This is a genomic window from Mariniflexile sp. AS56 (assembly GCF_030552475.1).
GTDB lineage: Bacteria > Bacteroidota > Bacteroidia > Flavobacteriales > Flavobacteriaceae > Mariniflexile.
The window spans coordinates 1-57,671 of sequence record NZ_JAUPED010000006.1; the positions used below are offsets into that span (position 1 = coordinate 1).

The following is a 57,671-nucleotide window of genomic DNA, read 5'->3' on the forward strand; positions in this document are numbered from 1 at the left end:
GATACCGCTATAGTGGTAATCACAGTGGTAGAAGACTTAGGCAATAGCACAGTAGCCAATGATGATGCATATACAACGTTACCAGGCGTTGAAGTTTTCGGTAATGTTTTAGATAATGATACCGATCCAGAAGGGGATAGCCAAACAGTAAACAACACCCCTGTTGTAGATGTTTCAAACGGAACTTTAGTACTTAATACAGACGGTACTTTTATTTACACCCCGAATGCAGGCTTTACAGGCACCGATAGTTTTGTTTATAAAGTATGTGATGATGGCACGCCAGAGGCCTGCGATCAAGCTACGGTATACATTACCGTTAATTTTATTGAAGACCCTTGCGTAGTGAACTGTACTGTGTTAGATAAAACAATAGAGTGTAGCGGTTTAGATAACCAAGCGTTAGCGGAAAATTGGAATGCTCAAAATATAGCAACTTTAAAAGACTGCGCAGAAAATTCGTGTAGTACAGATTTTACAGGAGAAGTAACTTCAGATTTTGATTTTGCTAATTTTAAAACAACCTGTGGATTAAGTGGTAGTATTGATGTAAACTATACAATAACTGATAACAATGGAAACCAAACAAGTTTCATGGTTACACTAACATTTATGGATACCATTGCGCCGGATATTTTAGACTGTCAAATAGAAAATAAGATTCTATCTTGTACTTTAAGTTCAGCAAAAGTTTCTGCGAATCAATGGAATTTAGATAATATCGCAGAATTAGAAAGTTGTGCAACTGATGGTTGTAGTGTAGATCAAACTGTAACTGTTACTTCAAACTATAATTTTGATAACATTTCTGAAGGAATATTGACAGTTATATATGAAGTCTCAGATGATTGCGATAATACTTCCACAGTAGAAGCCACATTAACATTACAGAATGATGCAGTTGTGTCTACAGATATTAGCATTTGTATTGAAAGTGAGGTCGAGTCTCAAGTATTCAACTTATTCAATTTAGTGGATGGAAATTATAATACAGGAGGAACATGGGAAGTTGTATCTGGACCAGGAACAGTTATAGATAACAAATTTTTTGATCCTAAATCGGTTGTTTTGACTAACGAAAATTCGTTTGAAACTATAACATTCAGTTACACAGAATCGGAATCCAATTGTCCAACTTATATTGAAGCTTCCATTGAAGTAAATAATTATTGTAAGGTATTGGCATGTAATCTTGATAATGTAGAAATCTCAATCTTAATAACGCCAAACGGGGATACCCATAACGAGTTTTTTACAGTTTCAGGATTAGTGGACTGCGATTTCCCTATAGACGTTAAAATTGTAAATAGATGGGGAGCAATTATTTACAAATCAAACAATTATAAGAACAACTGGAATGCTTTTACCCATAGATCTTCTTTAGGATCTGCAGGTCAAGTTCCAAGTGGTACATATTATTATGTAGTAACCTTAGTAAACAGTGGAAAAGCCCCAATTACTGGTCTAATGTATATTGGAACTAAATAAAATTTAAGTTATGAAGATCATTAAAAATAATTTAATTGTATTGTTATTATTTACTGGAACAATAGCTTTTGCACAGCAAATGCCTCAGTTTGCGCAGTATATGTTCAATACAATCTCAATAAATCCTGCCTACGCTGGTAGTAGGGAAACTCTATCTGTGGTTGGGTTACATCGTAGTCAATGGGTAGGTGCTACTGGAGGACCAACAACACAGACATTATCTGTTCATTCTCCATTAAAGAATGATAGAATGGGTTTAGGGTTCTCCATGATTAATGACAGTCCGGGTTATGAAAATTTTGTTTATGCGTATGTAGATTTTTCGTATTCCATATATACAAGTGAAAGCACAAAACTGTCGTTTGGGCTTAAGGGAGGTTTTACACATTATAATTTGGATGAAGCATTTTTAAATAATCCAATTGTAACCTCTGATCCGTTTTTTGGTAATTATGCCGATAAATGGAACCCTAACGTTGGAGTGGGATTTCTTTTGCATGCCAATAAATGGTACCTTGGGTTATCTGCCCCGCGTGTTATAAACACAGACTATAATTTAACAGAGGAAAACAATAATGTTGATTATATAGCTCTTGAACGCTTGAGTTATTATTTTTCTGGAGGCTATGTTTTTGATTTAAATGAGAGTACAAAATTAAAACCTTCAGCGTTAATAAAAGCAACTAACGGTGCCCCTATTTCTGTAGATTTAAATGCCAACTTTTTATTTAATGAGAAATTTTGGCTAGGAGGTTCATATAGGTTTAATGAAAATACAGCATCTATTGGCGCTTTAGCAGATTTTCAGATATCAAAAGAGATTAGGGTTGGTTATGCTTATGAGCATTATGTATCTGAAATAAGACCTTATTTTGGAGGAACCCATGAGGTGCTATTCATATATGAAGTATTTAATGATAAACGTAGAAAATCCCCAAGATATTTTTAATTCGAGCCCTATGAAACATATTATATTATTTATATTCATTTCAATTTACAGTTTTTCAGTAAATGCCCAAAAAAATAATGCGGCAGACAAACTGTATAAAAATTTTGCCTATTTAGATGCCGCTAAACTTTATAAGAAAGCGTTGAAAAAACAAGATAGTTCTGTGTATTTATTAACGAGAATTGGTGATTGTTACTATAAAAATTCAGATTCAGAAGAAGCGCTTAAATGGTATACGCTAGCTTCAGAAAAGAATGAAAGCGACAACCCTAAGTTCATGTTTAAATACATACAAACACTAAGAAGTGTTGGAAAGGATGAACTTGCTGATGAGTGGTTATATCGATTAAAAAATTATACTCCAATGGATAGTATAGTTTTAAATTCACAGTTTACCAATGTAAAGCGTGAATTTGGAGATAAACCGTTATTAAACCTAATTAATTTAAATTCGAATACAGAGTATTCAGATTTTGGAGGTTATGAAGACAATTCAGGTCAATTTTATTATTCAACGTCAGTTAAAGAAGAAGCAATACTTGATAATACAAAAGGTAAAGTGTATCAATGGAATGAAGAGCCTTATTTAAAAATAGTGCAAGCGGAAGTAAGTAAGTCTGTGGAAACTATTGAAGTTGGTACTTTTAATCCTATTCCATCTGACTCGATAAATTCATTATCAAATCACCAAGGAACCCTTGCTATAACTAAAGACGGTAAAACGTTATATTATACAGGTAGTAATGTGAAAAAGAATAATGTAGCCGTTTATGATAAGTCAGGGACCAATAATTTAAAGATTTATCGGGCTACCCTTATAAACGGAAAATGGAGTAATTTGGAGGATCTTTCTATTAACGACAAACGTTTTTCAACGGGGCATCCCACTTTAAGTCCGGATGATAAAATACTATATTTTGTTTCTGATAGACCAGGAGGTTTTGGGCAATCAGACTTATATGAAACGGTAATAAATGATGATGGAAGTTTAGGTGAAGTAAAAAATTTAGGACCTAAAATAAATACGGCAGGTCGCGAAATGTTTCCATTTATGGCTGCAGATTTTACTTTTTATTTCTCTTCAGATGGATATATTGATAATAATTTTGGATTATTAGATATTTATAAAACTGACTTAGTTCAAAAAGCTCATGCCATTGATGCTTCAATTGTAAATCTAGGTCCTGGATTTAACAGTGGTTACGATGATTTTGCCTTTTTTACAAATGATGGAGAGAAAACTGGTTATCTTTCATCGAACAGGCCTGGAGGTAAAGGTGGTGATGATATATATGCGTTTTTAAGAGAAAAATGTATTCAGAATATTGAGGGGGTCGTATACGATGTTCTTACCAATTCTAAAATTGTAGAAGCTAAAGTGGAGTTGAAAGATATAGAAGGTAATGTAATAGTAACGACTTCATCAAATAAGGAAGGTGTGTACATGTTTGAAAATCTTGATTGTGAAAAAGCATTTATTATTACAGCAAGTAAACAAAGGCATGATTCAGATACGAAAGAGGCTATGACCACAAATATTCCGAAAGGAAAAGTAGCGGTCGATCTTTATTTAAAACCATACGATATTAATATAAACCCTATTTATTTTGATTTCGATAAATCATACATAAGGCCAGATGCAGCTGCAGAGTTAGGAAGAGTTGTTGCTGTTATGAAAGAGTATCCTAAAATGATTATTAGAATAGAATCGCACACAGATAGTCGAGGTAAAGATTCATACAACTTGTCACTATCGGATAGAAGAGCAAAATCAACGCGTGTTTACATCGTTTCGCAAGGTATAGAAGCAAATCGAATTGAAAGCGCTATTGGCTATGGTGAAACTCGATTAGTAAACCGTTGCAGTAATGAATTCAGGGATAAATGCACAGAAGAAGAGCATCAGAAAAATAGAAGGTCGCGTTTCGAAATAGTGAATTTTGAAACCTTTGATAAGGAATAATACTGGAATTAATTAAAGTTTCTAGCTATTATAAAGTAGATAAGAAATGAATTTACATAAGTGAATCAAAAACCCCATAATGTTATTTATGGGGTTTTTCTATGCTATTATTTAAGTAAAATTAATTTTATTACATTCTAACGTCTAGCAGGTCTCCTGTTCCCTGTATTATTTCTGTTTTTGTTAAAACCGGCTGTTATGGCTCCTCTATCTTCTGCCGTTAATGTAATCGTATAGTCATGTGTCATCGCTTTACACATGGTAGGTGTACAACCAAAATAATGAAGCGAAATTTTTATTTTGTCTCCTGCTTTGGCGTTTTTTATATCGACTAGAAATTGACGTGGTTTTGTATCACTGTCTTCAGCTCCTTCTTTAGCCGTTGCCTCACTAGGCGTTGCTCGTACCCCATTTGGTAACGTTAACGAATATTTCATGGGAGGAACTAGATTATTCCAATGGGCATCATAAATTGGGTCTGGGAAGAAGCTTAGAAACAGCTTTCCTTCACCATTATTAATTAAGGATGCATCGGCTTCAGCTCGTAATTTCACATAATAAGTCTCTGCTGGATGGTCGGGAATAATAGTTAGTATTTTTAAATTTGTAGGTCGTTCCACTTGCCAATCATCCGTTATGTTTTCTGGTAAAATAGAACGTTTTATTCTCGGAAGATTTAAAGAACTGATAGTGGTTTTGTTTTTAACAGGGCCAATAAATTTTTCCAAAGCACTACGAAGTTCTACTTCATTAATATGCGACGAGGCATAAAGGATGGTTCCTTCAGGAGACATTAGATACACAGATTCTGAATTGGAGTGTAATGCCGTTTTCATTTCATCGTCCATAGTGTCAGAAATCCATGGTACTTTTGTTTGTAGTTTTTTTTGTGCAACTTCTATATGCAGCAAACGCTCAGAAATATTTTGTGATTCAACGTAACCGTTCAATTCAGGATGTCTTAAGCTTTTGTAAAAATAAAAAAATGCCATGTTTTTATTTGAATAGTCAGCGAAAGCGGCTTCAATAGCAGGGTAATCTCTATGAAAATGTGGACAGGTGAGACAACCAGAAGCCAACAGAAGGTATTTTCCTTGCTGAATATCTTTTATTTTTATAAGATCACCTTGGGTATTATGGGCTTTTAAATCTGGTATTTTTGTTCCAATTAATGTTTCGGGCTTCAAACTAAATCTAGCATCATTTTTAGGCTTTTGTTTGGATTGCGCAAATGTGAAAGTGATTGTGCATATTGTGATTACTAGGAGGAGTTGTTTCATATACAGCTTAAATTATTTAGATGCTTGTAGGACTTTATAAACTCTATAAAGTTTAATCGTGACTTATAATTTTATTGGAATGTTTCACTATTTTAGAACATATAATTTACCAAGAAATGTTCTGCTTTAGAAACTTAAATTAAGGATTCTAAGTTCAATTTTAGAAAATAAAAGCTTTATTTAAGAACACTGAAGAAGATTAATTAATGAAGCATATAGAAAGCACACTTGGTTAAGAACAGGTTCCTTTTACGGATGGACAATTAAACATAATCCACGTTTAGATGTTACTAAAGTATTCGAATGTAATTAGTACTAACCTGTATGTTAAGTCTTTATAGGTGTTGGCCCAGGAGCGATTACGGAATAAAATACAGGTTACAACTAATTTTAAAGAATTATCGCACTTATATAAAAATTATATACTAATTTTTACTGCTATTAAAAAACTAAATTAATTAAGTAATGAAAAAAATATGTTCCTGTAAACTAATAATTGCAATGGGTATTAATTTGCTAATATTCAATTGTTATGCTCAAAAAGAAATTTCAAAAGCTACCAAACCAAATATTATACTTATCATGGCAGACGACCTTGGTTATGGTGATGTAGGATTTAATGGTAATAAAAAGATTATTACACCGCATTTAGATGAAATGGCAGTTGCTGGTTTGAAGTTTACAAACTTTTATGCCGCAGCTCCACTTTGTACGCCTACTAGAGCAAGTGTATTAACAGGTCGAAGCCCGTTTCGTCAAGGTATTTTTGCAGCACATACAGGTGCCATGCGACCAGCCGAAAAAACAATAGCTGAAGTGTTAAAAAAAGAAGGTTATAAAACAGGTTTTTTTGGGAAATGGCACTTAGGTTGGGTAGAACCAGACCAGGTAGAATCTCGCGGTAATTATTCACCACCTTGGCACCATGGATTTGATGAAACATTTGCAACTAAAAGTGCAGTGCCAACATGGAACCCGACTAAAACCCCTGAAGGTTGGACTAGTTGGGGAGCGGAAGATGATGGTTCTTGGGGAGGTTCCATTTATGTTCAGAATGGAAAACCGGTAACTGATAATTTAGAGGGTGATGATAGCCGAATAATTATGGATAGAGCCATCCCTTTTTTAGAGGAATCTATTTCTAAAAACAAACCTTTTTTAGCTACTATTTGGTTTCATACACCACATGAACCAGTAGTAGCTGGGCCAGAATACTTGGCTAAATATCCAAACTTGCCACTAGCACAAAAACACTATTATGGCGCCATAACTGCTATGGATGAACAGATAGGCCGTTTAAGAACGTTTTTAAAGGACAACCATATGGAAGAGAATACCATTATTTTCTTTTGTAGTGATAATGGCCCTGCAGATCCACTTGCTAAAAAAGGTATTGCTTCAGCAGGACCGTTTAAAGGGCATAAACACCAAATGTGGGAAGGTGGTTTGCGGGTTCCTTCCTTAATTTTGTGGCCAGGGCATATTAAATCTGGGCAAGTTACCGAGTATCAGGCAACAACTAACGATTATTTTCCAACCATACTTGATGTTTTAAACATTCAAAAGGATAAGAAAACACTTTTAGATGGTGTTAGTTTAAAATCGGTAATATTAAATGGAGATTCTAGCAAAAGAACGTTACCAATAGCATCTGGTTATCAACGTTTATACAACGGTACAGAACTTTATGCATATATAGATGGTGATTATAAGATTTGTATTCCAAATAAAGGAGCCGATATGATGCTTTTTGATTTAAAAAATGATCCAGGTGAAACTAATAATTTAGCCTTAAATCAACCAGAGCTGTTAAAAAAAATGAGGGATGATTTAGAGAAAGTAAAAGAGTCTTGGAAAGCGAGTCGCGAAGGGAAAGATTATCAGTGGTAGTTGTATTCCATCTAACAATTTAATAACGTAATGAAAAAATTTAAAGTTATTTTATTGGCCTGCTTATTTATAGGTTGTGCCAATATCAATACGGCTAAAAAACATAAAGAAACCTTATTACTTCCATACATGTTGGTAGATGCTAGGGTGAAAGTATATCATAATGATGGTACAAGAAGCTATAAAGATTATAAGCCTTTTAAAACACGAACCGTGGACTTACTGTCTAATTATAAAAACGCAAATATTGATTTTAGTAAATATGGTGGTGATTTAAAGAAACAAACTAATGATGTTACGGGGTTTTATCATGTAAAGAAAATTGGTGATCGTTGGTGGGGTATAGACCCGTTGGGCTATCAATATTTTAATATTGCTTTAAATAGTGTAACTGTTGGTAAGTCAGCACTTAATAAATTAGCTTTAATTGAAAAATTTGGTTCTAAAGAGAATTGGATTAGCAACACGGTGAATATGTTACAGAGTAACGGCTTTAACTGTGCAGGTTCGTGGAGTGATGTAGAGGCTATAGTTGAAGCCAATAAAACCCTCGAAAAACCATTTGCTTATACAATTAATTGGAACTTTATGAGTAGTTATGGGCGTAAACGTGGTGGTACGCATCAACAACCGGGGCATACAGGTTACCCAAATGATGCTATTTTTGTATTCGACCCAAATTTTGAAATTTTTTGTGATGAACATGCTAAACAATTGTTAATTTATAAAAATGATCCCAATCTATTTGGGCATTTTTCAGATAACGAAATGCCTTTTAAATTTAAGGCCTTAGATAATTATTTAAGTTTGAAAAAAGATGATTACGGATATATTGCTGCGAATAAATGGCTGTTAGATAATAGAATAACGAAAGAGCAAATTACAGATAAACATCGTGAATTATTTATGGCCTTTGTGGCTGATAAATATTTTTCAACAGTTTCAAAAGCTATAAAAAAATACGACCCAAATCACATGTATATTGGTTCTCGTTTTTATGCTGATGAAAAAAATCATCCTGAATTCATGAAAACAGCAGGGAAGTATCTGGATGTTATTTCAAACAATTATTATAATAAATGGACACCCAACACAGATGATATGATAAATTGGGGAAAATGGACAGGAAAACCATTTATAGTAACCGAATACTACGTGAAAGGTGAAGATTCTGGAATGGGGAATACCAGTGGAGCGGGGTGGATTGTGCGCACCCAAAAAGACCGCGGATTGTTTTACCAAAATTATAATCTAGCACTTTTGGAATCTAAAAATTGTGTGGGATGGCATTATTTTAAGTATCAAGATAATGACCCAACGGCTAAAGGTATGGACCCTTCAAACATAGATGCTAATAAAGGGATCGTGAATAATGAATATAGAGTTTGGGAGCCCATGATGGAAAAAATGAAAGCGCTAAATAATCAAGTATATAGTCTGATTGCTTATTTCGATACTAATGAAAAATAAAATCACCTATTTTAATATTTGATAGGTTATGTACTTAAAGAGGTGGTGATTTAGATAAAAAAGTTCTAGAATTGATTGCAAATGATTCTATTTCATAATGATTAAAATAATAAAATAAATGAAGTATTATAAAATAATTTTATTGCTATGTATTGGTTTGTTATTCCAATGCAAATCAAGTAATAAACTAGCTAAAAGTAAGCCAAAACCCATGGAGATTTATTTGTTAATAGGGCAATCTAATATGGCTGGGCGAGCACCTATTGAAGTGCAAGATCAGGATAGTATTAATAATGTGTTTTTGTTTACTAGCGATGAACATAAACCATGGGAAAAAGCAGTAAATCCTTTAAATAAGTATTCAACTATTAGGAAAAATATGGCAATGCAAAAAGTAGGACCTGGTTATAGTTTTGGAAAAACACTAGCACGGGCTAGAGCAGGAAAGACCATCGGTTTGGTTGTTAACGCCAAAGGAGGTACATCCATTGAAGAATGGAAACCTGGCGACACTTTATACAATGAAGCAATCAGCCAAATTAAAAAAGCATTAAAAACAGGAGGAATTTTAAAAGGAATTATTTGGCATCAAGGTGAAACTAATGCATCAAAGTATAAAATGTATATGCCAAAAATAACGGACTTGATAGAGTCATTTCGAAAGGATTTAAATGCACCAAACTTGCCATTTGTAGCAGGGCAATTATCTCCAGATAAACCTCAACGTATTGATTTTAATAATATGATTTTAGAATTACCTAACTAAGGTTAAATATACAGGCGTTGTCACCACAGAGAATACGTCTACAATAGATGATACACATTTTGATAGTGCTAGTCAAAGGCTTTTAGGACAGCGATATGCTGAAGAAATGCTAAAATTAATTGGTAAAAATTAATTATTAGCATGAAATTTTACACACTAAAATCGGTCGTTTATTTTCTGTTTTTTGTTGCCCTGTTTTCTAATGCACAAAGTGAAAATAAATCTATTAATCAATTGGAAATCAAACAAACACGTCCTAATATATTGGTAATTATATCAGATCAACATTCAGGAAGAGTGATGTCGCAAGTGGGGTATGAGCATGTAGTTACACCAGGTATTGATAAACTTGCAGATGAAGGCGTAACTTTTACCCGCAGTTATTGCACATATCCAGTTTGTATGGCTTCGCGAGCGTCGCTAATAACTGGGTTTATGCCAAATAAAAGTAATGCTGATTTAATGGCATACCCATCCATAGGGAAAACAATAAAGGAGGCAGGGTATTCTACAGCCTATTTTGGCAAGTGGCACGTGTCCAATACAAAAATAAAGGATGTTCCAGAATGGCATGGTTTTGAAACTTATAAAAGAGAATATAATGATTCTAAAACTGCTGCATTATCTATAGATTTTATCAATAAAAAGCACGATAAACCATTTTTTTTGGTAACCTCATTGTTAAATCCACATGATTGTTGTGAATTGGCACGCAATATTTCTGGTTTGGGAGATGATTATCATGATGGTGCTGTAGAAGAGAATATGCCAATAGAAGAATGCCCGCCATTGCCAATTAATTTTAAAATTCCGGAAAATGAAGCAGAAGGTTTTTATACCAGAAGAACTCCAGATAGTACGGATAAAGTTAATTTTGGAAAACATCCCGTAAAGTATTGGGAAGAGAAAGAATGGCGTCAATATATGTATGGATATGATAGGTTGGTAGAAAAAATGGATGATCACATTCTAAACATTGTTAATACTTTAGAAAAGCAAGGGCTTTTAGAAAACACCATTGTGTTTTATACTTCCGATCATGGAGATGGTCATGGTTCCCATGAATGGAATCAGAAAATGAATTTTTATGAAGAATCCATCAACGTGCCATTTATAATTTCATGGAAAGGACATACAAAATCTGGTATTATAGACTCTAAAACATTAACATCTAGTGGTATTGATTTGTATCCTACAATTTGTGAAATGGCAGGTGTTTCAATTGATAAATCATTACCAGGTAAAAATTTAAGTACTTATATCTTAAAAGGTGAAAAACAACCTAAAGAAACTAGAAAATATGTTGTTTCTGAACTCATTCAAAAAGAAGAAAATAAACCGAGGGGTCGCGAGTTTGTGGGAAGAATGGTGGTTACAGAACAATTTAAATATTTTCTTTTTGATGGAGGCGAACACCGAGAACAGTTTTTCGATTTAAAAAATGATTCAGATGAACTAAAACCATTAATTGATTCAAAAAAACATCAAAATGAAATCGCAGCTCACAGGCAAATGTTGAAAGACTGGATTGTAAAAACATCTGATGATTTCCCAATTAATAAGATACCTCAATAAATAATAAAAGGAAGCGTTTTGCAGCTTGTTTTTTGTTGGTATTAACTATCAAGGTAGTGGGTTTTTATCTGTTTTAGAAGCTAAAGGAACTGTTTGAAATTAAGAAAAGGCATCATATAGCATTTGACTTTTTTGGCAGGGATATATTGAAAATATGTGGTTATAAAATTAGAAATCAAAACCCTTTGAGGAATTTGTAAAACTGGTTTTCAAAGAAGAATGCCTTTAGAATTGTAAATTAAAAAGTTTAGGAGAGCCTTGTATTTATTTAAGATAAGTACTTGTATGATAATTCCCTTAAAGTTCTTTAGAAGATGCATCCTGTAATTTGTAATTTTGAAAACAGAATGGTTCCAAATTCAATTATCACCAAAATTTAAGACATTATGAGCACGTCAGAAATTCAATTAAAAGAGCGCATTAAGGAGCTTACATGCTTATATGAGGTTTCATCTATTATTGGTAATGTTGAATTAGATTTAATAGAAGAGACATTACAAGCGGTGGCTCATAGTTTAAAAAAAGCCTTTCAATATCCAGAAAACACATTTGTAGATTTTATTATTGATACTATTTCGGTTTCTTCAGGGGATTATTTCCCTAACGATTTAAAAATCCAATCAGATATTAAGATATTTAATAAGATTCAAGGTGAATTGGTTGTGAGACTTCATAATTCGGATGCTGAAGAAATCAATTTTCTAAATGAAGAACAATTACTGTTAGATAATGTTGCCTTAAAAGTAGGGAATTTATTAGAGCGTATCGAAATTCAGAAAAACCAAACAGCCTTAAAACGGCAGATGGAACGTGCAGATAGACTGAGTATTTTAGGTGAAATTACTGCGGGAATAGCCCACGAACTTAACACGCCTTTAGCAAGTATTTTGGGTTTCGCAGAGTTATTAAAAAGTGATTTAGATTCTGATAAAAAAGCATCAGACGATCTTCAAAAAATTATTGATAATGCCATTTATTCAAGGGAAGTAGTTAAAAAACTCATGTTTTTTGCATGCGAAATGCCTCAAGAAATGAAGCACATAAATATTGTGCCCATTTTAAAAAATGCTATTAATTTATTGGATGCGACCTTCAGAAAAGAACAGGTTAAATACCTTGTTAAGATTGATGCAGAAGAATTGTGGTTACGCGCAGACTCGATACAGCTCACACAAATTATTTTCAATTTGTTAATTAATGCCATTTACTTTTCACCTAAAGATGGATTAGTCACTATAGAGGTTTACAAGAAGAAAAAGCAGATAGTTCTTAAAATATATGATGAAGGTAAAGGCTTTGATTTAGAGAATTTAGACAAAGTCTTTCAACCTTTTTTCACAACCAAACCAACAGGAGATGGCTCTGGCTTAGGGCTAAGTGTTGTTCATGGAATTGTCGCATCACATAAAGGCACAATTTCAGCAGAGAATAACATAAAAAAAGGTGCTATATTTACGGTAACACTTCCTGAAAACTGATTTTAACCATGCAATTACGTAAAGAAAATATACTTGTTGTTGACGATGATGTTAATATTTTAGAACTTTTGCAACGGCATTTACAGTCTTGGAACTATCATGTCTTTAAGGCGATTTCGGTGAAGGAAGCTGTTGCAATTCTACGAGACTCAAATATAGATTTGATAATTACCGATTTAAAAATGCCTGAAGTTGATGGTTTCGAACTCATAAAATTTGTTTCAGAGCATTATCCGAAATTACCAAAATTAGTGGTTACAGGTTATCCATCCGTTCAAGGTTCTTTGGATGCTATTAAATCAGGTGTGGTCGATTATTTAATCAAACCTTTTACCAAAGATGAGCTGAAATTGGCCATTGATAAATCTATTTTTATTCCGAAAGGAAAAGAACAAAAATCAGATGCTTTTTCAGGTTCAAAAAGTAAATCCTATGGAGATATTATAGGTGATTCTGAAAAAATAAATGATGTTATTCAAATTATAGAGCGTGTAAAAGATAATAAGGCAACCATTTTTATTAAAGGTGAAAGTGGTACAGGTAAAGAACTTGTAGCGCGGGCCATTCACTATGAAGGTAAATTTTCTAGAGCGCCATTTATTGCTGTAAATTGTGGCGGTATTCCAGAAAACCTTTTGGAAGCAGAGTTGTTTGGTTATTTAAAAGGAGCTTTTACGGGTGCAGAAACGAATAGAGAGGGCTTTTTTCAAGCGGCTAATGGCGGTACTATTTTTCTAGATGAAATTGGAAACGCTTCACTTGCGGTGCAATCACGATTACTACGGGTTCTTCAAGAAAAAGAGGTTGTTAAGGTGGGGTCAACAAAAGCTGAAAAGATAGATGTACGTATTGTCGCCGCTACAAACAGTGATTTGAGAGACATGATTAAAAAACAGACCTTTAGGGAAGATTTGTTTTATAGATTGACTGTTGTTGAAATTAATATAGCACCATTGAGAGAACGTAAAGATGATATCCATTTGTTGGTTGATAAATTTCTCTTTAAATATGGCGTAGAGTATAAGGATCGATTTGTGAAAATGACACCTGAAGCTTTGACGGTTTTGGAACGATATGATTGGCCTGGAAACATCCGAGAATTAGAAAACATCGTTCAGCGAGCTGTTATTATGTGTGATAAACTTATAGATGTTGAACATTTACCAGAGCATTTAAAATACTCATTAAATTTTTCCTCGGATGCCTTAGTTCCTTTAAAGGTTATGGAAAAACAATATATTGAAAAAGTGTTACTGGCCACAGGAAATAATAAAACAAAAGCAGCCGAAATTCTTCAAATAGATCGAAAAACCATTCGGCAAAAACTTTCAGAATAAAATTTACCTACTGGTACATTATTTCTCAACTGGGTAATATTGTACCAGTTTCTTTTTTATAACTTTTATTATACACGCTTACCAAACCCTTTATATATAAGGGTTTTGTGCTTTTAGGGCGGTTTTGAAATGATTCTGGCATATGGGTTGCTTTATAGTATGTGTATAACATTAATAAGTTTTTATTATGAATCAATTTAATATCTGTCCCAGCTGTATGCATTGTAGCACTTGTGTATTAACTGCCCAAAAGGATAAGGTTTGGTCTTGTAGTGAATTTGATGAAATTAAGACCACCGAAATTATTGTTGAAACAATAGAGAGACCAAAGCGTTCGCTGGAATTAGTTTAATTTTTTAATATAAAACAATGACTTTTAATACGTTAATAACAGTTGTAATACAAAATTCAAGATGTGGGAAGTCTAAAGGTAGATCAGCCAGACATCAATATGTTATAGATAAATACATGGAAAGATCTATTGCAAATCGTTATTTCAAATAAAAATTTAAAAACACACGAATGACAACAATAACCGCAGGTTTAAACAATATAACCCAAGAAATTCCAGTACGAGGTATGATGGCCAATGTGATGGAGCAATTTAATAGTGCTGCAGATCAAATTAACTTACATCCCAATATTAGAAAAATATTAAGTATTACAAATAATGAGATTATCGTGAATTTTCCAGTAAAAATGGATAATGGCGAAGTTGAAATATTTACAGGATACAGAGTGCAGCACAATAATGCTTTAGGTCCTTATAAAGGAGGTTTACGCTACCATCCAACAGTTGATATTGATGCCGCTAGAGCCTTAGCTATGTGGATGACATGGAAAACATCTTTAGCAGGATTACCTTTTGGAGGCGGTAAAGGCGGTATTAAAATAGATCCTTCAAAATATTCTAAAGATGAGCTTGAGCGTATCACAAGACGATTCACTTTTGCTTTAGCCGATAATATAGGTCCAGAACATGATATTCCGGCACCAGATGTGAACACGAACAGCCAAACCATGGCGTGGATGGCAGACACCTATATGAGTACACGTCCGCCAGCAGAGCGTACCGCAAACCAACATGTAGTTACCGGGAAACCTGCAGGAAGTGGAGGGCTTGATGGTCGAGATAGATCAACAGGATACGGTGTTTATTTATCCATAAAATTTTGGGCAGAAAAGAATAATAAAACATTGGAAGGTAAGACCTTTATTATTCAAGGTTTTGGTAATGTTGGTTATTGGGCAGGCTATTTTTTAGAAAAGGATGGAGCTATATTGGTTGGAGTCCAAGACGCCTATGGTAGCATTCAAAATAAAAAAGGAATTCAGGTTGAAGACTTATTCAAATACATCCAAGTGAGTGACGGTAGTGTTGTGAATTTTCCAAATGCACAGTCTGTAAATAAGGATGATTTTTTCGGTTTAGATTGCGATATCTGTATTCCTGCAGCTTTGGGTAATCAAATTACTAAAGAAAATGCACCAAGTATAAAAGCGGCTCTCATTGCAGAAGGCGCCAATGGCCCTATTAATGTAGAAGGAGAAAAAATTCTATTAGAAAGAGGGATCACTATTATTCCAGATATTTTATGCAATTCTGGTGGCGTTGTTGGTAGTTATTTTGAATGGTTACAAAACCGTAATGGAGAGCTGTGGCAGTATGATGAAGTGATGGGAAAACTGCACAAAAAAATTAAAGAATCTTTTGATAAAGTATATGAATATTCAGAGCGTGAAGCTATGGATATGCGAACAGCTGCTTATTGTATTGCTATTAAGCGTATAGAAAAAGCATATGTACAGAGGGGAATATTCCCATAGAAGCATTTAAAATATGTAATGATGAAATATGGAAGTTTAATTTTAGAAAAGAAAGAGTATGTATACCTAAAACGCATACTTAATATCTCTGGGTATGCCGGAGATCATGAAACTCAAAAGTGTTTATTGAGTCTGTCTGAAGAATTAAAAACCGCACAAATAGTTGATGACAAAGATATCCCTTTTGATATTATAAGGTTTAACAGCAGGGTAACAGTACTGTTTGAAAACGGGATAGAGAAAACAATTCAACTTGTTATTCCAATAGATAGGGATGTGAATAATAATAAAATTTCTGTACTTACTCCTTTGGGCTCTGCTTTGATAGGATATTCACAAGATGATATCCTTGAGTGGGATTTTCCGAAAGGAAAACAGCAATTTAAAATTTCAAAAGTAACCCAAGAAGAAACCTTTAGTGGCATTGATGTAATAATATAAAATTAGAAGTTATGACAAATTTTAATACCCAAATATTTAGCCATGATACAGATGTTGATGTAGCACACAAAATCAACACCATGGAGTTAGACAATTGGACCAATCATTTAAAATATATAAAGAAGGAATTGGTCAATTTAATAAGTATGTGTAGTAAAGACTTGAAAAATAAGTTAGACGACGATAGTGTTTTGGAACGTTTCTATAAAAAGGAAATTGAAAATGAGACCTTACTAAATGCACTTCAAAAGTACTCGAATTCTAGAGCTAATATAGTGGAATGTGAAGACTTGCAGTGCGATATGAGTTTTATAACAGAGCATGAAAGCTACAGAAGAAGTTATTTATATCACTTGGATAAATATAGAAGGCTTAAAGATGAGTTTTTTAATAAAGTACAAGGGAAGTTTACACTTTTGGGTATAGACTAATTTTTTACAAATTTACTAACATTTGAATTCAACTTCAATATATAAAATTGACGTGCATAGGAGACTGTGCATCCAAAAGGACTTAATCGAATTAAGCACCTGGATAAATACTTTAGAGTCTTTAAATAATGAATTAGATCACGTATCTATAATTGAAAAGCAGCTTATTAAAATAGAATCAATAGCAAATACCATTCTGGCCATACGCAGAAAGAATATTTTGCACACGGCACACTTGTGTAAATACGAGAAAGAGTTAAGAATAGAGTATGAATATGGAGAAGTAGAATATGATTTGAATAGGTTGAAATTTCATGAGCAAAAACGTGGGCACTATTTGAAACTTATTGAAGAGTATAATACCTTTAAAAATCAATTCTATTTGTTACTTAGAAAGTACCAACGGAAATGATATAAAGGTGCCCGTTTTTAAATAAATATCAAGCAAACGAAACCCATAAATAAAAATAAGATGATAAAAATTTTAATTCCTACAGATTTTTCGCTTAACATTTATCAGTCCATTGATTATGTTACTGCACTTTATGTAAATGAATATTGTGAGTTTTATTTTTTAAACACATACACTTATGATGTTGTAGGTTTAAATGCGATAGAACTGCTTCAGGCAGACGATGCGTGGTTTGATGAACCTAATGAAGAATCTGTTAATAAATTAGGGGAATTAGTAGAACATTATACGTTGAAAACTAACAATGTAAAGCATGCCTTTAATGCTATTTCGGAATGTGTAGGTTTGGTAGATGGAATTAAAAAAAGTATTGAAAAAATAGGAATAGATTTAGTGATTCTCACAAGTGAGTCTAGCAAAAATATTGGTAAGACTTCTGAAAATATAATTGAAAAAATAAGATCCTGTCCCATTTTAATCGTGCCATCTCACGCTTCTATACATGAAGGCATTTACCTTACGGTGGTTTCAGATTTTAAACAAAAGGTTAACACTCTTGAAATTGATGCATTTTGTAAAGCCTTAAAAAACACTAATTTTGAAGTTGGCATTTTAGTTTTAGAAGAAAAGAGCGCGCTAACAACGGAAGCTGTAAATAACTTAGAGTTATTAATCATCTATTTGGAGTCAATGTTAGATCAACGAATAGGTTTAGAATATATAAATTCATCCTATCACCTCAAAGATTATGCAGCCTCGCATGTGGAAGGTATTATGTGTGTTATTGATGAAAAACCAGATTTATTCAGAAAAATTGGTATTCATAAATCTAACGTAATATCCACATTAGGAAAACTAAATACGAATACTGTATTGACGGTACATCAATAAATTGAACTTTGTCTTTACCATGATTATTAGCAGGATATGTGTGCAGTTTTATATTGATTATTGAATAAAAATCAATTAATCCATATAGATTTTGTGTTTACAAATTCGCGTATTCCATAATCAGAAAGTTCTCTACCATAACCGCTATTTTTTATGCCGCCAAACGGGAGTCTTGGGTCTGAGGCAACCAACTTATTCACAAAGCTATTGCCCGCTTCTAGTTTTAAAGCTATCTTTTCGCCACGCTCTACATTACCGGTAATAACACCTGAGCCTAAACCAAAGGAAGAATTATTTGCCAATTCGATGGCATGGTTTTCATCTTTAGCACGGATAACCGAGGCTACAGGTCCAAAAAGTTCATTATCGAAACCTTCCATACCTGGTTTAACATTCGATAAAATTGTGGCAGGATAATAAGCACCTTTTCTATCGGGCACCGTGCCTCCTAAAATCAATTTAGCTCCTTGAGATATTGTTTTTTCCACTTGTTTGTGTAAATCATCTCTTAAATCCAATCTTGCTAAAGGACCGTAGTAGGTTGATTCATCAGTTGGATCTCCCATTATAGCGGCTTTCATTTTCTTTGTAAAAAGTTCTAAAAACTCATCATAGATACTATCTAATACTATAAAACGCTTAGCAGCAATACATGTTTGTCCGTTATTTTGTAGTCTGCCATGAGTAGACATGTCGGTTGCTTTTTCCATATCAGCATCATCTAAAATAATGTAAGCATCACTTCCTCCTAATTCCAAAACAGTTTTCTTTAAATTTTGTCCAGCAATGGAAGCCACCGAGCGTCCTGCAGGTTCGCTTCCTGTTAAGGTAACAGCAACAATGTTTTTATTTTCGATAATAGCTTTAACATGGTCTGAACTAATATTTATGTTACTAAAAAGACCTTTCGGAAAACCGACATTATAAAACATGTCTTCAAGTGCCAAAGCACAGCCTTGTACGTTCGATGCGTGTTTTAAAATACCTGCATTTCCTGCCATAATTGCTGGAACAGCAAAACGGATAACTTGATAAAATGGGAAGTTCCATGGCATGATGGCTAATACAACACCCATAGGCTGAAAGGTTACATAACTTTTTTGGGCTTCTGTTTTTACAATTTCATTACTTAATAAATCTTTTGCATGGTCTGCATAATAGTTGCATATTAATGCGCATTTTTCTAATTCCTGTCTGGCCTGTACAATGGTTTTTCCCATTTCCTTCGTGGCTAATTGAGCATATTTTTCCTTGTTTTCAATAATGTAATCTGCTAATTTATGCATGAGTTTAGAGCGTTCATCAAAACTGGTGTTTTTCCATATTTTAAAAGCATCATGTGCATGCTCCAATTTTTTGTTTGCTTCTGTAATGCCTAAACGGGTGTATTCGGCGACTTGTTCTTCTGTAGCAGGGTTGATTATGATTGTTTTTTTCATTGTGCTTATTTTTTTGTTTTGGTTGAATATTCTTTTATCAGAACATTCAAAATTTCGTGGTTTAAGGAGTAATCTACCGCTAAATCAATTACATGAATGCCTTTTGAGTCGATCGATTTTTTCAAGATATTTTTAAATTCTTCAACTGAATTGGGGCGATAACCTGTGGCTCCAAAACTTTCAGCGTACTTTACAAAATCTGGATTTCCGTAATCTAGACCATACTTGGGGAAGCCTTCAGCTTCTTGTTTCCATTTTATCATGCCGTAAGCGTTATCGTTTAATATAATAACTACCAAGTCAAGATGTAATCTTGCCGCAGTTTCTAATTCTTGCGAATTCATCATAAAGCCACCGTCTCCATTTATCGAAATCACTTTTCTTTCTGGATACAATTCTTTAGTCATAATAGCAGAGGCTAACCCAGCTCCCATGGTAGCTAATGCGTTATCAAGAATTAAACTATTTTGTGTGTAAGCCGGATAATTTCTGGCAAACCATATTTTATAAATCCCATTATCTAAGGCTACTATCCCATTAGCGGGTACAATGTCTCTGGTTATTTTAACGAGCCGTTGTGGAAGAATAGGGAAGCGGTCATCCTTTTCATAGGTCGATAAATGGGTGCATACGTTGTGTTTAATATCTATAAAATAGGTGTTGTCCCATTGTTTGGCATGTGTGCTTAATCCATTGGTTAGTTGTTCAAGAGAACCTGCAATATCTCCAATAACGTTTAAATGAGGAAAATAGACATCATCTATCTCCGCCGGAAAAAAATTAACGTGAATTACTTTTCTTTGGTCATCTTTATCCATGAAAAACGGTGGTTTTTCTATAGTATCATGACCTATATTAATAATTAGGTCTGCGTGGTCTATGGCCTCATGTAAAAAATCATAATCAGATAATGCTGCAGTTCCTAAATAAAGCGGGTGTCGTTCATCAATAATCCCTTTTCCCATTTGTGTGTTAAAAAAGGGAATACCTATAGTGTTTATAAATGTGGTAAGTGCTTCACTAGCGCGTTTACGGTTCGCTCCAGCACCAATAAGTAGTAAAGGCTGTTTTGCAGCTTTAACCATAGCTACTGCCTTCTGAATACTTTCTTTGGACGCATCAGGAATTCTATAATCGACCACATCAAATATTCTTGGTTGCTCTACGGTTTCTTGAGCTATATCTTCAGGCAATTCAATATGTACTGCCCCAGGACGTTCTTGTTGTGCTACTCGAAATGCCTCACGAACCATAGAAGGAATATGTGCACTGTGAGTTACTTGCTTTGTGTATTTAGTTAAAGGTTGCATCATTTCAACCACATCTATAATTTGAAATTTGCCTTGTTTTCTAGTTTTTATTGGTTTTTGACCCGTAATTATGACTAAAGGCATAGCACCTAATTGAGCATATGCTGTGGGCGTCACCAAATTGGTAGCACCAGGACCTAAGGTTGATAAGCATACGCCTGCCTTTCCTGTTAATCGACCATATGTGGCAGCCATAAAACCAGCTCCTTGCTCATGTCTTGTTAAAATTAATTTTATTTTACCTGATTTTCTTAATGAATCAATAAAATCAAGATTTTCTTCACCAGGTAGCCCAAAAATATATTCTACACCTTCGTTCTCTAAGGCTTTAATAAATAAATCAGATCCTTTCATACGTATTTGTTTCCCTTTCATAAATTAAAATATTAAACAAAATTTATGAAATTTATGATATAATATTACCTTGATTGGAATAAATCTTAGTCCATATCAGTGTTTTTATTCGATTTTGATTTTATTTTGCGTTATAGTCTAATTATTAGATGGAAGTGTCTTATCCTGTAAACTTAAAATATTAGAAGAATTGACTATAATTATGTAATTGACTGAGCGTATAATCGTACTATCTTCACAGAAATATTTTTTAATAGTTTAAAATTGATGATAATAAAAGCAAGTTGTAGTTTTATGAAATAAATTTAATCGAGATTAGATGTTTATACATAAACCAGCTTTAGCTTAAAAGTATTATTAGTAAATTAATGTTTAAGAATTTTTTTAAATTAAAACAGCTTGAAAATTGAAAAAAGTCGCTAAAATTATTTTAAAAGCCTTACTAATATTTGTAGCGTTTTTTTTATTAATTGTACTTGCTCTACAAATCCCTTTTATTCAGAATTTAGTTAAAGATAAGGCTGTCACTTATCTTGAATCTAAGATAAAAACCAAGGTAGAAATTGGCTCCATTGAAATAGGTTTGCCTAAGAAAGTTATATTAAATGATGTTTACTTTGAAGATCAAGCGACAGATACTTTACTCGCAGGTAAATCTTTAAAAGTTGATATTAATTTATTACAATTACTAAGTAATAAAGTTATAATTAATTCTATTGACTTAGAAAAAATTACAGCTAATATTAAAGTAAATAACGACTCAGTTTATAATTTCGACTATATCATTAAGGCATTTGAAACCAATGATACCAAACCAGATAGTGAACCGATGGAGATTTCGATTAAAAAAATCAATCTTAATAACATCAAATTCACTTATAAAGATGCCGTAGCCCAGAATAATATTGGTTTAATTATTAATCATTTTGACACGAATATTAGCAAGTTTGATTTAAAAAAATTAACATTTGATGTTCCTGAAATTAATTTAAACGGATTGCAACTTATTTTAAATCAAGATTTGGTAGAAGCGACTAAAAAAGCAACTAAAAAAATTGAAGAGGCAGCAGAAACTACCACCTTAAAACTAAATCTTAAAGACATTAGTTTAGAGAATATTGATGTAAATTATAAAGATGCTATAACCCACCTAAATACCAATTTTCAGTTTAAAAAGCTTGATACAAGAGTTAAAAGAATTGATTTAGAGAAACAGGTTATAGTTTTAAAGTCTATAGAGCTGAACAACACGCACGGAGAGTTTACGCTAACTAAATCAATTAAAAACAAGGAGGAAACCACTGAAAAAGCTTCAAGTTTGCCATGGGAAATTGGAGTGGAACAAATTTCTGTTTCCAATTTTAACTTCAAGTTTGATAACAATAATACTTTAATAACGCAAACAGGAATTGATTATAATCATTTAAAATTAAGTGATTTAAATTTAAAGGGTAGATCCATAACCTTGGGTGACGATGCTTATAGCGCGATTATTGATTCCTTTACTTTTAAAGAAAATAGTGGTTTTCAATTAGATGCATTAACCACGAAATTCAACTATACTTCAAAAGGAGCTTCTTTGAAAGGCTTGTTATTAAAAACACCTCAAACAACTTTACAAGATAATATTTTGGTGACTTATCCTTCACTTGAATCCATTAGTGAAAATTTAGAAAACCTAATCTTAGATGTCCATTTAAAAGAGAGTAAACTGGGGTTTAAAGACGTTTTGTTACTTGTTCCGCAACTTAGTTCAAACGCTGTTATTAAAAATAACCCGAATGCCATTGTGAACTTCAATGCTAATGTAAAAGGAAAATTAGATAACTTAAAAATAGAGACATTCAACGCTAACGGCATTGGAAGTACACTTGTTGATATAAAGGGGGCAATTACAGGTTTGCCCAATATTGACAGGAGTATTTTTGATGTCACTATTATAAATTTTGAAAGTTCATCTCAAGATGTTTATGCGTTCACACCTAAAAATACAATTCCAAATACCATTCAACTCCCTGAAAACTTTAATGTAAAAGGAGTTTTTAAGGGGAGCTTGAATACGTTTGAAACTAATTTAAACTTAAAAAGTACTTTTGGAAACGCTATCGTAGAAGCAACATTTGATCAATCTCGAAAAAATAACGAAAAATACATGGCAGATGCGCGGGTAGAAAGTTTTGATTTGGGCAAATTAATTAAAAATAAGCAAATTGGGAAAGTGACGGCAAACGCTACAATAAATGGTAAAAGTCTTGATCCTTCAACAGCATCAACCACATTGAATTCAAAAATTGTAACAGCAATATTTAATGGTTACAATTATAAAAACATAAGCGTCGACGGAAGTATTGATAAGGGACTTTATGTCACTAATATAAGCTCTACAGATCCAAATCTGGACTTTGTATTAGACGCCCAAGGTTCTTCAAATTCAGAAAAACCAACTCTAGATTTAAAGCTAAACATTGAACTTGTTGATTTAAACAAGTTAAACCTTCATGCAGGTCCTTTAAAAATGAAAGGAAATGTTACGGCTAATTTTGAAGATTTAGATCCGGATAATTTAAATGGAAGTGTAAATGCTAATAATTTTTTGGTAGCCTTAGAAACGGAACAATTTCCTTTGGATACTATAAGTATTAGAGCTATTTCTAATGTTGAGAAAGATTCTATAATCTTAAAATCTCAATTTGCTAATGGATTAATTTCTGGAAACTATAAATTATCAACCATTAGCGATCAATTGGTTAATTCAATTTCAAAGTATTATAAAATTGATAATGAGTATGTTAAGGATGAGGGAAATCAGAATTTTGATTTTGATTTCATTATTAAAGACAACACTATTATCAAAAAAATAATTCCAGAAATTATAGAATTATCAGAAATCACGATAAATGGGTCTTATAATTCAGTGAATGATTCCATTGTGATTAACACTTTTATTCCCAGGTTAAATTATGCAAGCAATGAAGTTTCAAATGGTGAATTAAAAGTAACTACCAAGGAAAGTGCTTTACTTTACGATTTGTCTTTTGGTAAAATTAAAAACGAGCAATTCGAAATTCCGCGTACTATTTTAAATGGGAAATTAGAAAATAACACTGTAGATTATACTTTAAATATTAAAGATTTAGAAAACAAAAACAAGTATTTGATTTCTGGAGTTTTTAAGGATAGTGTGGGTGCCTCAATTATCAGTTTTAATCCTGAAAAATTAATTCTAAATTATGAAGACTGGAAAATTGATGACACTAACCTTATAAAATTAGACAAAAACAACATACTGGTTTCTAATTTCAAAATTGAAAAAGAGCAGCAATCTTTTTCAATTCAGTCTGATGGTGATACTGTTACTTCACCAATTGAAGCGAAATTTGAGAATTTTAAATTGGAATCTTTAACCAGTATAGCTATATCTAATTACGAAATTGGTGGTACTATAAATGGAGATGCGACTGTAAACAATATTATGTCAAACCCTTTATTTATAACCGACTTGAAGGTGGAGAATTTTAGAATTAAGAAAGATACCGTTGGAAATTTAGTAGTAAAAGTAGATAATGAAACTACAAATCTCTACAAAGCAAGCATAACCTTAAAAGGTTTAGATAATGACCTCAATATTGATGGTAATTACAGCATAAGTAGCGAAAGTTTAGACTTTAACGTTGATATTCAGAAATTTCAAATGACGTCGTTGCAACCATTTACTTTAGAAAACTTGAAAGAAAGTCAGGGTTATTTAAATGGAGAATTAAATGTTTCGGGGAAAGCTTCAAACCCGAATGTTAATGGGAATATTAAATTTAATTCTGTTGGTTTTGTGGTTGTTCCTTTAAATTCAAAATTTAAATTGATTAACGATAATATTGTTTTTAATACCAATAAAATCATTTTCGATAATTTTAAATTACAAGATGAAAATGATAATCCATTAAAAATAAACGGTTCTATAAATAGTAGTGATTACACCAATTTAGGATTTAATTTAAATGTTATTGCAGATAATTTCAGGGCAGTTAACTCGACATCAAAGGATAACGATTTGTTTTATGGTGAATTGTATTTGGATAATAATTTAGGAATTAAAGGGACTTTAGATAGCCCAATTATTGATGGAACAGTTAAAATTAACGCAGATACAAAGTTCACTATCGTGTTACCGCAAAGTGATCCCTCAATCGCAGACAGAGATGGCATTGTTGAATTTATAGATCAAGATCAACCTGTTTTAATTACGGTAGAAGACCCCATAAATAAAATGGTACAAACAGAGGTAAAAGGCATTAGTGCTTCTGTAAATATTGTTGTTGATAAGAAGGCAGAAATATCTATTATTATTGATGAAGCTAATGGGGATTACTTAAAACTACAAGGAGATGCAGAGTTAACAGGAGGTATTGATCCATCCGGGAAAACAACTTTAACTGGAAAATATGAATTTACAGGCGGAGCTTATGAAATGAATTTCAATTTAATAAAAAGAAAATTCGAAATTCAACCAGAAAGCTACATCCTATGGACTGGAGAGCCTACAACAGCAAACATTAACATAACCGCTGTTTATAATGTAGAAGCTTCACCGTTGGATTTGGTTGATGATCAATTAGTAGGATTAACTCCAGAAACTAGAAATACCTATAAACAAAGAATTCCTTTTGAAACAAATTTAATAATGAAGGGAGAATTGTTAGAGCCAAAAATCACATTTGATATTATTTTACCAGACGGTAATAATAACGTTTCCACTGAAATAATTAATACAACCCAAGCAAAACTAGAGCAAATAAGGAGAGATGAGGATGCCCTAAATAAACAAGTGTTTGCGCTATTGTTATTAAATCGCTTTATAGGGGAAAACCCTTTTGAAAGCCAAGCAGGAGGTTTAAGTGGTGCTTTTTTAGCCAAACAAAGTGTGAGTAAAATTCTGTCGCAGCAACTTAATAATTTGGCAGGAGATTTAATTAAAGGTTTTGAACTAGATTTTGATCTTCAGGCGACAGAGGAGTATTCATCTGGAGAAAGACAAGAACGAACAGACTTAAGCGTAGGGCTTTCAAAACAATTATTGAATGACAGATTAAAAGTGACTGTAGGTAGTAGTTTTGGTTTAGAGGGTGCGCCTCAAGAAAATGAGCAAGCTACTAATATAGCTGGAGATGTAACAGCCGATTACTTAATTACAAAAGATGGTAGATATAAAATAAGAGCCTATAGAAAAAATAACTATCAAGTAGCTTTACAAGGTCAAGTTATTGAAACAGGTGTGGCATTTATAATTACTATGAATTATGATAAGTTTAAAGAATTATTTCAGAAAAAACGTAATGCTAAGTTAAGCAAGGAGAAAAAGAATAAATAATTACAATGAGAATTAATAATTATATAATACTACTTTTTTTAGTCACCTTATTTTTTGGGTGTAGTGGGACACGGAAAATTCCGGAAGGCGATTTATTGTATGTTGGGCATCATATCAAGGTTGAAGGAGGCAATGTTTCAAAAAAAACTACAAAGAAAATAAAATCGACTTTGAATGATTTGGTACGTCCAAAACCAAACAAATCAATTTTAGGAATGCGTCCCGGAATCTTTTTTTACAATTTAATTGGTGAAGTAAAAAAAGATAAAGGCTTCAAGCATTGGGTGAAGTATAAACTAGGAGAGGAACCCGTATTAATGAGTAAGGTGGATTTGGAGTATAACAGGAAAATGGTGCAAAACCATGTAGAAAATAAAGGGTTTTTTAATGCCGAATCTAAAGTTGACTCCATTAGAAATGGTAAGAAAGCTGAAGCCAATTATGAGGTTAATTTACACAATCAATATAGAATTAAATCTGTTGTTTTTCCAAAAGATTCTATTCTACTTTCGAAAGAAATAGATATGCTTAAAGAAAAAAGTGTATTAATGGTAGGTAAACCTTATGATTTAGATATCATTAAAAGTGAAAGAACAAGAATAGACGCAAAATTAAAAGAACGCGGTTTTTATTATTTTAATGAAGACTATATTTTGGTACAAGTGGATAGCACAGTTGCAAACCATGAAGTAGATTTACTTTTAAAGTTAAAAAGAGACATCCCTCAAAAAGCTAAAAATCAATATTCAATCAATAATGTTTTTGTCTATCCCAATTACAATCTAAAAAAAGATGCGATATCTGCTAAGGAGTTGGATACTATTAAATACGCAGATTTTACTATAATTGAGAACAAAACTTTATTTAAGCCTTTTATATTTGATAAAACGCTATTGTTCGATAAAGACGATTTATATAACAGAACGACTCATAATTTGTCATTAAATAGATTAATAACTTTAGGAACTTTCAAGTTTGTGAAAAATGAGTTTAAGGAAAATATGGATTCTTTAAGAAATCAATTAGATGCGTATTATTATTTAACGCCTTTACCAAAAAAATCAATTCAATTAGAGGCATTGGCAAAAACGAATTCAGCAAATTACTCAGGTACCGAATTAAATATAAATTGGAGTAATAGAAACACATTTAGAGGTGCAGAATTATTAAGAGTGTCTGCATTTGCTGGTTTAGAAGTTCAAGTTTCTGGACAAAATAATGGGTTTAATGTGTATCGATTTGGAGGAGAAGCTAATTTAATTTGGCCTCGTTTTATTTCACCTTTTGAAATGAGTTCAGGAAGTGCGTATGTGCCAAATACAAAAGCGTCTATAAGTTATGAGTATCAATTAAGAACAAAGCTTTATTCCTTAAAAACGTTTAATAGTTCATTTGGCTATTTATGGAAGGAAAACGAAAGAAAGGAACATAATTTTAAAGTTATTAATATAGCCTATACGTCTTCCAATAATGTTTCAGATTTGTATAAGTCTCAAATCGAAGAGAATCCGTCACTGCAAAAAGTAATAGATAAACAATTTATTTTGGGTTCAACCTATTCGTATACTTATACAAATACGATGTTGAAAAATAAAACAAACAACATCTATTTTAAGGGAGAGGTAGACCTATCAGGGAACTCAGTAGGCTTGTTATTGGGGGCTAATGATGGAGATAATCCGAAAAATATATTAGGAGTTCCTTTTAGTCAGTATTCAAAATTAGAAATGGAGTTTCGTCATTATTATAACTTTAATAAAGAAACGACCCTTGCCAGTAGAATTATTTTAGGGGCGGGTATTCCGTATGGAAACTCAAAAGAGTTGCCTTTTATAAAACAGTTTTTTATTGGCGGAACAAGTAGTATTAGAGCCTTTAGAGCACGTTCTGTAGGTCCTGGTAGTTTTAATGGCGATAACGTTACTAATTCATTTTTGCCAGACCAGTCGGGTGACTTGAAGTTGGAATTAAGTACAGAATTAAGAACTAAAATATACAATATAGTTAAAGGAGCCGTATTTGTAGATGCAGGTAATATATGGTTGCTAAATGAAAGTTTGGAAAAACCTGGGGCTCAATTTTCTGGTGAATTTTTAAATGAATTGGCGGTAGGAGCAGGCGTTGGGTTGAGATTCGATTTCAGTTTTTTAGTTTTAAGAACAGATTTAGCATTTCCTTTAAGAAAACCATATTTACCGGAAGGAAACCGGTGGGTTATGGACGATATTAAATTAAGTGATAGTGGGTGGAGAAAAGAAAATTTAATATTCAATTTGGCTATTGGGTATCCGTTCTAGTTTTGTTTCTAAATTATGCATACAAATTGCTAACTTAAATATGGTTTTCATTGATATTCTATAATATTATATTAAAATCTTGTAAATCTTAAACTTAAAAAGAGTGTAACTTTATTCGTATATCTTAAGAATAAAATTATGCCGAAAAGATTACATTATTCAGATAAATCATCTTTAAATCTAGCTTCTTTTATCCCTATGGTAAAAGAAAAAAGCACGACATTTTTTATAAATATTGCGAATGTTATTCAGTATTTAAAAACCATATTAAGAAATATTTTTACCAAAAAATTTGAGTTTCAGGAGTTTTTAAAGCAATGCTATCAAATTGGGAATAAATCGGTGGGTTTAATTTCTATTACCGGTATTATTGTGGGCTTGGTGTTAACAATTCAATCGAGACCACCTTTGGTAGAATTTGGTGCCGTAGCGATGTTGCCAGGTATGGTAGCTGTCTCGATAATTCGAGAAATGGGACCTGTAATTACGGCTCTAATTTGTGCAGGTAAAATAGGCTCGAGTATGGGTGCCGAATTAGGTTCTATGCGAGTAACAGAGCAAATAGATGCTATGGAAGTATCGAATACAAACCCTATAAATTATTTAATTATCCCTCGAGTGCTTGCGGCTACTATAATGATACCGTTGCTTACTTTGTATGCCGATGCTATTGGAATTTTTGGTAGCTGGTTAGGAATCAATATTAAAAATACCGTAAGTTTTCAATTATTCATGAATCAGGCTTTTAAGCAAGTAGAATTTATCGATATCATTCCTGCTGTAATAAAAACATTCTTTTTTGGTGCCGTAATTGGTTTGGTGGGTTGCTATAAAGGGTATAATGCGGGTAGAGGAACAGAGAGTGTTGGTATTGCTGCAAATTCGGCAGTAGTAACCTCTTCATTATTATTAATCATTGTAGACTTAATTGCTGTACAAATAACCGATTTATTATAATGGAAAAAAGTACAGACAACATACTCATCGATATCAAAAATCTTAAAAAAAGCTTTGGAGATCAAAAGGTGCTTGATGGTATAACCTTGCAACTTTATGAAAAGGAGAATTTAGTGGTATTAGGGAAATCAGGTTCAGGGAAATCGGTTTTAATTAAATGCATTGTAAATCTTTTACAGCACGATGAAGGTAGTATTACGGTTGGAGAACATGAATTAACCGATATTAATGAAGAGGATTTAATAGAAGTACGCAAAAAAATAGGTTTTCTTTTCCAAAGTGCGGCCTTGTATGATTCCATGACAGTAAGAGAGAATTTAACCTTCGCTCTATCAAGATTAAATGAGAAGTTTTCTGAAGAAGAAATGGACGTAAAGATTGTTGAAGCTTTAGAAAATGTAGGTATGCCAGATTCTATAGATAAAATGCCCTCAGAATTATCAGGAGGAATGAAAAAAAGAATTGGTTTAGCGAGAACCTTGGTGGTAAATCCTAATATCATATTATATGATGAACCCACGACGGGTTTAGACCCCATAACTTCTGATGAAATAAGTAATTTAATAAACGAAACTCAAGCTAAATTCAACAATGCATCCATAATAATTACCCACGACATTAATTGCGTAAAAACAGTTGCAGATAGAATTGCCATGATAAAAGACGGAAAAGTTTATAAAGTAGGCAATTTAGAAGAATTTGTCAGCGATGATGATCCATACATCCAATCATTTTTTAAATAAATAGTCATGAAAAATAACAGCAACGCTTATAAAATAAAATTAGGGATTTTTGTATCTTTAGGATTATTGATATTATTTGTAATTATCTTTTTTATAGGTAGTAATCAAAATTTATTTAGCTCAAAATTTAAAGTCAGTACTAATTTTCGAAACGTAAGTGGTCTCCAAATTGGCGCTCAAGTTCGTTTCTCTGGAATAGCAGTGGGAACTATAGAAAGTATCTCAATCATTAATGATTCTACGGTGAATGTGATCGCTATGATGGATAAGAACATTAAAAAATTCATTAAAAAAGATAGTAGAGCATCCATCTCATCTGAAGGTGTTATTGGTGATAAATTATTAATTATTTCTCAGGGAAGTTCAAAAGTAGCCGAAGTAGAGGATGGTGCATCAATTAAATCTTTTGAGCCAGTAGAATTCGATGAGATATTAGCGTCTATAAAAGTTACTGCGGAAAATGCAGAAGTTATAACCGATGAATTGGCCGCTATGTTAATTGATATTAATGAAGGAGAAGGAACTTTGGGCAAATTGTTAAATGATGAAGGTGTTGCCAAAGACATGGAAAAAACCATGAAAAACCTAAGAAAAGGGTCAAAAGGTTTAGAAGAAAATATGGAAGCAGCCAAAAGCAATTTTTTACTTAGGGGGTATTTTAGAAAGAAAGAAAAGGAAAAAGAAAAGGCTAGGGAAGAAGCTGAAAAAGAAGCTGAAAAATTAAAAGAATAAATTGAGATATATGGAATCAGAAATGAATATGCTAAAGGAATCACTATACCAGTCTTGGGTAAATTTAGTTACCCGGCTACCAAATATTCTATTATCAATTTTGGTCTTTATTATCGGGATGTTTATCATCAAAATGATTAATAAATATGCTAAAAAAATAGTTGTCTCGAAATCCAATGATCCATTAATAGCAGATTTTATTTTAAGTGTTATATCCCTTGTTTTAACTGTTATTTTGTTTGTGATTTCCTTGGGTATTTTGGGCTTTGATGATGTGACTAACAAAATTTTAGCAGGTGCAGGATTGACCACTTTTATTATAGGTTTTGCCTTAAAAGATATTGGCGAGAATTTTATAGCAGGCATATTAATGGCCTTTCAGAGACCTTTTAGAATTGGAGATTTAATTGAAATTGATGGGGTGAAAGGAAGAGTTATAGAAATGAGATTGCGATCTACAACCTTAAAAACAATTGATGGGATCGATGCTTATATACCAAACGGTTCTATTTTGAAAAATAATTTAAAAAATTACACGATAGACGAATTGATGAGAGACAGCTTTATTATTAAAATAACGTATAATGATGCTGTAGAAGAGGTTTTGGAAACAATTAAATCTGCTTTATATAAAAATAAATATGTATTAAAAAGTCCTCCACCAATAGTCGTAGTTGATGATATTGAAAATGAAAAGGTGCATATTACAATACATTATTGGTACAGAACAGATGAAACCAAAGCACCAGGGATGACCTTGAAATCTGATTTACAATTAGCGATACACTCCGTTTTAAATGCCATTAAATTGGATTAATTAATATGGAAAACACCAAATTAGATTTTACAGAATCACATATGAATTATTATATATTAAAAATGCCCCTAAATCATATTTAGGGGCATTTTGTTACTAATAAATAAAATTAAGAATAAACTACCAAGATTCAATCTCGTTTTTTAATTCTTCTTTTTTCTTTCCTGTTTTTTCTTGAAGTTTACCCAACATTTCGTCGAATTTACCTTCCGAATAAGTTAAATCATTATCAGTAAGATCACCATATTTTTGTTTGAACTTACCTTTGATTTGTTTCCATTTTCCTTCTATTTGATCTGAGTTCATAATTTTTGATTTTTAAATTAATAATTCATTTTTTTATCTTAAATAAAATTACTCAATCAAATGAATTCCCATTAACTCAAAAGATCAATTTATTGACGCGATAGATTGTAAGATATTATTCTCAATAAAAAGAGTAATGATATAAGAAAGTATTTTTATAATAGTAGTTTTATCATAAAGTGAATATGGACAAAATGAGAACTTAGTATAGTTTGTAGTAGGTTCTTATTTTGATTAACCCTTTATATTTTCTGAGTTAATAATCGTTTGATTTAAGTTAACGTGAATTTTTATAAATACATAATTTGTGATAGTCAGTAAGTTTATGCGTTTTTGATCTAAAACAGATTAAAACAGTAATAACAAACACTATTGAAGGTGTGCTGATTTATGGTGCTTAAAAGTAGTATTAATAAAAATAAATTTTAAATTAGAATATTATGAAAATAGGAATTATAGGAAGTGGAGATATAGGTGGAAATTTAGGTAAACATTGGGCTAAAGCAGGGCATAGTGTACTGTTTAGTTCTAGGCACCCTAATAACCTTAAAAGTTTGGTTATAGAAGCAGGAGAGAACGCTAGAGCGGTTAGTGTATCAGAAGTTTTTGAAGCGAATGCCGATGTGTATTTATTGGCAGTCCCATTCAAAGCTATTGATGAGATAGCAGAACTTTATGCGGGAGAATATGATGGTAAAATTATTATTGATGCTACAAACCCGTATCCAGAACGGGATGGTGTGGTAGCTCAAAAGGTAAGAGCTGCCAATTATAATGCTTCGGAATATACGGCAATGAAATTTGGTACTGCAAAAACAGTGAAAGCATTTAATACTATTTATGCTGAACATTTAAAAAAGCGTGCGTTTAGCAATACAGATAAAATTACCATTCCGTTTGCAGCTCAAGATCAACAAAGCAGGGAAAAGGGAGAACAACTTATTGAAGATATTGGCTTTGATTCACTGTATATAGGAGATTTAAGTGCCTCTCATATTATGGATCCAAATCAAGCTCTTTATGGTAAATCTCTTGATAAAAATGAGTTAGAAGCATTGGTTAATGCAACAAAAGTACATTAGCCCAATTAACTTTTAGGAGGTTTTTAATCGCTTTTTAAGTTCAGGCGACGTAGGTATTCAAAGAAAATAATATAAGCAATATTCTATATATGGATTTCGAAATTATTTTAATGTTTTCAGTATTATTAGTCACTATTGTACTATTTGTTTTTGAAGTTTTCCCTATAGATAAAATTGCTTTTTTTATAATTGTAGCTTTAATTTTGTTAGGGTTAGTTACTCCTGAAGAAGGAATAAGTGGTTTTTCCAATACAGCGACCATAGCGGTATTAGCCCTCATGATTTTAGCAATTGCCATGGAGGAAAATGGAGTTATCCATTGGCTAACGTCAGGTATGGGAAAAATAAAATCATTACCTGTTTATATCATGGCGCCCATTTTTATGTTCGTTACCGCAGGTATATCCGCTTTTATTAGCACAACTGCCGTGGTAATTGTCTTTATTAAAATGATTAATCAGTTATCTGAGAAATACAATATTTCACAATCTAAACTATTGTTGCCAATTTCGTTTGCCGGTATTTTAGGAGGGTCTTGTACCTTAATGGGGACTTCCACAAATTTGATTGTAAATTCGGTGTCAAAAAACTTGGGTGCCGAAAAATTAGATTTTTTTGAGTTTTCTATATTGGGTATAATATTTTTAAGCATCGCTGTAGTATACATTACTATAACGTTGCGTTGGTTACCTTGGGATAGCGCTAAAAACCTGAGTAAAGATTATAATATAGATAACTATCTTACCAAAGTTTCTATAAACCCAGATTCAAAATTAATAGGAAAAAAAATTCAAGAAAGTTTTTTATTTGAGAATCCAGATGTATCACTTTTACAATTAACTCGTAATAACCGAATACATAATTCCCCTGGTAAATACATAACTTTAAAGCAGGATGATGAGCTACTTATTTTATGTAACTTAGAAAATTTAGCGCGCATTAAAACCTCGGAAAATCTAAGTGTTTATGATGGTAAAAGTTTAAAAAGTTTAGAAAATGATAATGAAAACGAATTAGACAATGAGACAAGTGACCTAAATGAACATGTATTTGTTGAACTTTTAATGCTTCCTGGAGCATCACTATTAGGAAAAACATTGGGTAGTTTACGAAGTTTTATGTTGCAAGACGCCATTCCTTTAGCAATTAAGAAAAGAAAAACTCTTATAAATCTAAAAGAAAGAATGGTTAGAAGTAGTATGAATCGATTGGTTTTAAAGGCAGGAGACCGGTTGTTGGTAGAAACATCAAAAGAAAAACTACCTGCACTACAAACTATGGAAAACGTAGTTATACTTCAAGAATTTGGAAACGTTAATAATAATTCGAAGTTTAAAAGATACTTCTCCTTGGGAGTGCTTATATTAGTAGTAATGCTGGCGGCAACAGGGTTACTATCCATTATGGTAAGCGCACTAACGGGGGTGTGTTTATTACTTATTACAAAAAATCTAAATTTAAATACCGTCTATAAAAAAGTGAACTGGCAAATATTTTTTTTGTTAGCAGGGATGATTCCGTTAGGTTTTGCGATGCATAATACCGGGACGGATATGTGGGTTTCAGAAAAATTGTTAGGCTTTTTAGGAGGGCAACCCAATTATATTATTATTGGTACCTTATTTTTTGTTACCATGATATTAAGCGGGGTAGTAAGTAATAATGCAACGGCCATTATTATGACACCTATAGCTATTTCGGTAGCCCAAGGAATGAATCTAGACTTTAAACCTTTTATTTTAGCAGTTATGTTTGCTGCTAATTTTAGTTTTTTTACGCCTGTTGGCTATCAAACAAATACACTTATTTACGGAATAGGTAATTATAAGTTTAAACACTTTCTTTTGATTGGAGGATTGCTTAGTTTAATACTCTGGATAGTTGCCACTTTTTTATTAACCAAAATGTTATAAATAAATATAAAAATTATGAGTGAAAAATTTTCTTTTGAAGAATCGGTAAGTAAAATATGGGATAAATTAGACGGTTGGTTTGATGCCATCATTCTCAAATTACCAAATTTTGTCATGGCTATTCTAGTCATGATCTTATTCTATTTTATGGCGCAGAGTATTAAAAGGTTGATGCGTAAATACCTATTAAGCCGTATTGCTCAAAAATCTATACAAGATATTTCTGCAAAAATAATTTTTATAATAGTAATTCTTGTCGGATTTTTTATAGCATTAAGTGTTTTAGGGCTCAACAAAGTTTTAACTAGTATTCTTGCAGGTGCTGGTGTTTTGGGTTTAGCAATAGGCTTAGCCCTACAGGGAACGTTAAGTAACACTTTTGGAGGTTTAGTTTTGTCCTTTATGGATAAAATAAAAATAGGTGATTATATTAAAACAGGGGATGCAGATGGTTTTGTTTCAGAAATTAGTCTTAGAAATATTGTGTTGAGACAACCAGATAATAACTATATCATTATACCTAATTCAACATTTGTTGATAATTCTTTCACTAATTATTCTATAAGTGAGCGTAGTAGGATTGCTGTAAATTGTGGTGTGGGGTATGGAAGCGACTTACAAGAGGTTGAAGATTTGGTAACCAGGATCATAGATGAAAGTTTTGAACAAAAGGAAAGCGAATCTGTTGAGTTTTTCTTTACTGAATTTGGAGATTCTTCTATAAATTTTATGACTCGTTTTTGGATTGATATGGTGAACTCAAAAGAAGAACATGCAGCAAGACACAAAGCGGTTAAACTTATTAAAAGTCATTTCGATAGTGCTGGTATTTCCATACCATTTCCAATACGTACTTTGGAGTTTCCAAAAAACGGCATAAAGCTGGATATAAATAATAGTAATAATGAAAACCGGTAAAATTAACTTTTTATACTAATTCAAATGTAAATAGATGTTAAATGAAAAGGGATTGAGTTAAAATAGAATGTAATAGCGATAGTACGTTTTTCCTTTTTTTTACAATTTTGTAGTAATTGAGTAGTATGAATCTCAAAACTATAAAAGATGGAAAATGAATTTGCTAAACATGAGAAAGATTATATAAAAATTTATACAGAGAAAGGGTATAATTCAAATTTTCACTATCAAAAAGATAAACTTATAAATAGTGAAACAAAAAATGAATACACACCAAAAGACATATATATTGTTGCAGAACATAGATATGAAGGTATGAGTGACCCCTCTGATATGTCTATACTTTATATTATTAAAACAAGTAAAGATGAAAAAGGAACGCTTCTATTAGGTTATGGTCCAAATACAGATTTGGAGTTAGCTGAATTTTTCAAAAAAATTCCAGATGGAAATGTTTCTAATAGCGATAATATAAATGGATAGCATATTTCTATTGTAATTCAAAAAAAACAGATTTTTAAAATCTGTTTTTTTTTTTGGTTGTCATATTTATAATGAAGGTGAAATATGTTAAGAATCAGCGGTGTAAGAAAGTTGAATATATGCCATCTTATTTGTTTTAATTGTTTTGTAAATAAAATTACAAATAGTGCCGTTTGTCGATAAATTGGCTTATATTTCGTATAATAATTTTTTTACAAAAAAAGGATTAGGTTAAAAATGCTTTGTTACGTTAACAACAAGTATTATCTATTAATTTTTTATTTTACATGAATTTTTATTGACATATTTCTCTCTCAATACATAATGTTATTGGGAGTTGTATGGGGTATATTTACACAAAAAAAACAATTTCACAAATTTAACTATACTTGAAATTTTAGCATAAATGAGAGATACTATATTTAATATTATTTTAGTGGATGATGATGAGGATGATAGAATGCTATTTAGTGAAGCTTTGGAAGAGATTTCTTTAAAAACGACATTAGAGCTTTTTAAACATGGTCAAGAATTATTAGATTATCTTTTTCAGCCAAATATTGAGCTTCCTAATTTAGTGTTTCTAGATATTAATATGCCCATAATAAATGGCATGCAATGTTTAACTGAAATTCGTAATAACACTAAATTAAAAGATTTGTTTATTGCTATGTATTCTACGTCGTCTTCAGAAAAAGATATTGAAGATTCTTTTAAGTTGGGGGCCAATATATATATAAATAAGCCTAGTAGTTTTAGTAAATTGTGTGAAATAGTAGAGAAGACTCTTAAAGTTAATTGGCAAGAGCATACCTCCAATTTAAATAAAGATACATTTCTATTGCGTATTTAATATTAATATGGACTTCTGGCATATTTATACTTCCTCAAAAACTATATAGTTTTATTAATTATAGCCATAATTATGCTGTTGGTTACAACAAGTATGACCTATAGGCAAATTATGATTACGCAGAAATTTGCCGAAAAGGTAGTTTATACGTTACAAGCTTACAATGCAATAGGTGATTTAACAGCATATTCTAGTAAAGCTGAATCTGAAGAGTTTAGGTAAGATTTATTACAATATAAATTTTAAAAGAAAGCTTATGAAACCTATAAATTAGAAGGTAAAGCCATCATAGACAGCTTAAGTTTACTCACTCAAGATAAAGAATTGCATGTAGCACGTATAAAACCTTTAAGTGCTTTATAAATTAGCTTGTACGGTCAACTTATAGATTTAGAAGATCTTAATGATCTAGATAGCCAAGAAGTATTACAGGCAAAACAACTATATAAATCAAAGAATAATAAAACCTTATCTGAAATAAGAAGCATTAAAAATAGAATACTGGTAGACGAATAGGGTTTAATGCATGAAAGAAAAGGAACTTATGTTTTTCACAAATCTTTGATGCCTTATATGTTATTGATAGTAGTTTTTTTTGCGCTTGCTGTGTTTGTAATATCTTTTGTTAGAATATATAATAACAAATTAAAAATCCGAAAATCGGAAGCCTTCTTAAAAAGTGTATTAGCTACTACAGATAATATCGTAAATTATTATGAGCCTATTTTTAAAAGCCCTGAAGAAATAATGGATTTTAAAATTATATACGCTAATTTCCGGAATGGGAATTGGCTTAGCAATATGTAAAAAAATCGTAGAGAACCACAACGGCTATATATCTGCAAAAGGTACTGAAGGTGTTGGTGCTCAATTTATTGTTTATCTCCCTGCCTAAAAGCGGTAAAGATTCAACATGGTATCATTTAAATTGTCTTAGACATTGTGCGGTATTTTAAATGATTAGCGCATTAATCTTTATGAAATTTCAATTAGTCAACAATTCAATTAATTAGTCAGTACTCTTTTAATTAGCATGCCATAATTATGAATTCTAAAGGTGGTGATGTATTTAGGTAGTCTAAATGGACGTAATCTAAACTTTTTAGCAGCGAGCTTTTAAGCTTATCAAAAGAGTTCGGTTTCATTAAGTACCAATTAGCCCCTTTGTTTTTTAACCTGAATGCCATGTCTTCATCAATATAGGTAGAGTAAATGATTAAAGTGATATTTGCGAATGCGGGTTCATTTCTTATATCATTTAAACATTCTTCACCATTCATAAGTGGCATGTTTAAATCTAAATATATAGCATCTGGCAAAGGTTTTTCTGGCATTAGAAGGTTCTCCATAAGTGTGACACCATTATCAAAATCTTTAACAGTCACATCCATGTTTAACTCATCCAATGCTTCTTTAAAAAGAGTTCGATCTTCATTATCATCATCAGCTAGGTAAATTAGGAGTGGTTTGCGTAACATAATTTTTGTTCAATTATTTAATTAAAATCAATTTCGGGTATTTTCTAAATTAGCATTAAGACTTATTTCTAATTCGTTATAGGCCTTACTTACAGGGCAATTTTGTTTTGCACCCTTAGCAATGTTTTGAAATTCATCATCCTTTAAATTAGAAACTTTAGCTGTTACGTTTAATTGAGACTTAGTTATAACACCGTCTTCCATTATTATATAACATTTCGTTTCTAATACTTCTGGAGTAAAACCCGCTTTTGTTAAATCGGCACTTAATTGCATTGTAAAACAACCTGCATGTGCCGCAGCCATTAACTCTTCTGGGTTAGTCCCGGTACCATTTTCAAAGCGGCTATTATAAGAATACTGCATATTATCAAGTGCTTTACTTTCTGATATTAAATATCCATTTCCTTCCTTTACGGTTCCACTCCAAACGGCGGTGCTTTGTCTTTTCATGTTGTTTTATAATTTAAAATAATTCTAATACACTAATCTAAAGGCTTTCTGCCAGATATTACATTATATATAATTACGATTACAGCTAATACTAACAGAATATGTATTAAGCCACCTGTAGCTAGTCCTGCTACGAATCCAAAGAATCCTATAATCCAAATGAATATAAATACAACGGCTATAAGCCAGAGAATACTTTTCATAAAATAATATTTAAAGTTAGTATGAAATCTTCTATGCGTATTTCATTTTATTACGAAGAAGATTAGTAACGTAAAATTATTAGTAAATGATAAAATGGATTAACTCAATTAAAATCTATTTTGCCTTAATCGAAAATTAGTTTTAATAGGTTAATTAATGGTTAAGTAGCTATCGGAATATATTTTTGTAAACTGTGCTCCAAAAAATAAAATAAGACTAGAGTAAGATGTCCAGAGCATCACTATAATTATAGAGCCGGCAGCACCATAAGTGGAACCTGGTTCTGTCTCCCCAAAGTAAAAGGATAGTACGTATTTACCTAAAATAAATAAAAGAGCTGTTAAAGCAGCGCCTACTCTTACGGCTTTCCATTGAATTGGTTTACTAGGTAAAAATTTGAACATCGCAGCAAATAGAAAGTATATAAATATGAGGGATAGTGTTATGTCAATAACATAGGCGAATTCGACAATTTCTGTTGAAAATAAAGTGGATATTCTATTAGAAAAAGCAGTAAGTAAGGCTGTTAGTGCAAAACTAATTAATAATAAAAAACCGAATATAAGTATGAATCCAAAGCTTTTTAGCCTTCCAATTAAGGTTGAAATAATTTCATTTGAGTACACAGGTTTTATATCCCAAATAGTATCCAATACGTTTTGTAATTGATAAAAAACACCTGTAGCACCATATAATAACACACCAATACCAAGAATTGTGGCAAATATAGAAGTAGGTTGATCTCCTTTTTCTGCGATCATTTTTAAAATGGCAGTTGCAGTATCAGATCCTAAAGCGGTTGAAAGTTCAGACTGTAATTCTCCCCTAACAATATCTCTTCCCCAAATAGCGCCAACTAAATTTAAGATAAGGATAAGTAATGCTGGTAATGATAATATGGCATAGTAAGCAACAACCGCCCCTAATTTAAAGGGCTCTTTCTCCATCCAAGCCTTATAGGTCTTAATTAAAAGCTTAGGTAAATGCGTTAGCTTAAATGTGTGAAGAGGTTGCTCCGTTTTAACTTTATTTATCATAAGAGTTATTTGTACAAAGTAAAGTAGTTTCTATAAATATATTTAATCTAATCAATTTTAGAATTAACATAATTGATTTTTTGGTACCAGTGAATTAATACATGTTTTATTAGAATACCTCCTTTTTAGGTTTAACCCCCTTAACTCTTAATGTTTTCCTAATAAAAAGGGTGATTATTAAAATTATATAAAATATCAAAAAAATTGTGTAACAAGACGACTGCACTATTGTTGCAACTTTGTAACAGCAATGTACTAATACAATAATTAAATACCAATACGGATGAAAAATGTAAGCTTTAAAACAGAACAAAATGCTATTGTAAGAAGAACTTTAAGTCTTGAAGAGTTTATTGTGAGTTATATAACTCCTTCCAATTTTCAAATAAACGATTTAAAAACTATTACGATTAGTGATAAATAGTTAGTGTTTCACTACTTATTTAAAACAGAACCTAAAGCTATTTGTAAATACTTAAAAATAACATACACATGAAAACGATATCAATAACTTCAAGTAACCTTCCAACTATTTTTGAACAAATACAAACACAATTGGGTGGTAAACTCGAGGTGAAATCCAAAGAGTATAGTTTGGAGATAGATAACGATATAGCTAAAGGTATGGTTTCTGGAATTTCTGTGGAGCACGCCATTTCTTATATCGAGTATGATATCGTATTTAATGAAGATGTAGTGCTTACATACAAACATGATAATGCAAGTTCTATTCATTTTGGATATTGTTCAAAAGGTAGTTTAGTTCAAAGTTATGGTCAAAGTGAAAAACAAAATAAGTTAACACAATATCAAACAGGTATTTTCTCAAATTCAGTTAAAAAAAGAACTTATTTATCTTTTACTAAAAATGAAGAGGTTCGGGTTTCTATGATTACTGTGGATGTTTTGTCTGTTTCAGATAATGAGTTAAAAGATCATTTACAAAATACTTTTTTAATAAATAATGAAAACACGGAATTCGCTTATATGGGGTCTTTCAATTTAAAAATTATTGAAAAAATAGATCACCTGAATACGATAAGTCAAAAAGGTTTGATTAGAAATTTATTAATAAATAGTACTGTTTACTTAATTCTAGCTTTAGAAATAGAACAACACAAATACGATTTACTAAACGAGGAAAACAACTCTAACTCACTTTCATTATCGGATATGGAAGCAGTAAGAGACATATCAGATTTTATAAGAAATTATCCAGAAATTCAATACAGCCTAAAATATTTAAGCAAAAAAGCAGGTTTATCTCCTATCAAAATGCAAGAAGGTTTTAAAATAATGCATAATAGAACAGTAACCGATTTTATTAGAAATGTAAGAGTAGAGGCAGCCGAAAATTTAATTAGAACTTCAGAACTTAATATATCTGAGATTGTGTATACAATAGGCTTAACAAGCAGAAGTTATTTTTCGAAAATATTTAAAGCTAAGTATAACTGCAGTCCTAAGCATTATCAAAATCAGCAAGGTAAATTAGGTGTAACAGCTTAAACTGAATATTAATATAAATAAAAAACACACCAGGTATTCTTTAATATTTAGTGTGTTTTTTTTTGTCCATAGAATTTTGATTAATTTAAAAAATTTAATCCCATGGAACTTACATCAAATGAACCTTTTTGGCTAATTAAAAACGGATTATTAGCTTCATATCCTTCATTAAGGGAAAACGTAGAAACGGATATATTAATTATTGGAGGAGGAATTACAGGTAGTTTAATGGCTTACAAGTGTTTGTCAGAAAATTATAAAACTATTTTAATAGATAGAAGGGAAGTTGCTAATGGAAGCACGTCTGCAACAACCAGTATGTTACAGTATGAAATTGATATTCCGTTATATAAATTATCTGAAATGATTGGGGAATCTGCGGCAGAAGCAAATTATTGGGCCTGTTATAATTCTATTAATGAAATAGAAAATATAATAAAAACAATACAGTCCGACTGTGGTTTTAAAAAAAAAGAATCTCTATATTTTGCTGCTTATAAAAAGGATGTGGCTAGTTTAAAAAAAGAATTTAAGGCGAGACAACATTGTGGCTTACCTGTAAGTTGGCTTTCTTCTAGTGAAATTGAAGATAAGTTTCAAATTAAAAAATCTCACTGTGGTATTTTATCAAAGCAAGGAGGAAGTGTTGATGCTTTTAAACTAACTCACGATTTATTAGCCTATTGCCATAAAAAAGGACTGAGAGTTTTTGATAAAACAGAAATAACCTCTATAGACTATACAAAAAACACAGTAAAAGTTAATACAGAGTTCGATTTTTCAATAAAGGCAAAAAAAATAATTTACTGTAATGGGTATGAAAGTACGGAGTTAATAAAAGAAAATTTTGTTAAATTACTGTCTACTTATGCCATTGTAGGCGAGCAAAATGAAGATGATCAATCTCACTTAAACGATACCCTTTTTTGGAATACAGAAGATCCCTATATTTACTTTAGAACTACAGATGATAATAGAATTATAATAGGAGGTGAAGATGAAGATTTTGTTGATGATGAAAAACGTGATAGCCTATTAAAAGATAAAAATAAAAAACTGACTAAAAAGTTAAGTGCGTTATTACCTAATTATCAATTTCGTACAGATTTTGCCTGGGCAGGTACCTTTGGAGAAACAAAAGATGGTTTACCATATATTGGAGAACATCCAGATTTTCCTCATAGTTATTTTGTTTTAGGTTTTGGAGGGAATGGTATTACGTTTTCCGTAATAGGCATGGACGTTATAAACGAGATGCTTAATAATAAAGAACATCCTTTACAAAAGTATTATAGATTTGGACGATAAACTCTGTTTCCAGTTTATTAATTATTGGTTTCATTAGGAGTGTTTTTATTTATTTTGCTGTTTAGATAACCAAAAATGGTATTAATAGTTACAATAATTGCTGTAGCGCTCACAAGTTCTGTATACATTTTCAAAGCAGCCAAACAACCCAAACCTGCACTACACCATATGGTTGCTGCTGTAGCTAAACCACTAATTTTTTGTTTTCCTTGAACGATTACACCTGCGCCTAAAAACCCAACTCCTACAATAATTTGGCTAATTATTCGGGCTACATCTACATAGTCAATTCCAATATATTGAAAAGATATATTGGTAAATACCGCGGCACCAACGGCAACTAATGCGTATGTTTTTAAGCCTGCATTTTTATTTTTCATTTGTCGTTCTAAGCCAATACAAAACCCAGCAATCATAGCAACAACAATAGAGATCATGAAATCTAGATTTGATGTGTTTTCTAAATCTAAAATTTGTATAAAATGGTGTGTTGTTCTCATTTGATAAGTGTTTAAATCATGAAATAGTAATTTAATATTTAGGAAGGTTTAATAGGTGTCGTTTTGAAATTAATCCTAACACATTTAAAAATATTTAAGTTTAATATTTATGTGATTACAGTGTCAGTTTTTAAGAATAGCGTTTTTTTTTAAGTAACACCCCAATCTTAGGGTTGTGTTCTCGGTATTTAATCGATTAAGTTAGTTTTTACATGATATGGATTAACACAAATTAGTGAATCATTATAAATTTGATTACAGAACTAATAAGATAAATATGATAAGTAATATAATTATAGGAATTCTACTAGGGACTCTAATATTTAATATAATAAAGCTGCTAGTAGGTAAACCTTATAGAGAAGCTAGTAGTGAAAAATATAGCTATAAGAAGGACTCAGATTATAATAACATGCTGAAAAATAAATTAAAAAAAAAAGAATTGGCAAGAAATTAGCCTAAATATATTAAAGGATAAATGGCCATTTTGAAGGAGTAAGATGTAAACAATGGGCATCCCTAAATAACACATTGGAACTTTAAATATTAAAAAATATGAGCACATACACAGAAACCATAAGCACAAGATTAAATGCACTTTTAGAAAAAACAAATGATGCAGAGAAGGGCTTTAAGAAAGCTTCAGAAAATACAGATCATACTTACTTGAAAAAGTATTTTGAAAGAAAGTCAAAAGAACGTTATCAATTTGGATATGATTTAAATAATGAAATAAGAACATTTGGTGAACGTCCAGATAAAAGTGGAAGTGTTACAGGAGCGGCACACCGGGCATGGATGGATGTTAAAGCATTGTTTTCCTTAGATAACGATGAATCTATGCTAGAGGAAGCTATTAGAGGAGAAAAAGCAGCCTTACAAGAATATAAGGATGTTCTAAATGATACTTCATTACCTATAAGTACACACACATTACTACTTAAGCAAAAAGATGTAATTGAAAGTGATCTTAGAACTATTAAGAACTTAGAAGATTTAAATTAATTTAAATTTTCTAAGTTGATGAAAGAGAGAGGTTCTTTACCTCTCTCTTTTTTTGTGATTAATTCAAACTGAATTAATCAAGGTTTCAAGGCACAGTTATTTCTATCCATTTACGATAATATCTAAATTTATAGAGTTAACAAGATTCCTGTAAATAGTATAACTTGTGCATAGAGAAAGTGAATTTTACCTTTGATATCGGTTCACTTTTATTTTATTAACTTAAATTTTTAACTATGTTACGTTGGACAGTTACATTCATTATTTTAGCTATTGTTGCCGGAATATTAGGTTTTGGGGGTATAGCCGCTGGGGCCGCAGGGATAGCAAAAGTTTTATTTTTTATATTCATTGTACTCTTTATTCTTTCTTTAATTACAGGAAGAAAAAAGATTTAAAACACATATAACAGTTTAACATTTTTTATAATTTCATTTTAATGAAGTATGAAAAAATGCTAAACCGTATATAGAAAATAGAACCATTTATTAATATTTAAAATACAGCTACTAAAAGATAAATAATCACAATTTTTATCTTTTAGTGGTTTAATCATGTGTTAACTAATTGATTTTTAAACGTGTGTTATAGGTGCGCTATACAGGTATTGTATACATGTGGTGGGAACCATAAGATGACAGATTTAGTACCAATAATGACCTAGATAAATTATAAGGAAACAGACATATAAGAAAGGCTATTAATTAATTTAATAGTAAAAGCTGCCTATAGATTAAATTGAGTTCCCTCAACTTCGTTAATACTGATAGGCAGTATTTTTTAGTTTTAAAGTTAGTAAAATAATATTATAACAATTTCTAGAAATTTATATTTTAGACCTGATTCTAGTAGATATTTATTCAACATCTTCGTTCTCATCCACATCAGCTAAAGGGTGGTCTTGCATGCCTAAACCCACAATTTTTATAATATTAACAATGGTACTGTATAGCATTAATACCACTACAATAAGACCTGCAGTAAGAATACTTGAAATAGCTAAAGAGATGTAATAAATATAATTAAACCAATTATTAGGTACGGTTTCCGATTCTGTAATTGGAAGATTTAGTAATATAAATGATATGACAGATGCTATAAAAACAACCGTATCTAATTTAGCTATTTGTAACACCTGCATATAATGGCCTTTTTTAAGTTTAGATTTCGCATTGGAGCTGATACTTAAAACGGTTAATAACAAGGCTAAAATAGTTGCTGAAGCTAAGGCAATGGTATTGCATAACGTGTTTATACCAGAAAGCGATTTCTTAATAAGTACTTTGGCTTCATAACCACTCAATTCACCTAAAAGGAGCGTTCCTAAAAGAATTATTAATAAAGAGATTATCCCACCTGTAATGGCTCTTTTAGTATATCTAGTAATTTTCATGTTTATATGTATTATGGATTCTTATTTATTAGTATTTCTGAATGAAGAAAAAAATGCACATTTAACATTATTACTAAATAATTTTAGTTAATACCAATTTCTATTTTTCTCCATTTCCAGTTAACGTACTAACTAAACCACTTTTCACATTAATCCATAAGTAATTAAAAAATGATTTGTTTACGTTTCGTTTTGTTTCTATCTGTCCAAAGCGGTATCCTTCAGCATTGGTTTTAGATCCATCGTTCATGAATAAAGTACCTACGGCCGTTAAAAACTTATTTAATTGAGAATTGTTTTTACGTAAAATTTTAAATTTAAAATCTTCATATTTCATTTTCATTTCTCCTTGAGACTCGATGTTATTGCCATAAAATGTAAAATACATTTCTTCAAGAGTGCCTTCAGCCATGGCATTTAAATTTGGTCTGAAAAAGGGGTTTAGTATTTGGGCTGGAAGATTTTTTATGGACCCTAAAACTTCGAAGGTATCCGATGCGTTGTTAACATCGAAATTCCAATTCAATATTAATGGGGCTTCACCCATAAGCTCTGATTGTATTTTTATCGTTGTTTTTTTTTCATCCTTTAGGTTGGAAAGATCTTTTATAGTAGCATCTACTTTGTTGAAAAATAACTCGCCTGCTTTTTTGTAAGGGTCAACCAACTCTGCATATGAAATGAAACCGTTCTTTATTTCTATTTCATTTATTTCAAAATTGAAATTTAGGTTTCTTAAAGTTGCGCTGTATAGTTGTTTAAAACTTAAATCGTCCGGTAATAATTTGTCTCTATAAACTTCTAAACGAGGCGCCGTTATTTCTGCCGATTTTACGGCTATCTCTAAACGGTTTTCTTTAAAGATAAAATCGGGAAATTTTAAATTTATACTCGGAATGGTCAAATTAATATAATCACGCTCTTTGCTAATTTGTGAGGAAAGTTCTTTTTTATCATATTTTGGAATAATTTGTAAACGCTCTATTTTCCATGTTTTTTTACTAGCATTTATATGGTCGATATTGAAGGTTTCATAATCGTTACTGTCTAATATTAAGTTTTTTAACTCAAGGTTGTAGCTATTGTATGTTAGAGGTGTTTGTTCACCGTGCTGTAAATTTATTTTACTTCCTAAAACTGTTAGTTCAAAATTAGAAATAGAGAGTTTTGTGCTATCACTGTTTTGTTTTTTAACAAGAATACTACCATTAGTAATATGTAATTTGTCAAATTTTATAGTTTTAATTCCTTTTTCTCCGGTTTGGGTTTTTGTTTTTTTTTGATGAGCCTGTTTGTATGGATAATATTGAAGCTTAGGTTTTTTTAATGAAACGGTTTTAATATAGAGTGTTTCATTAAATAGTAAATCCCAATAAACAATGTTATTTAAATGAAATGTTTCTAATTTATAATAGGCAAGGGGTTTAAGAGAGTCCTTGTTTTTAATTTTAAAAGACGGGTTGTGTAAAACAATAGAACTACTCAGTAAGTTGATATCTAAATCAGAATAAATCAGTTCAAAATGAGGAGGTAGTTTCTCCGTTAAAAAGGTGTCTACATAATTTTTAACCCACCAATGTGCTAATAGAAAACCAAGCGTAAAGAAAAACACTAAAAATAGTAAAATCTTAATCTTTTTATTCTTCGTATTAACCATACATGTAGTATTAATCGGGGTTTTCTTGGTTTGTGCTATCCGGGTCCATGTACTTTACAAAATCAGAAGGGGAATGGATTGGAATAATTCGGTGGCCCATTATAACTACTGGAAAAGCTAATGTTTCTGGGTGTTTTTCTAATATAAGTAACCAGTCATTTTGCTCTAAATCAATTTTTTTGTCACCGTACTCTTTTATGAAATCAGGGTGATTTCTATTAATTAATTTTTGAATTTCGATACCTAAAGCATCTGCAATATCTACCCAATGACTGCCTGGTACCTTTGTTTTAGAGATGTCAATCCCAAGCACCTTCTTTTCAGATGATACAACGAAGGCATAAGTCTGTTTTCCAATAGAAGTTTCGGAACTGTAATAAAGTTTAATTTGGTTCTCATCAGTAGATATCATGCCCATTGGTTTATACTCTTTAAAGGTGTTTTACAAAGAAATTATATTAAGAATTAATATCTTAACCCAATCACAAATCATACTAACTCAAAAAAAGTGTTTTTTCATCTTTATTCAAGTAATTCAAAAAAGAATGAATTGAGTTAAATTTTAATTGGTTTAAGTTTAAACTATAGCGATTTTAGTATTTAATTTGATCATCAACTAAGCGATTATCACTACATTCTATTTCAATGTATTATTAGTAGATAAATTCACTTTTTAATTTTCCGGTTATTATTGATATAGCACCGAATCCATATGAATCAATTGTTACTTATTTTATATTTTTCAATAAACTTATGGGCTATCTATAGCGTAATAATGTACGGCTCTCGAGCGACTAAATCTTTAAGTTGGGTATTTACTATCATGGTTTTTCCGTTTGCAGGTGCTTTATTATATTATTTGTTTGGTGTTAATAGACGGAAATTTAAATTTTTTAGATTGAAACGGTCTCAGAAAGAAAATCTTTATCAATTAGAAAATGGGAACGATGCACACACCGAATTTGGAAACAATTTTACATCGAAAAAGGCAAAGAAACTATCTGAACTTTTTTTAAACACCACTTATTTAAATGCTTTTAAAGGAAATAGAGTTGAGATTCTTAATACAGGAAAAGAAACTTTTGATGCCATTTTTAAGGCTATTGGAAAAGCTGAAAAATTTATACATATTCAATATTATATTTTCGAAAAGGGTAAGTTACAAGATCGGTTTTATGACTTATTGAAGTCTAAAGTAGAGGCAGGAGTTGAAGTAAGAATGATTTATGATTCCTTTGGAACGTTCTCTTTTAGTGGGAAATTAAAAAAACGTTTCCGAAGTATTGGGGTTAAAGTCTATCCAGTAATGCCTTTGCGATTTGGAAACTTTCTTTTTACATTGAATTATCGAAACCACCGAAAAATAATTGTTGTTGATGGTATAATTGGATTTACAGGAGGCATCAACGTGTCTGATAAATATATTAAACCAGTCTCTGATTTGGGTATATGGAAAGATTTACATGTAAGCTTAGAAGGGCCTGTGGTGAACAGTCTCCACCGTGTTTTTATTAAAGATTATCATTTTGCTAGTAAAAAGAAATTGCTCTTAGATTCGAAATATTTGCCAACACCCAAGATAATGGGGAACTCGGCTGTTCAAATTGTTACCGGAGGGCCAGATTCTAATCAACCTGCTATAATGCAACAATATATAGCTATGATAAGTTTGGCTGAAAAAAATATTTTTATTGCTAATCCTTATTTTATTCCAGGGAGTGCTGTTTTACAAGCACTAATAATAGCATCATTAAGTGGAGTGGAAGTTAATTTGTTAGTACCAAGAAAAGGAGACTCTATATTGGCTACTTATTCCATGTTTTCTAATTTTGAAGAATTCTTATCTGTTGGAATCAATATATATGTACGCGAAGGCTTTGCACACAGTAAGGTTATAATAATTGATGATGAAATAGCTTCTGTTGGTTCAGGAAATTTCGATCATAGAAGTTTTGAACATAATTTTGAAACTAATGCCGTTATTTATGATAATGCTGTTACAAATAAGATTTTAAATGAGTTTAATCTAGAATGTTCAAAAGCCGAAAAACTATCCTATGAAGTTTTTAAAAACAGAACTAAAACTCAAAAATTTATTGAAGGTCTAGCCAAGTTTTTTAGTCCCTTATTGTAAAATACAATGAAAAATCACTTTTTAATATTATTAATTTATATAAATTTCTATTCTTTGAATGCTCAACATACTTATCCGGAATCTATTGCTAATGAAGTTGAAACAGCTTTATCACATTACCCAGAATTGGCAAATGTGGTTATAGATTTTAAATTTAAAAATAAAATAAAAAAATCGACCATGCAGGCACAACCTAATTTCAGTAGTGTTCTCTGTGCTAAATCGAAACGTACATATAGAATTTTAATAAGTAAAAGTTTTAGAATTGGAGAAATGGTGTATGACACTAAAAACATCCCGTCTACAGTACTTATAGGGTGGTTAGGGCATGAATTGGGGCATATTATGGATTACCAACATAGAAGTGGTTTGAACCTTATTGGTTTTGGGTTAGGCTATTTGTTTTCAGAGAAATCGATGAAAAAAGCGGAACGTAGTGCAGACACTTTTGCCGTTATTCATGGTATGGAAAAGTACATTCTAGCTACTAAAAATTTTATTTTACATGAAGCGGGCTTTTCCGATATATATATAAACAGGATAAAACGCTTTTACCTTTCTCCAGAGGAGATTATGATTTTGGTTAAAGAGCGCGAAGAAAAAGCAAAACTTTCTAGTGAAAACAATTAATGTTCGTTTACAAAGTTCTCCCATTCAGAAAATTTATCTTCATTCATAACTCGTTCCATTTTTACCTGGCCGCCTTTCTTTTTATTATGCGCATTCCAATCATAAAAACAGTTAGGAGAAACCGTAGCAACTTTAACTCCTTTTAGGGCTTTAGTGCGAGCTACGCGATAATTTTTATTAGATTTCTTTAAAAAAGCATCTAAGGCTTTTATGAGTTCTTCGTTTTCAATATTAGTATCCGTTCCAAGATACCAGCTATGGTAAAATTCACCTTCGTAACGTTTTGCACAAATAGTATATTCCTTTATTTCAATATTAAAATGTGTTTCTAAATGCTTTATAGCATCATCTAGTTTGTTAACCGACAGTTGAGATCCAACGGTGTTTAAAAAGAATTTGGTACGCCCCGTTATTTTAATTTCGGCACGTTCAATATTAGTAAATTCAATAGTATCTCCAATAAGATAGCGCCAAGCTCCAGATACGGTACTTATGATAAGAATATAGTCTTTATTGAGTTCTACCTCGTCGAGCGTTAACGATGGTGCATGTTCTACGATAGAACCATCTTCGTTAATATAGTCAGGTTTAAAAGGGACAAACTCAAAATAAATACCTCCATTTGTAACCAGTTGCATGGCATCTGTTTCTGGTCTAGCCTGAAAAGCAATAAAACCTTCAGAAGCCAAATAGGTATCTATAACAGTTACGGGTTTACCTAATAGGGCATTAAAACTTTTTTCATAAGGACCAAATGCTACACCTCCCGAAGTGTATACTTCCAAATTAGGCCATATCTCGTGAATGTTTTTCACTTTATTATAGGCGATAACTTCATTAAGCATGAGTTCTATCCACGATGGAATTCCGCTTATGGCGCCTATATCCCATTCTTTTGCTTTTTCAGCAATTTTTTTAACACGTTCATCCCAGTCATCAATTCTAGCAATATCTTCTCCTGGTTTATAGTATCCACTAAACCACGATGGAATGTTGTGCGCACTAATACCACTTATTTCTCCTTCAAGATGGTCGTTTTTTTCTGTTAGTTCTGTTGAGCTACCTAGCATTAAAATACCTTTATCAAAAAAAGAAGCAGGTAAATTGAAATGACTCAATGCTATAATTTGCGATATACCTGCAGATTTTATACTATCTATCATATCTTGGGTAACAGGTATGCGCTTACTGGTTTTTCCAGTAGTTCCAGAACTTAATGCATAATAATTAGGATTTTCTGGCCATGTGACATTAGTTTGGCCTTCATGAATCTTGTGCCACCAATTTTCGTTAATTTTATTGTAATCAAAGTAAGGTGTTTTTTCTGAAAAACTTTTTTGTATGTTATCCGATTCTAAAATTTCGTCGAAATTATAAAATTGTCCAAATGCTGTACCTCGAGCTTTAAGTAATAAATTTTTTAAAACTTCTTTCTGGTTTTCTGAAGGACTAGATTCAGGTGTTAGTTTTTCTGTAATGTCTATGACACCTTTGATAATGTTTCCTATTATATTCATAATTTCTAAAAACTTAAACACCCTAAGTGAAACTTTCTTTCATTTCGCTTATGGTATTATTTATAATAATTTGATTAGACTTTAGGTATTAATCACCTACTTCTTATATTTTTCTAATAGTTTGTTTTAGTGCTTCATAAGGTTCTAATAATTCTTGTTTTTCAAATCTATTTGTTACCAAAAGGTCTATTTATTTATCAACTTCATTTTCTGAATAAATATTTAATACGTATTCGGTCTTAAATTTTAAGACCGTATAAAGATATAAATGGGGAAATAAAAATAGGTGCTCTATTGCACATAGGATTAATCTTAACAATAAGAAAAATATAGTATAAAGTTTATTGAGATTCATATTTATATTAAATATGAGTTTTAAAGATAAATTATCTTTAAAATGGGAATTTTGTAAAATTTTCAAAATATTTTATAATAAATTTATTACAAGTGTGTCCCATCTTTGTAATATAAAATAACTGAAAAGTTACTTTAAGAACTGTTTTAGTTTTAAAGGTTTTACGCTTTTTGCTAGAATTATATTTAATAAGTGAAAAATTAATTTAAAAAAAAGAGAAAATGAAAACAAGTAAATCAATTATCGGTGTAATAGGAGGCGTAGCTGTAGGTGCTGCCTTAGGAGTTTTATTTGCCCCAGACAAAGGGACAGAAACCAGAAAAAAAATAGCTAAAAAAACTAGTGATGTGAAAAATAAGGCTAAGAATGGTTTAAACGACGTTTTAGATACTGTTTCAGAAAAGTACAATTCTGTAGTAACTAAAGGAGAAGATTTAGCAGAACAAGGTAAAGAAGAAATAAAGACTGTAAGAGAACAAATGAATAAATAAAATTAAGAAAATGGAAACAATTGCAACAAACATAGAATTGCTTTTCGACAAAGCTAAAAATTATGTGGAAATTAATATTGAATTAGTTAAGCTCTATGCTATTGATAAAGCTGCAGATGTTATTTCATCACTAATGGCTAGATTGGTAATAATTATGGGTGTTGCAATGTTTATTTTGTTTGTAAACATTAGTTTAAGTCTTTATCTAGGAGAACTATTAGGAAAAGACTACTTCGGGTTTTTAGTTGTTTCTGGTTTATATTTATTACTAACTATTTTTTTGAATTATAACAGAGATAAAATAATAAAAACACGTATTACAAACTTAGTTATAGCAAAATTATTGAAGTCAAAATCAAAGAAATCTAAACCTAATCCAGATGGCATCCTATAGAAATCATAATGCAGAATTAGATAGAACGATAGCTCGTTTAGAACATGAAAGAAAGGTAAAGTTGGAAGCTTTAAAAGTCCAGTTCGAAATTACTTCTGAAAGTATTAAACCTGTAAATATATTAAAAGGAACATTTCAAGATTTCCAAGAATCACCAGGTTTAAAAAAGAATTTGTTAAAAACAGCAGCTAGTATAACTGGTGGTTATTTGTCTAAAAAAGTCTTGTTTGGAAAATCACAATCTATTTTCAAAAAACTAATAGGCTATGTATTTCAGTATGGTGTAACACATTTTATTTCAAAAAAAGCAACCACTAATTTCTAAATTAATCATGAAGGCAACAATTAAGATTATAGTATTAATTTGTATTTTCAATTACACCAATTTGGTTTCAGCACAACAAGGGGTAGATACCTATAATAGAAATTTTAAACTAGGAGTAGGTGTTAATACAGGATTACCTTTGAGTGATCCATATAGTTTTAACCTCGGGGGAGATGTTAGGCTTCAATATAATATTTCGACAACTTATTCACTTTGCTTCACAGCTGGATATAATAATTTATTTGTTAAAAAGAATGGTACTGATTTTAATTATGTACCAGTTAAGGTGGGATATAAATCATTCATTTTTAGTAATAATTTTTATGTTATGGGAGAACTAGGCGGAGCCTTTTCTACAACTAAAGAGTATAGTTATAATTCCTTACTTTTTGCACCAAGTATAGGTTTAGGCACCAAGTATATTGATGTGAGTGTGAGGTATGAATTTTTAAAAGATTTCCCCATTGTGAAAGATAACGTTGCAGATAATGGCTTAGGCCAGTTAATGCTGCGTTTGGCATATGGTTTTAGTTTGTAAATAAGTTTATTAACTTTAAATTTAGTTTCAAAAACTTCTTAAGGGAATACTTTTAGCGTGTCAAAATGTTATTTTGACACGCTACCTTTTACCTTCCAAGTACCCACAAAACAATTTTTATTGGTTTTTCCGTGAATGCGAATACTCTTCATAATTATTTAATTTTTAAATAAACAATTGCGGCTTTAGAATTCTACGTTTCCTACAATTGCAACATTTAAACCCCTTAAATGATAATTATAAACTTACATTTTAGGTTAAATTTGTCTGAGCACGCTTAAGGTTCGTTATGAACGAATCTAAGTTTGATTTTTAAGTTAGCAGAATCTTTAAATTAAAAATAAATAATTATTATAAATGAATAAATACGTTTACGCACTACTAGTTTCTAGTTTCGTTTTTTTAAGTGGAGAGGCACAAGAAAAACCCGTTTACTCCGCAGAGAAATGGGAGAATCCTGAATGGGAAAATCCTGAAATTTTTCAGATTAATAGAGAAGAGCCTACAGCATCTTTTTATAAGTATCCCAATACGAAGGATGCGTTAAAGAATGATAGTTGGAAAAATTCTTCTATGTATAATTCATTAAACGGAAAATGGAATTTTCATTTTGCAGATAGCGTTTCAGTAAGACCAACAGATTTTTATAAAAACGATTTCAGTTTAAATGGTTGGGATACTATTGAGGTGCCTTCAAACTGGGAAATGAAAGGTTTTGGAATTCCTGTATATGTGAATCGTATTTATATATTTCCAGCGAATCCGCCATACATTCCACACAATATGAACAATGTGGGGAGTTATAAAAGAGATTTTGATATTTCAGAAAACTGGGATGGTAAAGACATTTATTTACATTTTGCAGGTGTAAGTGGTGCCATGTATGTGTGGGTAAACGGACAAAAAGTAGGCTATAATGAAGGTAGTAAAACGGCCGCCGAATTCAATATCACAGATTATGTGAAACCTGGAAAAAACAACGTGTCTGTTCAAGTATTACGTTGGTCGGATGCTAGTTATATGGAAGATCAAGATTTCTGGAGGTTAAGTGGAATTGAACGCGATGTGTATGTATATGCAGCCAATAAAGTGACGGTTCGTGATTTTAGAGTGACTTCAGATTTGGAAAACAACTATAAAGACGGTGTATTCAAAGCAAGCTTACAAGTAGATAATAATACCAAAAAGGAACTTAATAACACTGTTGAAGTTAAGTTAATGGATGGGGATAAAGAAGTGTATTCAGCAACCAAAAACATCAAATTAAAAAAAGGCAGAAACCAAGTCGATTTTAGTCAGGTATTAAAAAACGTGAAAACGTGGAATGCAGAACAGCCTAATTTATACACATTACTTGTTCATTTAAAAGATAAAAAGGATGCAACAATAGAAGCAACCTCTATTAAAGTAGGTTTCAGAAATATAAAAATTGTAAAAAATCAATTTTTAGTAAATGGAATGGCTGTATTATTGAAAGGTGCGAACCTGCATGACCATAGTGATACTGAAGGGCATACCATCTCAGAAGCACTTACTTTGAAAGATTTGGAAGTGATGAAGCAGAATAACTTAAATGCCATACGTTGCAGTCATTACCCAAAAGACCCTCATTTTTATAGAATGTGTGATAAATACGGTTTTTATGTGGTAGATGAAGCTAATATAGAAACGCATGGTTTAGGAACTACGAATCAAGGTTTAGATAAAAATAAAAAAGGACAAGCCATACACCCTGCATACTTACCAGAATGGAAAGCTGTGCATATGGATAGAACCATTAGAATGTTTGAGCGCGATAAAAATTTCCCTTCTATCGTAACATGGTCTCTTGGAAATGAAGCAGGAAATGGTGAGAACTTTTTTGCAACCTATAAATGGTTGAAAGACAACGATACCACACGACCAACACAGTATGAAGGTGCAACAAATTATGCAAATACAGATATTCAAGCGCCTATGTATTGGACTATTGATAAAATGATTCAATATGCTGAAAACAATCCTACAAGACCATTAATTCAATGTGAGTATGTACATGCTATGGGAAATAGTACGGGGAACTTACAAAAATATTGGGATGTTATTGAGAAGTATGATATCATGCAAGGTGGTTTTATTTGGGATTGGGTAGACCAAGGGATCTTAACTAAAAATGAAGAAGGTGAAGCTTATTGGGCTTACGGTGGCGATTTAGGTGGCCATGTATACCGCCATGATGTGAACTTTTGTTTAAATGGTGTTGTAAACCCAGATAGAACGGCGCATCCCGCTTTATTTGAAGTTAAAAAAGTATACCAATACATTAAGTTTAAAGCTTCTAATTTAAAGAAAGGTGAAATTGATATTAAGAATATTTACGATTTCACGAATTTAAGTGACTATAACTTTAACTGGGTATTGTTAGAAAACGGTAAAGAAATAGCAAAAGGGAATTTACCAAAACTAGATATTGCACCGTACGTAACTAAAACAGTGCAAATTGATTTGCCTAAATTAACGAATGAAACTTCAGAATATCACTTAAATGTGTACGCCCTAAACAAAACCAAAACAGACTTAATGCCTGTGAATCATGTGGTGGCTTACGAGCAGTTTCAATTGGAAAAAGAACGTTTTAATGTAACTTCTTCAGAATCTAAAGAGAAAATTTCTATCATTTCAGAAAATAATATCACAACCATTTCAAATGAAAATGTTGAAGTGAAAGTAGATATGAGTACAGGAAAACTAACGGCTTTAGATTACGGAAATGGTAATGTTTTAGTTGAAAGTATCACACCTAATTTCTGGCGTGCTGTAACCGATAATGATTATGGTGCAAAATCGCCTGAAAAATTAGATGTTTGGAATCAAGCTTCTAATAATCAGGAATTACAAACGGTTACAATTTTTAATAATTCAAAAGAAATTTCAACTTCAAAACGTTCTAAAGCAAAGAAGCTAAAAGGAACCGTTCAAATTCAAACGGTTTTTAAT

Annotated in this window: 51 protein-coding genes and 1 pseudogene (1 of these 52 running past the window's edge); 39 read left to right on the forward strand and 13 right to left on the reverse strand. The window is 31.6% G+C overall.

Features of this window, described 5'->3' with window-relative positions:
- From Q5N74_RS08855 to Q5N74_RS08865, 3 genes are all read left to right on the forward strand, one after another.
- Positions 1–1,488: gliding motility-associated C-terminal domain-containing protein (locus tag Q5N74_RS08855; protein WP_304388424.1), on the forward strand; the 1,488-nt coding region annotated here is incomplete at its 5' end.
- A 10-nt stretch (positions 1,489–1,498) separates the two neighbouring features.
- Entirely contained in the window at positions 1,499–2,437 is a 939-nt protein-coding gene (locus Q5N74_RS08860) for a type IX secretion system membrane protein PorP/SprF (RefSeq protein WP_304388425.1), read from the forward strand.
- Positions 2,438–2,447: 10 nt separating this feature from the next.
- Entirely contained in the window at positions 2,448–4,400 is a 1,953-nt protein-coding gene (locus tag Q5N74_RS08865; RefSeq protein ID WP_304388426.1) for an OmpA family protein, read from the forward strand.
- A 137-nt stretch (positions 4,401–4,537) separates the two neighbouring features.
- Here Q5N74_RS08865 and Q5N74_RS08870 read toward each other — a convergent pair whose 3' ends face one another.
- The gene (locus Q5N74_RS08870) at positions 4,538–5,680 is read right to left on the reverse strand and encodes a redoxin domain-containing protein (protein WP_304388427.1); all 1,143 of its coding nucleotides are present in this window, start codon (positions 5,678–5,680) and stop codon (positions 4,538–4,540) included.
- A gap of 465 nt (positions 5,681–6,145) precedes the next feature.
- On the opposite strand from Q5N74_RS08870, the gene Q5N74_RS08875 reads away from it, so the two are divergent.
- The 12 genes and pseudogenes from Q5N74_RS08875 to Q5N74_RS08925 all read left to right on the forward strand — a co-directional run bounded on the left by Q5N74_RS08875 (position 6,146) and on the right by Q5N74_RS08925 (position 18,198).
- Positions 6,146–7,570, forward strand: a complete 1,425-nt coding sequence (locus tag Q5N74_RS08875; RefSeq protein WP_304388428.1) for a sulfatase — start codon at positions 6,146–6,148, stop codon at positions 7,568–7,570.
- 30 nt (positions 7,571–7,600) lie between these two features.
- Positions 7,601–9,040 (forward strand): hypothetical protein, encoded by a 1,440-nt coding sequence (locus tag Q5N74_RS08880; protein WP_304388429.1) that lies wholly within the window; start codon positions 7,601–7,603, stop codon positions 9,038–9,040.
- Positions 9,041–9,158: 118 nt separating this feature from the next.
- Positions 9,159–9,806, forward strand: coding sequence for a sialate O-acetylesterase (locus tag Q5N74_RS08885; RefSeq protein WP_304388430.1), 648 nt, complete (start codon positions 9,159–9,161; stop codon positions 9,804–9,806).
- A gap of 10 nt (positions 9,807–9,816) precedes the next feature.
- Positions 9,817–9,939, forward strand: a pseudogene (locus tag Q5N74_RS18960) (sialate O-acetylesterase); the annotation flags it as partial.
- A gap of 8 nt (positions 9,940–9,947) precedes the next feature.
- Complete coding sequence (locus Q5N74_RS08890; protein ID WP_304388431.1) at positions 9,948–11,381, forward strand: sulfatase; 1,434 nt, start codon at positions 9,948–9,950, stop codon at positions 11,379–11,381.
- A gap of 386 nt (positions 11,382–11,767) precedes the next feature.
- Complete coding sequence (locus Q5N74_RS08895; protein ID WP_304388432.1) at positions 11,768–12,859, forward strand: sensor histidine kinase; 1,092 nt, start codon at positions 11,768–11,770, stop codon at positions 12,857–12,859.
- An 8-nt stretch (positions 12,860–12,867) separates the two neighbouring features.
- Positions 12,868–14,196 carry a sigma-54 dependent transcriptional regulator gene (locus Q5N74_RS08900; protein ID WP_304388433.1) on the forward strand — a complete coding sequence of 443 codons (1,329 nt, stop codon included), beginning with the start codon at positions 12,868–12,870 and terminating at the stop codon, positions 14,194–14,196.
- A 522-nt stretch (positions 14,197–14,718) separates the two neighbouring features.
- Positions 14,719–16,023: a Glu/Leu/Phe/Val dehydrogenase gene (locus tag Q5N74_RS08905; RefSeq protein WP_304388434.1), complete on the forward strand. Its 1,305-nt coding sequence runs from the start codon at positions 14,719–14,721 to the stop codon at positions 16,021–16,023.
- An 18-nt stretch (positions 16,024–16,041) separates the two neighbouring features.
- Positions 16,042–16,464 (forward strand): GreA/GreB family elongation factor, encoded by a 423-nt coding sequence (locus tag Q5N74_RS08910; RefSeq protein ID WP_369686022.1) that lies wholly within the window; start codon positions 16,042–16,044, stop codon positions 16,462–16,464.
- Positions 16,465–16,475: 11 nt separating this feature from the next.
- Positions 16,476–16,895: a hypothetical protein gene (locus Q5N74_RS08915; protein WP_304388435.1), complete on the forward strand. Its 420-nt coding sequence runs from the start codon at positions 16,476–16,478 to the stop codon at positions 16,893–16,895.
- Positions 16,896–16,917: 22 nt separating this feature from the next.
- A complete protein-coding gene (locus Q5N74_RS08920) occupies positions 16,918–17,307 on the forward strand; it encodes a hypothetical protein (protein ID WP_304388436.1) in 390 nt (129 codons plus the stop codon).
- A 60-nt stretch (positions 17,308–17,367) separates the two neighbouring features.
- A complete protein-coding gene (locus Q5N74_RS08925) occupies positions 17,368–18,198 on the forward strand; it encodes a hypothetical protein (protein ID WP_304388437.1) in 831 nt (276 codons plus the stop codon).
- Between the two features lie 71 nt (positions 18,199–18,269).
- On the opposite strand, the gene Q5N74_RS08930 is transcribed toward Q5N74_RS08925, so the two are convergent.
- Both Q5N74_RS08930 and Q5N74_RS08935 read right to left on the reverse strand, forming a co-directional pair.
- Positions 18,270–19,637, reverse strand: a complete 1,368-nt coding sequence (locus tag Q5N74_RS08930) for an NAD-dependent succinate-semialdehyde dehydrogenase (protein ID WP_304388438.1) — start codon at positions 19,635–19,637, stop codon at positions 18,270–18,272.
- Positions 19,638–19,642: 5 nt separating this feature from the next.
- Positions 19,643–21,322, reverse strand: coding sequence for an acetolactate synthase large subunit (locus Q5N74_RS08935; protein ID WP_304388439.1), 1,680 nt, complete (start codon positions 21,320–21,322; stop codon positions 19,643–19,645).
- 385 nt (positions 21,323–21,707) lie between these two features.
- On the opposite strand from Q5N74_RS08935, the gene Q5N74_RS08940 reads away from it, so the two are divergent.
- From Q5N74_RS08940 to Q5N74_RS08965, 6 genes are all read left to right on the forward strand, one after another.
- The gene (locus tag Q5N74_RS08940; RefSeq protein WP_304388440.1) at positions 21,708–26,666 is read left to right on the forward strand and encodes a translocation/assembly module TamB; all 4,959 of its coding nucleotides are present in this window, start codon (positions 21,708–21,710) and stop codon (positions 26,664–26,666) included.
- A gap of 5 nt (positions 26,667–26,671) precedes the next feature.
- A complete protein-coding gene (locus Q5N74_RS08945; RefSeq protein ID WP_304388441.1) occupies positions 26,672–28,963 on the forward strand; it encodes a BamA/TamA family outer membrane protein in 2,292 nt (763 codons plus the stop codon).
- Between the two features lie 138 nt (positions 28,964–29,101).
- Complete coding sequence (locus tag Q5N74_RS08950; protein ID WP_304388442.1) at positions 29,102–29,920, forward strand: ABC transporter permease; 819 nt, start codon at positions 29,102–29,104, stop codon at positions 29,918–29,920.
- Positions 29,920–30,663, forward strand: coding sequence for an ABC transporter ATP-binding protein (locus Q5N74_RS08955; RefSeq protein WP_304388443.1), 744 nt, complete (start codon positions 29,920–29,922; stop codon positions 30,661–30,663). The genes Q5N74_RS08950 and Q5N74_RS08955 overlap by 1 nt, the downstream gene beginning before the upstream one ends.
- 6 nt (positions 30,664–30,669) lie before the next feature.
- The gene (locus tag Q5N74_RS08960) at positions 30,670–31,395 is read left to right on the forward strand and encodes an MlaD family protein (RefSeq protein WP_304388444.1); all 726 of its coding nucleotides are present in this window, start codon (positions 30,670–30,672) and stop codon (positions 31,393–31,395) included.
- 10 nt (positions 31,396–31,405) lie between these two features.
- Positions 31,406–32,212: a mechanosensitive ion channel family protein gene (locus tag Q5N74_RS08965; RefSeq protein WP_304388445.1), complete on the forward strand. Its 807-nt coding sequence runs from the start codon at positions 31,406–31,408 to the stop codon at positions 32,210–32,212.
- A gap of 120 nt (positions 32,213–32,332) precedes the next feature.
- Here Q5N74_RS08965 and Q5N74_RS08970 read toward each other — a convergent pair whose 3' ends face one another.
- The gene (locus Q5N74_RS08970; protein WP_304388446.1) at positions 32,333–32,518 is read right to left on the reverse strand and encodes a CsbD family protein; all 186 of its coding nucleotides are present in this window, start codon (positions 32,516–32,518) and stop codon (positions 32,333–32,335) included.
- Between the two features lie 440 nt (positions 32,519–32,958).
- Between Q5N74_RS08970 and Q5N74_RS08975 the strand changes: the two genes are divergently transcribed.
- The 6 genes from Q5N74_RS08975 to Q5N74_RS09000 all read left to right on the forward strand — a co-directional run bounded on the left by Q5N74_RS08975 (position 32,959) and on the right by Q5N74_RS09000 (position 38,662).
- The gene (locus Q5N74_RS08975; RefSeq protein WP_304388447.1) at positions 32,959–33,600 is read left to right on the forward strand and encodes an NADPH-dependent F420 reductase; all 642 of its coding nucleotides are present in this window, start codon (positions 32,959–32,961) and stop codon (positions 33,598–33,600) included.
- A 110-nt stretch (positions 33,601–33,710) separates the two neighbouring features.
- Positions 33,711–35,513, forward strand: coding sequence for an SLC13 family permease (locus Q5N74_RS08980; protein ID WP_304388448.1), 1,803 nt, complete (start codon positions 33,711–33,713; stop codon positions 35,511–35,513).
- Positions 35,514–35,528: 15 nt separating this feature from the next.
- Positions 35,529–36,431, forward strand: coding sequence for a mechanosensitive ion channel family protein (locus Q5N74_RS08985; RefSeq protein ID WP_304388449.1), 903 nt, complete (start codon positions 35,529–35,531; stop codon positions 36,429–36,431).
- Between the two features lie 147 nt (positions 36,432–36,578).
- A complete protein-coding gene (locus Q5N74_RS08990) occupies positions 36,579–36,914 on the forward strand; it encodes a hypothetical protein (protein ID WP_304388450.1) in 336 nt (111 codons plus the stop codon).
- A 406-nt stretch (positions 36,915–37,320) separates the two neighbouring features.
- Positions 37,321–37,767 (forward strand): response regulator, encoded by a 447-nt coding sequence (locus Q5N74_RS08995; protein ID WP_304388451.1) that lies wholly within the window; start codon positions 37,321–37,323, stop codon positions 37,765–37,767.
- A 781-nt stretch (positions 37,768–38,548) separates the two neighbouring features.
- Positions 38,549–38,662, forward strand: coding sequence for an ATP-binding protein (locus Q5N74_RS09000; protein WP_304388452.1), 114 nt, complete (start codon positions 38,549–38,551; stop codon positions 38,660–38,662).
- A gap of 133 nt (positions 38,663–38,795) precedes the next feature.
- Here the strand turns inward: Q5N74_RS09000 and Q5N74_RS09005 are convergent, their stop codons facing one another.
- The 4 genes from Q5N74_RS09005 to Q5N74_RS09020 all read right to left on the reverse strand — a co-directional run bounded on the left by Q5N74_RS09005 (position 38,796) and on the right by Q5N74_RS09020 (position 40,939).
- Positions 38,796–39,245, reverse strand: coding sequence for a response regulator (locus tag Q5N74_RS09005; protein ID WP_304388453.1), 450 nt, complete (start codon positions 39,243–39,245; stop codon positions 38,796–38,798).
- Between the two features lie 27 nt (positions 39,246–39,272).
- Entirely contained in the window at positions 39,273–39,698 is a 426-nt protein-coding gene (locus Q5N74_RS09010; protein ID WP_304388454.1) for an OsmC family protein, read from the reverse strand.
- Between the two features lie 32 nt (positions 39,699–39,730).
- Complete coding sequence (locus Q5N74_RS09015) at positions 39,731–39,901, reverse strand: lmo0937 family membrane protein (RefSeq protein ID WP_304388455.1); 171 nt, start codon at positions 39,899–39,901, stop codon at positions 39,731–39,733.
- Positions 39,902–40,051: 150 nt separating this feature from the next.
- Positions 40,052–40,939, reverse strand: coding sequence for a YihY/virulence factor BrkB family protein (locus Q5N74_RS09020; RefSeq protein WP_304388456.1), 888 nt, complete (start codon positions 40,937–40,939; stop codon positions 40,052–40,054).
- Positions 40,940–41,222: 283 nt separating this feature from the next.
- On the opposite strand from Q5N74_RS09020, the gene Q5N74_RS09025 reads away from it, so the two are divergent.
- From Q5N74_RS09025 to Q5N74_RS09035, 3 genes are all read left to right on the forward strand, one after another.
- Entirely contained in the window at positions 41,223–41,363 is a 141-nt protein-coding gene (locus Q5N74_RS09025; protein ID WP_304388457.1) for a hypothetical protein, read from the forward strand.
- Between the two features lie 68 nt (positions 41,364–41,431).
- Entirely contained in the window at positions 41,432–42,448 is a 1,017-nt protein-coding gene (locus Q5N74_RS09030; RefSeq protein WP_304388458.1) for an AraC family transcriptional regulator, read from the forward strand.
- A gap of 102 nt (positions 42,449–42,550) precedes the next feature.
- Complete coding sequence (locus Q5N74_RS09035) at positions 42,551–43,756, forward strand: FAD-binding oxidoreductase (RefSeq protein ID WP_304388459.1); 1,206 nt, start codon at positions 42,551–42,553, stop codon at positions 43,754–43,756.
- 17 nt (positions 43,757–43,773) lie between these two features.
- Here Q5N74_RS09035 and Q5N74_RS09040 read toward each other — a convergent pair whose 3' ends face one another.
- Entirely contained in the window at positions 43,774–44,256 is a 483-nt protein-coding gene (locus Q5N74_RS09040) for an MgtC/SapB family protein (RefSeq protein WP_304388460.1), read from the reverse strand.
- A gap of 555 nt (positions 44,257–44,811) precedes the next feature.
- Here Q5N74_RS09040 and Q5N74_RS09045 point away from each other — a divergent pair.
- Positions 44,812–45,261, forward strand: a complete 450-nt coding sequence (locus Q5N74_RS09045) for a PA2169 family four-helix-bundle protein (protein WP_304388461.1) — start codon at positions 44,812–44,814, stop codon at positions 45,259–45,261.
- Between the two features lie 236 nt (positions 45,262–45,497).
- Positions 45,498–45,659, forward strand: coding sequence for a DUF1328 domain-containing protein (locus tag Q5N74_RS09050; protein WP_304388462.1), 162 nt, complete (start codon positions 45,498–45,500; stop codon positions 45,657–45,659).
- A gap of 458 nt (positions 45,660–46,117) precedes the next feature.
- Here the strand turns inward: Q5N74_RS09050 and Q5N74_RS09055 are convergent, their stop codons facing one another.
- From Q5N74_RS09055 to Q5N74_RS09065, 3 genes are all read right to left on the reverse strand, one after another.
- Positions 46,118–46,654, reverse strand: coding sequence for a hypothetical protein (locus Q5N74_RS09055; RefSeq protein ID WP_304388463.1), 537 nt, complete (start codon positions 46,652–46,654; stop codon positions 46,118–46,120).
- A gap of 100 nt (positions 46,655–46,754) precedes the next feature.
- Positions 46,755–48,311, reverse strand: coding sequence for a hypothetical protein (locus tag Q5N74_RS09060; RefSeq protein ID WP_304388464.1), 1,557 nt, complete (start codon positions 48,309–48,311; stop codon positions 46,755–46,757).
- Positions 48,312–48,321: 10 nt separating this feature from the next.
- Positions 48,322–48,723: an arsenate reductase family protein gene (locus Q5N74_RS09065; protein ID WP_304388465.1), complete on the reverse strand. Its 402-nt coding sequence runs from the start codon at positions 48,721–48,723 to the stop codon at positions 48,322–48,324.
- Positions 48,724–49,023: 300 nt separating this feature from the next.
- Between Q5N74_RS09065 and cls the strand changes: the two genes are divergently transcribed.
- Both cls and Q5N74_RS09075 read left to right on the forward strand, forming a co-directional pair.
- Positions 49,024–50,445 carry a cardiolipin synthase gene (gene cls, locus Q5N74_RS09070; RefSeq protein WP_304388466.1) on the forward strand — a complete coding sequence of 474 codons (1,422 nt, stop codon included), beginning with the start codon at positions 49,024–49,026 and terminating at the stop codon, positions 50,443–50,445.
- Between the two features lie 54 nt (positions 50,446–50,499).
- Positions 50,500–51,075: a hypothetical protein gene (locus tag Q5N74_RS09075; protein ID WP_304388467.1), complete on the forward strand. Its 576-nt coding sequence runs from the start codon at positions 50,500–50,502 to the stop codon at positions 51,073–51,075.
- Here Q5N74_RS09075 and Q5N74_RS09080 read toward each other — a convergent pair.
- Positions 51,072–52,592, reverse strand: a complete 1,521-nt coding sequence (locus tag Q5N74_RS09080; protein ID WP_304388468.1) for a GH3 auxin-responsive promoter family protein — start codon at positions 52,590–52,592, stop codon at positions 51,072–51,074. The genes Q5N74_RS09075 and Q5N74_RS09080 overlap by 4 nt on opposite strands.
- Before the next feature lie 576 nt (positions 52,593–53,168).
- On the opposite strand from Q5N74_RS09080, the gene Q5N74_RS09085 reads away from it, so the two are divergent.
- The 5 genes from Q5N74_RS09085 to Q5N74_RS09105 form a co-directional block, all read left to right on the forward strand.
- Positions 53,169–53,438 carry a YtxH domain-containing protein gene (locus Q5N74_RS09085; RefSeq protein WP_304388469.1) on the forward strand — a complete coding sequence of 90 codons (270 nt, stop codon included), beginning with the start codon at positions 53,169–53,171 and terminating at the stop codon, positions 53,436–53,438.
- Between the two features lie 10 nt (positions 53,439–53,448).
- Entirely contained in the window at positions 53,449–53,832 is a 384-nt protein-coding gene (locus Q5N74_RS09090) for a hypothetical protein (protein ID WP_304388470.1), read from the forward strand.
- On the forward strand, positions 53,819–54,157 hold the full coding sequence (locus tag Q5N74_RS09095; protein ID WP_304388471.1) for a hypothetical protein: 339 nt from the start codon (positions 53,819–53,821) through the stop codon (positions 54,155–54,157). Before Q5N74_RS09090 ends, Q5N74_RS09095 begins: the two co-directional genes overlap by 14 nt.
- A gap of 7 nt (positions 54,158–54,164) precedes the next feature.
- Positions 54,165–54,695, forward strand: coding sequence for a hypothetical protein (locus Q5N74_RS09100; protein WP_304388472.1), 531 nt, complete (start codon positions 54,165–54,167; stop codon positions 54,693–54,695).
- A 357-nt stretch (positions 54,696–55,052) separates the two neighbouring features.
- Positions 55,053–57,671 carry the 5' portion of a glycoside hydrolase family 2 TIM barrel-domain containing protein gene (locus tag Q5N74_RS09105; RefSeq protein WP_304388473.1) on the forward strand. 588 nt of this gene lie beyond the right edge of the window, so 2,619 of the gene's 3,207 nt are visible here — the first part of the coding sequence; its start codon is at positions 55,053–55,055; its stop codon lies beyond the right edge, outside the window.

Bases quoted from the DNA above. Each gene is read 5' to 3' on its own strand.
- Q5N74_RS08870 (WP_304388427.1), bottom strand. From the start codon at position 5,680: ATGAAACAACTCCTCCTAGTAATCACAATATGCACAATCACTTTCACA.
- Q5N74_RS09100 (WP_304388472.1), top strand. From the start codon at position 54,165: ATGAAGGCAACAATTAAGATTATAGTATTAATTTGTATTTTCAATTAC.
- Q5N74_RS08915 (WP_304388435.1), top strand. From the start codon at position 16,476: ATGACAAATTTTAATACCCAAATATTTAGCCATGATACAGATGTTGAT.
- Q5N74_RS09050 (WP_304388462.1), top strand. From the start codon at position 45,498: ATGTTACGTTGGACAGTTACATTCATTATTTTAGCTATTGTTGCCGGA.
- Q5N74_RS09090 (WP_304388470.1), top strand. From the start codon at position 53,449: ATGGAAACAATTGCAACAAACATAGAATTGCTTTTCGACAAAGCTAAA.
- Q5N74_RS08925 (WP_304388437.1), top strand. From the start codon at position 17,368: ATGATAAAAATTTTAATTCCTACAGATTTTTCGCTTAACATTTATCAG.
- Q5N74_RS08945 (WP_304388441.1), top strand. From the start codon at position 26,672: ATGAGAATTAATAATTATATAATACTACTTTTTTTAGTCACCTTATTT.
- Q5N74_RS09080 (WP_304388468.1), bottom strand. From the start codon at position 52,592: ATGAATATAATAGGAAACATTATCAAAGGTGTCATAGACATTACAGAA.
- Q5N74_RS08975 (WP_304388447.1), top strand. From the start codon at position 32,959: ATGAAAATAGGAATTATAGGAAGTGGAGATATAGGTGGAAATTTAGGT.
- Q5N74_RS09045 (WP_304388461.1), top strand. From the start codon at position 44,812: ATGAGCACATACACAGAAACCATAAGCACAAGATTAAATGCACTTTTA.
- Q5N74_RS08865 (WP_304388426.1), top strand. From the start codon at position 2,448: ATGAAACATATTATATTATTTATATTCATTTCAATTTACAGTTTTTCA.
- Q5N74_RS09030 (WP_304388458.1), top strand. From the start codon at position 41,432: ATGAAAACGATATCAATAACTTCAAGTAACCTTCCAACTATTTTTGAA.
- Q5N74_RS08875 (WP_304388428.1), top strand. From the start codon at position 6,146: ATGAAAAAAATATGTTCCTGTAAACTAATAATTGCAATGGGTATTAAT.
- Q5N74_RS08965 (WP_304388445.1), top strand. From the start codon at position 31,406: ATGGAATCAGAAATGAATATGCTAAAGGAATCACTATACCAGTCTTGG.
- Q5N74_RS08980 (WP_304388448.1), top strand. From the start codon at position 33,711: ATGTTTTCAGTATTATTAGTCACTATTGTACTATTTGTTTTTGAAGTT.
- Q5N74_RS09085 (WP_304388469.1), top strand. From the start codon at position 53,169: ATGAAAACAAGTAAATCAATTATCGGTGTAATAGGAGGCGTAGCTGTA.
- Q5N74_RS08985 (WP_304388449.1), top strand. From the start codon at position 35,529: ATGAGTGAAAAATTTTCTTTTGAAGAATCGGTAAGTAAAATATGGGAT.
- Q5N74_RS08935 (WP_304388439.1), bottom strand. From the start codon at position 21,322: ATGAAAGGGAAACAAATACGTATGAAAGGATCTGATTTATTTATTAAA.
- Q5N74_RS08960 (WP_304388444.1), top strand. From the start codon at position 30,670: ATGAAAAATAACAGCAACGCTTATAAAATAAAATTAGGGATTTTTGTA.
- Q5N74_RS09010 (WP_304388454.1), bottom strand. From the start codon at position 39,698: ATGAAAAGACAAAGCACCGCCGTTTGGAGTGGAACCGTAAAGGAAGGA.
- Q5N74_RS08905 (WP_304388434.1), top strand. From the start codon at position 14,719: ATGACAACAATAACCGCAGGTTTAAACAATATAACCCAAGAAATTCCA.
- Q5N74_RS08910 (WP_369686022.1), top strand. From the start codon at position 16,042: ATGATGAAATATGGAAGTTTAATTTTAGAAAAGAAAGAGTATGTATAC.
- Q5N74_RS09000 (WP_304388452.1), top strand. From the start codon at position 38,549: ATGGGAATTGGCTTAGCAATATGTAAAAAAATCGTAGAGAACCACAAC.
- Q5N74_RS08895 (WP_304388432.1), top strand. From the start codon at position 11,768: ATGAGCACGTCAGAAATTCAATTAAAAGAGCGCATTAAGGAGCTTACA.
- Q5N74_RS08900 (WP_304388433.1), top strand. From the start codon at position 12,868: ATGCAATTACGTAAAGAAAATATACTTGTTGTTGACGATGATGTTAAT.
- Q5N74_RS09005 (WP_304388453.1), bottom strand. From the start codon at position 39,245: ATGTTACGCAAACCACTCCTAATTTACCTAGCTGATGATGATAATGAA.
- Q5N74_RS09020 (WP_304388456.1), bottom strand. From the start codon at position 40,939: ATGATAAATAAAGTTAAAACGGAGCAACCTCTTCACACATTTAAGCTA.
- Q5N74_RS08885 (WP_304388430.1), top strand. From the start codon at position 9,159: ATGAAGTATTATAAAATAATTTTATTGCTATGTATTGGTTTGTTATTC.
- Q5N74_RS08990 (WP_304388450.1), top strand. From the start codon at position 36,579: ATGGAAAATGAATTTGCTAAACATGAGAAAGATTATATAAAAATTTAT.
- Q5N74_RS08950 (WP_304388442.1), top strand. From the start codon at position 29,102: ATGCCGAAAAGATTACATTATTCAGATAAATCATCTTTAAATCTAGCT.
- Q5N74_RS08995 (WP_304388451.1), top strand. From the start codon at position 37,321: ATGAGAGATACTATATTTAATATTATTTTAGTGGATGATGATGAGGAT.
- Q5N74_RS09040 (WP_304388460.1), bottom strand. From the start codon at position 44,256: ATGAGAACAACACACCATTTTATACAAATTTTAGATTTAGAAAACACA.
- Q5N74_RS09015 (WP_304388455.1), bottom strand. From the start codon at position 39,901: ATGAAAAGTATTCTCTGGCTTATAGCCGTTGTATTTATATTCATTTGG.
- Q5N74_RS08970 (WP_304388446.1), bottom strand. From the start codon at position 32,518: ATGAACTCAGATCAAATAGAAGGAAAATGGAAACAAATCAAAGGTAAG.
- Q5N74_RS08930 (WP_304388438.1), bottom strand. From the start codon at position 19,637: ATGAAAAAAACAATCATAATCAACCCTGCTACAGAAGAACAAGTCGCC.
- Q5N74_RS09035 (WP_304388459.1), top strand. From the start codon at position 42,551: ATGGAACTTACATCAAATGAACCTTTTTGGCTAATTAAAAACGGATTA.
- Q5N74_RS09060 (WP_304388464.1), bottom strand. From the start codon at position 48,311: ATGGTTAATACGAAGAATAAAAAGATTAAGATTTTACTATTTTTAGTG.
- Q5N74_RS08860 (WP_304388425.1), top strand. From the start codon at position 1,499: ATGAAGATCATTAAAAATAATTTAATTGTATTGTTATTATTTACTGGA.
- Q5N74_RS08880 (WP_304388429.1), top strand. From the start codon at position 7,601: ATGAAAAAATTTAAAGTTATTTTATTGGCCTGCTTATTTATAGGTTGT.
- Q5N74_RS09065 (WP_304388465.1), bottom strand. From the start codon at position 48,723: ATGATATCTACTGATGAGAACCAAATTAAACTTTATTACAGTTCCGAA.
- cls (WP_304388466.1), top strand. From the start codon at position 49,024: ATGAATCAATTGTTACTTATTTTATATTTTTCAATAAACTTATGGGCT.
- Q5N74_RS08955 (WP_304388443.1), top strand. From the start codon at position 29,920: ATGGAAAAAAGTACAGACAACATACTCATCGATATCAAAAATCTTAAA.
- Q5N74_RS08890 (WP_304388431.1), top strand. From the start codon at position 9,948: ATGAAATTTTACACACTAAAATCGGTCGTTTATTTTCTGTTTTTTGTT.
- Q5N74_RS09055 (WP_304388463.1), bottom strand. From the start codon at position 46,654: ATGAAAATTACTAGATATACTAAAAGAGCCATTACAGGTGGGATAATC.
- Q5N74_RS09025 (WP_304388457.1), top strand. From the start codon at position 41,223: ATGAAAAATGTAAGCTTTAAAACAGAACAAAATGCTATTGTAAGAAGA.
- Q5N74_RS09095 (WP_304388471.1), top strand. From the start codon at position 53,819: ATGGCATCCTATAGAAATCATAATGCAGAATTAGATAGAACGATAGCT.